Source organism: Xanthomonas sp. SHU 199, from assembly GCF_000364665.1.
In the GTDB taxonomy this organism is placed as follows: Bacteria; Pseudomonadota; Gammaproteobacteria; order Xanthomonadales; family Xanthomonadaceae; genus Xanthomonas_A; species Xanthomonas_A sontii.
Window position 1 is genome coordinate 1 of the sequence record NZ_AQOI01000018.1, and the last position, 40,758, is coordinate 40,758.

Consider the following 40,758-nt stretch of genomic DNA (forward strand, 5'->3'; position numbering starts at 1 on the left):
TGCAAAGAAAAGTAACCAAAAGAAAGCACACCCCGCCTTCGCGCCCGCTGCGCGGGTCCGCTCCGCTAGCGGGATTTTCGGACGGGGCATCCTGCCCCGGCCGAAAACGGCGCACATCCTTGTGCGCCGCCCCCCTGCGGGGGGTTTTACCCGCCAGCTCCGCCGCTGCGGAGGGGACCCGGGAAGAGCAAAAGCTGAAGAGCAACAGCAACAACCAAGGCAACTGCAACTGCAACTGCAACGATCCTCCTGGAGCGCGCATTGAAACGCCGCGCATTCTGTCGGTTCGGTTTGCTGGCGCCGTTGGGCTTGGCGGCGATGCCGATGCTGCGCGCGGCGGCGCCGGCATCAGCGCCGGTGCCGGACGGGCGGCCGCACACATTCGGTTTCGCCCAGGGCCGCTTCACGCTGGACGGGCAACCCTGGCAGATCCGCAGTGGAGAACTGCATCCGCTGCGGATCGCGAAGGCGGATTGGTTGCATCGGATTCGCATGGCCAAGGCGATGGGGCTGAATACCATCGCGCTGTACCTGATGTGGAATGCGCTGGAAACGGCGCCGGGGCAGTTCGATCTGGACAGCGGCGAACGCGATTTCGTCGGATTCATCCGGCTGTGCCAGCAGGAAGGGTTGTGGGTGTATCTGCGCCCGGGTCCGTATGTGTGCGCGGAGTGGACGCTGGGCGGGTTGCCGCCGTATCTGCTGCGCGAGGCGAACATCCGTCTGCGCGATCGCCACGATGCGCGCTACATGGCGGCGGTGGAGCGCTACATCGGGGCGATCGCGCCGCGCATCGCGCCGTTGATGGCCAGTGCCGGTGGGCCGGTGCTGATGCTGCAGATCGAGAACGAATACTCGATGCACGGCAGCGACGTCGGCTATCTGCAGGCGCTGGCCGCGCTGTGGCGGGGGCATGGGGTCGACGGGCCGTTCTCGCTGGCCGAAGGGCTCAAGGATCTGCGGCGGCGCCAGGCGATGCTGCCCGGCGCCGCGCTAGGCCTCGATGGTCCCGATCTGCACGATCTGCAGGCGGCCACGGCCTTAGCCGGGCAGGCGCCGGTGTGGGTGTCCGAGGGCTACCCCGGCTGGCTCACGCACTGGGGCGAGCCGAAGTTCGCGCGTCGCGACTATGCGCCGCTACTGCGCCGCATCGCCGCCGCCGGCTATTCGTTCAATCTGTACGTAGTGCACGGTGGCACCAATTTCGGTCTCAGTGCCGGGGCCAATGCCGAGGACGACGGTTCGCAGTTCCAGCCGGCGCTGACCAGCTACGACTATGGCGCGCCGATCGACGAGGCCGGCCGTGCGACGCCGACCTATTTCACGCTGCGCAAGATCATCGCCGCGCAGGCAGATGCGCCACCGCCCCCGCTACCGGCCGCACCGCGCCGCGCGAAGTTCGCTGCGGTGCAGGCCACGCCCGTGGCCGCGCTGTGGGACAACCTCGGCCCCGCGCTGCAGACCGACACTCCGATCGACAACCAGCGCCTGCTCGGCCAGGACCAGGGCCTGGTGCTGTATCGGCAGCGGATCGGTGCGGGCCGGACGCTGCACCTGGGACAGGTCCACGACTACGCGGTGGTGCATCTGGACGGGCGCGAACTGGACCACGTGTCGCGGGTGCGGCATCCGCGCCTGCACAGCGCGCTGCAGTTGCGCCTGCCCGATGCAGCGCAGGACACGCGCGATCTGGAGGTGCTGGTCGACAGCTTCGGCCACATCAACTTTGGCCCGGCGCTGGGCGATCGCAAGGGCCTGCTCGGTCCGGTGCGGCTCGATGGCCAGGACCTGCACAGTTGGGAGGTGCGCGGGCTAGCGCTGGACATGGATCCGACGCCGTCGCTGCGCCCACTGCAGGCACCGCCGCAGCGCCCGGGCCTGTTCTTCGCCACCGAGTTCACTATCGACCAGCCCGGCGACGTGCACCTGGACATGCGCGACTGGCGCAAGGGCTATCTGTGGGTCAACGGGCGCCTGCTCGGCCGCTACTGGGACATCGGCCCGCAGCAGTGCCTGTACTGCCCCGGCGCCTGGCTGCGCGCCGGTGCCAACCAGGTGCTGATCCTCGATCTGCATCGCCTGCAACCGGGCCTGGTGCGGTGCGCCGACGGTCTCGTCCCCACCCCTGCCACGCAGCCCGTCGCATCCCTTCCCTCCCCGCAGGATCGCGCATGCACATGACATCGCTCGCCGCACCCGTCGCGTCCTCCCCGTCCGCCGCGGACCAGGACGCGCCGCCGCGCACGCTGGGGTTCTGGAGCGCGCTGTCGGCCAACCTGCTCAACATGATCGGGATCGGCCCGTTCATCACCATCCCGCTGGCGCTGTCGGCGCTGGCCGGGCCGGCGGTGCTGCTGGGCTGGGTGGTCGGCGCGCTGCTGTGCCTGTGCGACGGCCTGGTGTGGGCCGAACTGGGTTCGGCGATCCCGCGCTCGGGCGGGCCGTACCACTACCTGCGCGAGGCCTATGGCCGCGATCGCGCCGGGCGCCTGTTCGGTTTCCTTTACCTGTGGCAGACGCTGCTGACCGCGCCGCTGTCGGTGGCGGCGGCGGCAGTCGGCTGCGCGCAGTACCTGGCCTACCTGATGCCCGGGCTGAGCCACACCGCGCTCACCGGCATCGCCATGGCGCTGTGCCTGTTCAACACCGCGCTGCTGTACCGGCAGGTGCGCTCGGTGCAGTTGCTGTCGCTGCTGGTCAGTGCGGTGGTGATCGCCGCCTGCGTGTGGATCGTGCTCAGCGGCGCGCTGCATTTCGACATGGCACTGGCGCGCGAGTTCCTGCAGGCGCGGCCGGCGTCGCCGCACGGCTTCTGGCTGGGCTTCGGCGCGGTGGCGCTGATCGCGGTGTACGACTACGGCGGCTACAACAACGTGTGCATGCTCGGCGGCGAGATCCGCAAGCCGCGCCGTACGATTCCGCGCGCGGTGCTGTGGTCGATCCCGATCGTGGCGGTGCTGTACCTGGGCTTGAACGTGACCCTGCTCGGCGTGCTGCCGTGGCAGCAGGCGGCGCAGTCCAAGGCGGTGGTGGCCGACTTCATGCAGGCCATCTACGGCCCGGTGGGCAGCACCGTGGCGGTGGCGCTGATCGTGCTCGCCAGTTGGGGCTCGGCGCTGGTGGTGCTGCTGGGCTACTCGCGGGTGCCGTATGCCGCGGCCGCGTCCGGCCAGTTCTTCGGCGTGTTCGCGCGGCTGCATCCGCGCGGGCGCTTCCCCACCGTGTCGCTGCTGTTCGTCGGCATCACCTCGGCACTGGCCTGCCCGCTGTCGCTGGACGACCTGATCGCCACGCTGATGATCATCCAGATCCTGTTCCAGTTCCTGGCGCAATGCCTGGCGGTGGTGCTGCTGCGGCGGCAGCCGCGGCGCCGCGCGCGCTTCGCCATGCCGCTGTATCCGTGGCCGCTGCTGATCAGCGTCTGCGGCTGGCTGGCGCTGCTGGCCACCAGCCCGCTGCCGCGGCTGCTGGCGGCGGTGCTGGCGCTGTGCGCGGGCACCGCGCTCTATCTCATCCAGGCCAAACGCGAGGCAGCATGGCCCTTCCAGCAATGAAAACCCATGACGTCGCGGTGGTCGGCGAGGTCTATCTCGACCACATCTTCAGCGGCTTCACCGCCTGGCCCGGGCCGGGCGAGGAAGCGATGGCGCGGCACTACCATCGCGACCTCGGTGGCGGCACCGTCAACACCGCCTGCGGGCTGGCGCGGCTCGGACGCAAGGTCACGCTGATCGGCGCGATCGGCGCCGGCGACCGCGACTGGTTCGCGCAGCGCCTGGGCGCGTTCGGCGTCGGCACCGAAGGCCTGGTCGACCACCCCGCCGGCACCGGCGTCACCGCCAGCGTGTCGCTGCACGACGACCGCTCGTTCTTCACCTACCACGGCGCCAACGCCGAGCTGGAACCGCTGTTGGGCAGCGCGGCCGCACTGGAGGCCATGTGCGCCGCGCGCCATGTGCACTTCGCCCTGCCGCTGCCGGCGACGCTGGCGCGCACGTTGCTACCGGCGTTGCGCGCGGCCGGCTGCAGCACCTCGCTGGACGTGGGCTTCAACCCGGCCTGGCTGGCCGATCCGGACAACCACGCCACCTGCCGCGCGGTCGATCACTTCCTGCCCAACCAGAAAGAGGCCGCGCTGGCCGGTTGCAACGGCGACGATGCCGCGTCCTGCGCCGCCTGGGCTCAGGCGCTGGGGCTGGCGCAGGTGACGATCAAGCTCGGTGGCGCCGGCGCCTGCGTGGTGGATGCGGCCGGCGCACGATTGGTTGCCGCGCCCGTCGTCGCCGTGCAGGACACCACCGGCGCCGGCGACGCCTTCGATGCCGGCTTCATCGACGCGCTGCTGGACCACCTTTCCCTCGACGCCTGCGCGCAGCGCGGCTGCCTGTGCGGCGCCGCCTGCTGCACCGCGCTCGGCGCGCTCGACGGCCTTCCCGATCCCCCACGTCTCAGGAGTCTCCATGAGCAGTTCCTTTCCCAACCGTAAGCTCGCCCTGATCGGCGGCGGCGGCGTGCGTGCGCCGCTGGTGGTGTACGGCGTCAACGATGCCGCCGAAGCGCTCGGTGCGCGCGAGATCGTGCTCTACGATCCCGACCAGGAGCGGCTGGCGCTGATGGTCGCGCTGGGCCGCGCGGTGGTCGCCGAGTTCGGCGGCGATCTGCAGGTCAACGCGGCCAGTTCGGCGGAAGCGGCGATCGACGGCGCGCACTTCGTGCTCAACAGCATCCGCATCGGCGGCATCCACCAGCGCGCCACCGACGAGCACACCATCATCCGCCACGGCTACGCCGGGCAGGAGACCACCGGCCCCGGCGGTGTCGCCAAGGCGCTGCGCACGGTGCCGGTGGCGATCGAGCAGGCGCGCATGGTGGAGCGGCTCAGCCCCGACGCCTGGCTGGTCAGCTTCACCAACCCGGCCGGGCTGATTACCCAGGCCATCAGCCGCCACACCCGCGCGCGCGTGGTCGGCATCTGCGACACGCCGGTGGAGCTGTTCCACAACATCGCCCGCGCGCTCGGCGAGCCGCTCGCGGACGTGGACTGCGAGTACGTCGGCCTCAACCACCTGGGCTGGATCCGCGCGGTGCGCGTGCGCGGCGAGGACGTGCTCGACCGCATCCTGGCCGACGACGCGATCCTGCGCCAGCTGTACCTGGCGCCGCTGTTCGACTTCGACATGCTGCGCACGCTGCGGCTGATCCCCACCGAGTACCTGTACTTCTACTACGAGCGTAGTCGCGCCTTGGAGAACCAGCGCGCCAGCGGCGCCAGCCGCGGCAGCGAGATCGAACGGCTCAACCACACCCTGATCGCCGACCTGCGCAGCCGCCTCAACGCCGGCGACGGCAGCGGCGCGGTGCAGACCTACGCCGCCTACCTGCAGCAGCGCTCCGGCTCGTACATGCGGCTGGAGGCCGAGGCCGGCTCGGCCTTCGCCGACGACCTCGCGCCGCAGCCGGACCCGTTCCGCGCCAGCACCGGCTACCACCGCATCGCCGTGGATGTGATGAGTTCACTGACCGGCGCGCTGCCGGGGCGGCACGTGGTCAACGTGCGCAACCAGGGCTGCATGCCGGAACTGGCCGACGACGACATCGTCGAGATCTCCTCCACCATCGAGCGCGACCGCATCACCCCGCTGCCGGCGCGGCCGATGCCCGAGGCGATCCAGGGCCTGGTGCGCACGGTCAAGGCCTACGAGCACGCCGCCATCGACGCCGCGCTCAGCGGCAGCCACCTGGACGCCTGCAAGGCGATGCTGATCCACCCGGCCATCGGCGAGTGGAGCCCGTCGCGGCGGCTGCTGGAGGCCTTGTTCGGCCATGCCGGCAACGGCGACGACGACGGCGAGTGCGTGTGCTCGGGGCCGATGCACTGGCACGGCGCGCATCACCACCACTGAGCCGGCCGGTTGTGCGGTCGCAGGATGCATCGGACGGCCACACGTTGTAAGGTCGTCGTAAATTGGTCCGTCATAGGTACCATCAACCTGCCCTCCCGGCCGCGGCCGGCGCCTCCCCGGTGCCGGCCCGTGCCGGGAGCGTTCGTCGATTCCACGGAGCGTTCCAGGCCATGCCCACCCGCCGCGACATCCTCCACTTCCTCGGCGCCAGCGCCGGCGCCGCGCTGCTGAGCGGGGCGATGCCGGCCGCCGCCGCGGCCTCGGCCTCCACCGCGCTGCTCAGCAAGCGGCCGCCGCCGGGCAAGCGCCGCTTCGTCAGCGCCGCGGTCGAGCGCCAGTTGCACACGGTCAAGGCCGGCATCGCCGATCCGCGCCTGGCCTGGCTGTTCGAGAACTGCTACCCCAACACCCTCGACACCACCGTCGAGACCGGCACCCGCAACGGCAAGCCGGACACCTTCGTCATCACCGGCGACATCGAGGCGATGTGGCTGCGCGACTCCTCCGCGCAGGTGCATCCCTACGTGCCGCTGGCCAAGCGCGACCCGGCGCTGCGGCGCATGTTCCATGGGCTGATCCAGCGCCAGGCCGCCTGCATCCGACTGGATCCCTACGCCAACGCGTTCCTGCCCGACGGCACCAGCCAGCGCCTGAAGTGGTCGGTGGCCGACATCACCGAGATGAAGCCCGGCGTCGGCGAGCGCAAATGGGAAGTGGATTCGCTGTGCTACCCAATCCGCCTGGCGCACGAGTACTGGCGCGCCAGCGGCGATACCGCGCCGTTCGACGACGACTGGCGCGACGCCATGCACGTGGTGGTGCGCACCTTCCGCGAGCAGCAGCGCCTGCACGGCCGTGGGCCGTACAGTTTTCAGCGGCCCTCGCCGCTGGCGACCGAAACCCTGGTGCTGGATGGCTACGGGCAGCCGACCCGGCCCAACGGCATGATCCACTCGATGTTCCGCCCGTCCGACGACGCCTGCCTGTACCCGCTGTTCGTCCCCGCCAACCTGTTCGCGGTGACCTCGCTGCGGCAACTGGCGACGATGAGCGAGGCGCTGCATCACGACGCCGCCTTCGCCGGCGAGTGCCGCGCCCTGGCCGACGAGGTCGAGACGGCCACCCGAAAGTTCGGGCAGATGCGCGACGCCGACGGTCAGCCGTTCTGGGCCTACGAGGTGGACGGCTACGGCAACCAGTTGTTCATCGACGACGCCAACGCGCCCGGCCTGCTGAGCCTGGCCTACCTGGGCTGCTGCGATCGCCGCGATCCCGTGTTCCTGCGCACCCGGCAACTGGCCTGGAGCGAGCGCAACCCGTACTTCTATCGCGGCCGCGCCGCCGACGGCGTGGGCAGCCCGCACAGCGGCCTGGGCACGATCTGGCCGATGTCGCTGATGCAGTACGCCCTGGCCAGCGACGACGACGCGCAGATCCGCCAGTGCCTGCAGTGGCTCAAGACCACCGACGCCGGCAGCGGCTTCATGCACGAAGCCTTCGACAAGGACAACCCGAGCACCTTCACCCGCGACTGGTTCGCCTGGGCCAACACCTTGTTCGGCGAGCTGATCATCGATCTGCATCAGCGCAAGCCGCAGTTGCTGAAGGCCTGACGCGATCACTGCATCTGTGGGAGGGACTTCAGTCCCGACGGGCCTGACCGACAACGCGTCGGGACGGAAGTGCCTCCCACAACAGCAAACACACCCCCACCGCACCGCCGCACACCCCGAGGACAGCACCATGGCCACACGACGCGGTTTCCTGCAGGGCGCCATCGCCCTGGCCCTGTTCGGCAGCAGCGGCATCGCGCGCCTGGCGCAGGCACGCGCCGGCAGCTACGCGCTGCCGGCCGATGCGCGCGCCAAGGCCGAGCTCACCCGCAACGTCGACGTGTTCATCGGCACCGGCGGCCACGGCCATACCTTCCCCGGCGCCACGCTGCCGTTCGGCATGGTGCAACTGAGCCCGGACACCTACAACGCCGACTGGGACGCCTGCTCCGGCTACCACGCCGACGACAGCTCGATCATGGGCTTCTCGCACACCCACCTGTCCGGCACCGGCATCGGCGACATGCTCGATTTCCTGGTGGTGCCGGCCACCGGCCCGGTGAAGCTGCAGCCCGGCACGCGCGAGCACCCCGAGACAGGCTACCGCTCGCGCTTCGACCACGCCGACGAAGCCGCCTCGCCCGGCTACTACCGCGTGCGCCTGAAGGACAGCGGCGTGCATGCCGAGCTCACCGCCACCGCACGCGCCGGCCTGCACCGCTACCACTTCCCCAAGGGCGAGCCGGCGCACCTGCTGCTGGACCTGTGCCACGGCATGCAGGACAAGCCGGAGATCCCCGCCCGCGTCGAAGACGCGAGCCTGCGCCTGGTCGACACGCAGACCGTCACTGGCGGCCGCCGCGTCTACCAGTGGGCCAAGGGCCGCTACATCTACTTCGCCATGCGCCTGTCGCGGCCGTTCGCCAGCGCGCAACTGTATGCCGACGACCAGCCGCTGGCCGCGAGCGCGCGCAGCGCCGACGGCAACCGGCTGAAACTGGCCCTGCACTACCCCGATGCCGCCGACGCGCCGCTGCTGGTCAAGGTCGGCATCTCCGCGGTCAGCGCCGAGAACGCCCTGGCCAACCTCGACGCGGAACTTCCCGACTTCGACTTCGCCCGCGTGCACGCCGCCGCCGTCGCCGAATGGGAGAAGGAACTGGGCCGGGTGCGCATCGACAGCGACGACGAGGCGCAGCGCCGCATCTTCTACACCGCGCTGTACCACAGCCTGATCGCGCCGACTCTGTTCAGCGACACCGACGGCCGCTACCGCGGCATGGACCTGCAGGTGCACCAGGCGCCGGCCGGCTACCACAACTACAGCACCTACTCGCTGTGGGACACCTACCGCGCCCTGCATCCCTTGCTGACCCTGGTGCAGCCCGAGCGCGTGCCCGACCTGGTGCAGTGCCTGGTGCGCGGTGCCCACGAATGCCCGCAGGGCGTCGCCATCTGGCCACTGCAGGGCGTGGAGACCGACTGCATGATCGGCTACCACTCCGCCGTGGTGCTGGCCGAGGCGCATGCCAAGGGCTTCACCGGCATCGACTGGAAAGCCGCCTACCCGGCCTGGCGCAAGCGCGCGATGGACGACGACGTGCACGGCCTGGCGCTGTACCGGACGATGGGCTATATCCCCTGCGACAAGGTCGACGAATCGGTCAGCCGCACCCTGGAATTCGCCTACGACGACTGGGCGGTGGCGCACCTGGCTCAGGCGGTCGGCGCCGACGACGATGCCAAGCACCTGCGCGAACGCTCGCGCCAGTACCGCAACGTGTTCAACCGCGAGAGTAACTTCGTGCAGCCGCGCCTGAGCGACGGCCAGTGGGCCACCCCGTTCGATCCGCGTGCGATGGGCCACAGCGCGCAGTGGCGCGACTTCACCGAGTCCAACGCCTGGCAGGCCACCTTCCTCAACCAGCACGACCTGTACGGCTACATGGACCTGTTCGGCGGCCGCGACCACTTCGTCGCCAAGCTCGACGAACTGTTCACCACCAGCTCCGAACTGCCGGCGGACGCACCGCCGGACATCGACGGCATGGTCGGCCAGTACGCGCACGGCAACGAACCCAGCCACCACGTCGCCTACCTCTACGCCTACGCCGGGCAGCCGTACAAGACCCAGGCGATGGTGCGGCGGCTGCTGCGCGAGCAGTACCACGACGCGCGCAACGGCCTGTCCGGCAACGAGGACTGCGGGCAGATGAGCGCCTGGTTCGTGCTCAGCGCACTGGGCCTGTACGCGGTGGACCCGGTCAGCGCCAACTACGTGCTGGGCAGCCCGCTGTTCAAGCGCGCCGAACTGGACGTGGGCAACGGCCGCACCCTGCGCATCGTCGCCCACGGCAACAGCGCGACCAACGTCTACATCCAGAGTGCCCGCTGGAACGGCAAGCCCTACACCCGCAGCTGGCTGCGTCATGCCGACCTCGCTGCGGGCGGCACGCTGGAACTGGAGATGGGGTCCAAGCCCAACACCGCGTTCGGTGCGGGCAAGGACGATCTGCCGCCATCGTTTAGCTGACGGCCGGGAATCGGGATTGGGGAATCGGGATTGGTGGTTCCCCACATCCGCGCCTGTGCGTGACCCGATGCACGACGGCGCGCGCTCCGGTCGTCCTACTGTCGCACTCGCATCGCTTTTTTCGAGAATCCCCCATGCCGCGTAAGACCCTCGCCGCTCTCGCCCTCGCCCTGGCGTTCGCCCTGCCCGCCACCCACGTGCGCGCGGCCGACAGCGGCACCGCCTGGCCCATCTTCGCCACCCAGGGCGATCACTTCATCCGCGACGGCAAGCCGTACCAGGTCATCTCCGGCGCCATCCACTTCCAGCGCATCCCCCGCGCCTACTGGAAGGACCGCCTGCAGAAAGCGCGCGCGATGGGCCTGAACACGGTGGAGACCTACGTGTTCTGGAACCTGGTGGAACCGCGGCCGGGCCAGTTCGACTTCAGCGGCAACAACGACATCGCCGCCTTCGTCGACGAAGCCGCCGCGCAAGGCCTCAACGTGATCCTGCGGCCCGGCCCCTACGTGTGCGCCGAGTGGGAAGCCGGCGGCTACCCGGCGTGGCTGTTCGCCGAGCCCGGCATGCGCGTGCGCAGCCAGGACCCGCGCTTCCTCGCCGCCAGCCAGGCCTACCTGGACGCCCTCGCCGCCCAGGTCAAACCGCGGCTCAACGGCAACGGCGGCCCGATCGTCGCCGTGCAGGTGGAGAACGAATACGGCTCCTACGGCGACGACCACGCCTACATGCGTCGCAACCGCGCCATGTTCGTCCAGGCCGGCTTCGACAAGGCCCTGCTGTTCACCGCCGACGGCCCCGACGTGCTCGCCAACGGCACCCTGCCCGACACCCTGGCCGTGGTGAACTTCGCCCCCGGCGACGCCAAGAACGCCTTCGAGACCCTGGCCAAGTTCCGCCCCGGGCAACCGCAGATGGTCGGCGAATACTGGGCCGGCTGGTTCGACCAATGGGGCGAGAAGCACGCGTCCACCGATGCCGCCAAGCAGGCCAGCGAATTCGAATGGATCCTGCGCCAGGGCCACTCCGCCAACCTCTACATGTTCGTCGGCGGCACCAGTTTCGGCTTCATGAATGGCGCCAACTTCCAGAAGAACCCCAGCGACCACTACGCCCCGCAGACCACCAGCTACGACTACGACGCCGTGCTCGACGAAGCCGGCCGCCCCACCCCCAAGTTCACCCTGTTCCGCGACGCCATCCAGCGCGTCACCGGCATCGCCCCGCCCGCGCTGCCCAAGCCGATCCGCTTCACCGAATTGCCGACCACGCCGCTGCGCGAATCCGCCTCGCTGTGGGACAACCTGCCCGCTCCGGCCGCCACCACCGACACCCCGCAGCCGATGGAGCGCTACGGCCAGGCCTACGGCTACATCCTCTACCGCACCACCGTCACCGGCCAGCGCAAGGGCAGCCTGTACCTGGGCGACGTGCGCGACTACGCACGCGTCTACGTCGACCGGAAGCTGGCCGGCAGCGCCGAGCGCCGCCTGCAGCAAGTGGCGGTGGACGTGGACATCCCCGCCGGCTCCCACACCCTCGACGTGCTGGTGGAGAACACCGGCCGCATCAACTACGGCGCCCACCTGCCCGACGGCCACGCCGGCCTGGTCGACCCCGTGCTGCTCGACGGCAAGCAACTCACCGGCTGGCAGACCTTCCCCCTGCCGATGGACGACCCAAGCAAGCTCACCGGCTGGACCACCGCCAAGGTCGATGGCCCCGCCTTCCACCGCGGCACGGTGAAGATCGGTACGCCTGCCGATACGTTCCTGGACATGCAGGCCTTCGGCAAAGGCTTCGCCTGGGCAAATGGGCACAACCTGGGCAGGCACTGGAAGATTGGGCCGCAGCGGGCGTTGTATTTTCCGGCGCCTTGGCAGCGCAAAGGCGGCAATAGCGTGATTGTGTTTGATCTGGATAGTGCGGTGGATGCCAGCGTGCGCGGGGTTAAAGCGCAGGTTTGGAGTGCGCCCGGTAACTGAGTTACTCGCGGAGCGCGTCGTCCGGTAAATCCGGATGGCGCGGGGTCAAACAACTTGTCTACAAATTAAGGCCGCCGGCGGTTCGCCGAGCGGCCTTTAACTTGTGACGTACGTCAACAAGTGGTAGCGTTGGTCCGGTGCGGGAACGCACTGGGAATGGCCTAGGGTTAGACGCAAGGATTATGCGACAGCGAGAATGGCGAAAGATCGATTTTTGGATGCGTACTGCCCCGAAAGGTAGCAGCATGTCCTCGCTATACACCTGCTTTACACTCCATTTTGCCGCCGAATAGTAGTTTAGCCATCAGGGGAAGCCTGCATGCCTTACGTCGTTGGGGAAAGCGTTCACGTTCCCGCTTCCAAGCTAGGAGTTGGCGACGAGTATCCATTCTCGATGGCTTCAACGAAGGTGCGTGAAGTTACAGACCGATCCGTCAAGGTTGACTTACGTGACGGAAGCCTATCGGAGGATATTTCTCTCTCCGTAGTACGAAAGAAGCTCGGCATCTTAATCATTGAGATCGGCGACTATAAGACAGAAGAAACGCTGTTAGCGCCTCTTAAAAAGTCAATCTTGCAGTTTACTCGACTCCTTCTTAGTGACGACTATATCAAGAACTACACTATCAGGACGCCGGGAGAGCTCAAACATATTTGGACTGCTCTGCACGCAGTAACAAGCCATCTTATTTTGATAGGGCATGGCGATTCGCAGTCACTATTGTTTGGAGAGGACACTACCGTCAAAGCCGGCGATCTGATTCAGATCCTCAGCACTGAGAATGGGATTGGTGAGGCAAAGCAGGTCATTTCGCTTTGCTGCAAAACAGGCAGTAAAACATTCGGTGGATCCGTCTCTGGTAACCCGAACATCGAGTCATTCATAGGCCCAGTGGGCTCGGTTCATGGAGCAACTGCGTCACAGTTCTGCCAGTCGTATCTCACTTACCTTTTCCTGCAAGGCTACAGATCGAGTACTGCATATGAGTATGCTAAGGCAGCTAATCCCGGAACTTCCGACTTCGTCTTCTGGAGAAAGACTCAAGCCTTTGCATCCAAGTCAGGCACTCTTCGTATTGCTAGAGAACAGCCTAATGGCTAACAATTCATTCAAGCCGAACCCGCTTCGCAGGTAGGCTTAACTCTGGCGTTAGACCGGCTAGGAGAGATCAGGGTACATGGAGGTCAAGGATCAGCGACTCAAGGAAATTTGGCAGAGGGCAAACCCTCCTGTCATCTTTCGCCGTGGAGGCTCTAATCCACTTCTTGTTCGACTGCCGTACGCACCAAACAATTACTCTTGGCTGAGGGGCGAGAAGCGCCACAAGCCAAAGTGGAATGATCGTTATAGGTGCTGGGAGACACCAGTTGTCTGGTATGACTGGCTTGCGCGCCGACTTCTACAACACTATTCCGCAGTCTATCTAATCCAGCTTTATCGGGAGCAGCAGAAATGCGCTCCGGCTTGTTGGGACGCGAAAGGCCTGCACTGCGAGTGTTCTTGCATGGGGGAAAATCATGGGAGCGGACACCCAGGGGGCAAATGGAGAGAAGTAGCTGAGACTTTCGCGTTTGAATGGGGTCCTCGCAAGTACGCTTGCAGACTTCTGGTTCCGGCCAGCGCTAACTAGACCAGCCTAACAATTCACTCAAGCCGACGCCGCTTCGCAACGCGGCTCAGTTCAGGCATTAGGTACCATAAGAAACAGTCAGTAATGCGCTGCATTGAGGGCAAAACAGGGATCAAGGCAAAACAGGGGTCAGAGTGCACTTCCATCTTATTCCACTACCGATCTGACCTTCGGCGGCCGCCCGATTCTTGCAGGGCCGGCTCGACGGCCAAGCTGCCGTTCAATCGCCTTACGGAAACGGTCGTTGCCCAGCGCGTGTTGCCGCTGCAAGTTGAGGCGTATGGTCGCTGTCTCGTCTGGGTCGATCGCATCCAGCACGAAGCGTCGATAGTGGTCTGCGCGCTGGCCGGCCGGGGCAATGGCTAGATAGCTCGCATGGGGTTGTACCAGCGCGTTAGCCTGCCCGAGGCAATTGCAGCAATGGCTCGACCACCAGTAGTCCGCTGGATCAGCAACCATGCCAGCCCGCACCGGATTGCGTTCGACGTAGCGATAACAGCAAAGCAGATAGGCTTCGTCTTGCACTAGACACGACTTGTAGCGACCTTCCCACAATGTGCCGGTGCGATGGCATTGCGTGCTGATGTAGCGCACGTATCGGCCACCAAGCGACTGCATCAGCGTCGGTGTCGTACCGAGCTGTTGGCTGGTAAGCAACAAATGCATATGATTGGTCATCAATACTTAAGCATGCACGGCAATGCCGAGCTTGAGTGCCAGTTCGTGCAGATCCTGCAAGTAGCGTATACGATCAACATTGGCGAAGAAGCATGGTTGCTGATCATTGCCCCGCTGCACGATATGCTGAGCGACGTATGGAAGATCCAAACGGGGACGACGTGGCATGTGCGATCCTTCCCGCTGAGGTGGGATCAGCTTCTTGCGTTCGAACAACCCTTCCCATCGGGCGACGTCCAGACCCTGGGTAGGGAAAGCACACTCTGACCCTGGTTTTCTACTAGCTAAAGATCGAATTTGGAATGTGTAATGATCCGAAAAGTAGAGGCATCCGCGCACAACTCATCTTCTTTATGCACAATTATTCTTTGAATAACAGCCAGGTCTCATGACGAATTTTAAGCGCGCATCCGACATTACACCAGAAGAGTACGAGCTTCAGGTAAAGATGTGGCTTGAATCTGTAGGACATGAGCTTGACTCATTTTCGACAGCTCATCGCGAGCTGCTGTGCGGCACTGATGGCGACTATGAGATTGATGTTGTAGTACGCTTCAAAGCGCTCGGAGGAGTTCAGTTCAAGACGCTCGTGGAGTGTAAAAAACACAAGAATCCTATCAAGAGGGAGCTAGTTCAAGCTCTGCACCAGAAGCAACAGTCTCTTGGCGCAAACAAAGCAATTCTAGTTAGCACATCCGCCTTTCAAGATGGCGCAGTCGAGTTTGCGCAGGCGCATGGTATCGCGCTGGTGAGGCTCATTAGCGGGGTTGCTATGTACATACAGGGGAACAAAAGCAACGACGCTCCAGTTCCACACATCCCTGCTGAAGCCGATTCTTATGCTGGGCTTTTTTACTCTCCAGAGGAAGGCCTTATCCCGGAAGGCTTTAATAGCCACCTGAATATGGCGCTGGAGCGTTACCTTCGCGGGCCCGCCCCCTAACCAAAGATGGGGTCAGGTTGACTTGCTAAGCGAATCGGACTCGTTACAGATCCAAGCCAGCGCTTCGCAGGCATCAGGTCCGCATACAGCAACCATACAATCAAAATAAAACTAACACTGCTTCGTGTCACGCCTCAAGTAGACGTCAGACAATAAAGGAAATCATGTCCTTCTCTGAGCGAATGGGCTTAAAGCCAGTAAAGAGTCTCATCCAGACGGATGATATGGATGTACCGCTACGAAACGCGCTATGGGACGCGCTACATTTGTGCATATGGTCTCACTTCAAAAATCATCTCGAATACAACCAAGTAGAAAGATCCAATCTTCAAACACTTATATATCAACTCTGGCACAGATTCTTTAATGAACCAATAGACCATTCACCCGCATACATTCATGACGCAATCAGACATATAAGGCAATTTCATTTTAAATCAAAATGGAATGAATGCTATGACCTACTTGAATTCATCATTACATATGCGCCAGATCAAATGGCCGACTCTCTTGGAAAATTTGCCAACAGAGTTCTGGAAGAACACTTATCTGGCTATCGCATAATTGACGGATGCGTCACGCCAGTTACAGCTCCTGCGGAGATTGAGAGCATCGAGCATGCCCTGACAAATCGCGACTTGAATGCCGGCGCTGTAAGGCACTTCAAAGCAGCCCTACAAATGCTATCGGATCGCACTGCACCGGATCACCGCAACTCCATCAAAGAATCCATTAGTGCCGTAGAGTCTTTGTGTAAAGAATTGACCGGCAACCCAAACGCAACTCTTGGGCAAGCACTGAAGCCATTAGAGGAAAATGGAAAAATTCATCCAGCCCTTAGATCAGCACTTGCCAAACTGTACGGATACACATCCGATTCAGGTGGCATCAGGCATGCGATGCTCGACGAGCCATCGCTCAAATTCGCGGACTCGAAGTTCATGTTAGTGACTTGCACGGCGTTCGCAAACTATTTAATAGAAAAATCAAAAACACAGATGTAACATTAAAAAACAGGGGTCAGAACGCGCTTTCCTCTTTTACTTCTACTACCGATCTGACCTTCGGCAGCCACCGATTCGTGCAGGATCGGCTCGACGACCAAGCTAGCCTTCAACCGCCTCTCGAAAACGCTCGTTTTCGAGTGCGCGTTGCGCTGCAAATTGAGGCGGATGGCCACCGTCTCGGCCGGGTCGATTGTATCCAGCACGAAGCGGCGATAGTGGTCTGCGCGCTGGCCGGTCGGCGACAGCAGGGTTCAGGCTGGACTTCACTCTGTAAACTTGTCGACAGCCCGGCCATTCACGTGACCGAGCTAGCGCCGCCGCCCTAACGCACCACACTCGCATCGCAGCCACCGCATGATCGCGCTCTTGCTTCCCCTGTTGGTGCTCGCCGCCCTCGGCTTCGTCCTCAGCCTCATCGTCCACGTGATGGCGCTTGCCGGGCATGTGCCGCCAGGTGGAGAGGCTGTCTTCGCCATGCACTTCGGCGTCTTCGTCGTCTGGTTGCCGACCGTGCTGCTTTCCCTGCGGCTCAACCACACCCTGAAATCCCGCCATAGCTGGAAGCGCTCGCTGGCGGGATCTCCACGCTGGATGCGCTACGCCACCTACGGCCTGTTCGCCTACGCCGTCGTGAACTTCTTGATCGTCGCCCACCTGACGGGCGACCAACCGAAAGTGCAAGGCGTGACACCCACCCTGCTGCGCGGATTCTCCGGGCACTGGATGTTCTTCTATGGCATGGCTTTCTCGATGCTGTACTCCCTCTACCGCAAGCCTTGGCTGCTCAGCGTTGCCAAGTGCCCGTCGGGCCACCACGTGGACCACGCGGATCGTTTCTGCTCGTCCTGCGGCGCTGCGCTTCCGCAGCGCGATGCAGGGGTCTGATTGCGCGCCCGGGCCAGCAGCCTCCACGCGATGACACCAGGGCATCGCGGGCTGTCGCGCGCCTGATGTCGCCAGCCCCTAGACTTCCACCAGCAAATCTGCATCCGGACAAGACATCCATACACCTCACGCCCCAACAGTTGAACGAACTCTATCCCTACCTCTTCGGCTTCTGGGACGCGATCGGGCTTGCGGCGCTGGCGTTCTTCACCTTCAACAAGAATGCGCCGCTGAAGCGGCGGGTGTTCATTGTTGGCAGCATCGCCACCGATGTGATGCTGCTGGTCTTCTTCTGGGTGGCTGACGCGCCGCCTCTTTTCCTGGCCGCTACCGTCGGCTTCATGGCATACGGGCTCTGGCAGACCATTCACTTGATACGCTTCTGCGACGCCTGTGCCGCGCTCAACGCGCCACAAGGCCATCGGCAGGCCCGCACGGAATGCGGGAAGTTCGGCGCTGCGCTCGCGAAACCCTGACGACACACGGCGCGACTCCCATGAAGATCCTGAAAGCCGCCCTCTGCTTCGCCCTGTTGTCGCCGATCGGCGCTCTAGCCAGTGCGCCGCATCCCAAGCTCCCGAAGAACGCCAGCGCGGCCATCGCCGCCGTGCATCGGGCAGCGGCGCAACGCGATCTGCAGTCGCTTCACAGGCTGATGGTGCAGGAGTTCGTCTGGAGCTTCGGTGGGGACGGCGATGCCGACCAGGCCATCCGGAGCTGGCGCACGTCGCCATCCAAGGTCATCTCGTTGTCATAGAGGAACTCGAATACGCGCGTGCGCAGCTCGGCATCGGCGGAACGCTCTATGTAGAAGATTCCCAGCTCATCGCCCGGGGCATCGACGCCGTATAGAGTGAGACGATTGCCAGATTGTCAGATTGCCAGTCCCACGCAAGAGCGTGACGTGGGTGCAGACAGAAGACGCGGTGGAAGAAGCCAAGCGGGTAGTGCGATACGCAATCGAACGAGGTGCGGGGCGGGAAAGCGAAAAGTGACTGTTTGGTGCGGCAAGCCTTACACCATACTCGCTAAAGCAGCGGGATTCGCTGATTGATAGACGCTCCATCTTAAGCCACACCCTTCCACAGTTCCGAAGCTTGCTGCAACAAAGGGCACCCAAAAAATGAAAAGGCTGCCACTTTGTCAGTGGCAGCCACTGAATTAAACCTCGTTCGCTAGAACTCGCTGCTAGTTATTTTTAATAGGGATAGAAGGACCGACAGTCACACTTCCTCCGCCGCCTGCGCTGCCTCCGCCCCCGGCACCACTACCACCGCCGCCTCCAGCACCTCCGCCCTCACCACCACCGGGACCATCTTTTAGAGTGCCAGGAATGGGCTGCACACAAGGAGTACCATTTTGACAAACGATGGTCGCCTTTTCACGGGAACCGTCACTCCAGATCACCGTAACGACGGAACCATTGGGCAGCGAAGTAATACCTTTAGTCACACGATACATTCCGACCAACGCCAACATCCCAGCTTGGCGCACTTCTGGAATATCACTCTCACCTACGTTTTGAGCGGCTCCCACAGAATTATAAGGAGCGTTCCTGGAGTCAATTGTCACAACCGCAGCAATCGCCACGAAACTCATCAACAGCAGAAGTGCCAGCATCCAACGAGACTTTGAAGTAAGCACACCAAACTCCTTGTGGTTTATTTACGCTCAATCATGGACCTTATGTAATCTATTTTTTTATTTAACTTCTCACCTTCCCCTTTTGGCAACAAGTTGTTACGAACCAATTGCTCGTAATTCGACGCGCAGGCACCACTCAAGCAGTATCCATCAACCACTGCAGACCCAGCTCCACAATCCGCACCCATCTGACACGCAACGATCCCCCAGGCATAAGCGGAAGTTTCGTCACCAGCGACGGCTTCAAAAGGCCCTAAATTTGCGTCAGACGATTGAGTCACCAACAAATCCGAGAGCTCAAATATCGCCTCCGGATCCTTCTTGCCAACCGCTGCCGTCAATAAATTGGAAACACTCTCTTTTGCTTCACCTGGATATCTAACTTGAATTCTGATTTTTGCAGCCAAATTTCCGGAGGCCGCAGATGCCATCAGCCATTCTTTTTGCGCATCGAGTGGAATCGGAGAACCGCCTTCAATCAAAGTGCAATCATCGGCAATACGCTTGGCGGTTGCTTTCATGGCTGCTGCGGCTCCACCAGCTTGAGCAGCCATTGCATCAACACTGGACAGATATTTCTCGCGAGAGATATTGACTGGAAAACAGCGATCATAAATTCGCGACAATTCCAGCTGAGCTGCGGAATCTCCCTGCAACGCTCTATTTTTTACATCTTCGAACCTAAGAAGATATTCTGCTGACCGTGATCTGGCAGCAACAGATTCAGCACCATTACTCCTTGCCCCTTCCTTTGATTCAACACTAGATGGAACTACCACCTTTCTTTCGGTCAAATCAAAAAGTTCCTTGCCTTTTTTAAAGGAACCAGATATCACCAAACCCACGAGCAAGGCTGCAATAGCCAAAATTATAAAAAAATAATTTTTCACGTCAGCCCCAAATATAGAAAAACATGACGAGATCGGCTTAAAAATCGAAAAACAGTAACCCCCGGTACAACCCGCCCCTCACGCGACCTCCCAATACATCGCGCGAACCTCAAGATTTTTCAGCACAGAACACTAGGCCATAGACCAGATCGATGTCAATGGGAATTGCAAAAATAGGAAATAAACAGTGGATAGCGCGCTTAGACCTTCAGGAAGAAATCCGCACGACGCCAATGCTTTACGTTTTCGAGTCATTTTGGTGACCGTGTACAGCTACAAAGCTCCAGCGACGCCTTTAGCAACATTGTTAAAGGGAAGCGCCAAGGAGGCTCACATGCTCGAATATCCACGCACCCAAACAACAGCGATGTAGAAGCGATCTACGCGGGGAGGCCAGAAGAAGACCGACTGTCGTAAGTCGATGACATAGTCAACGGCACACTATCCTACGCTTCCCGTCAGGAACAACGCTTAGTCTTGCTTCGAATCGCCCCGCCGCTGGTCACGATCTGTCTCTCGAAACCTCTCTTCTTAGTAGCGCTTGCGCCGCTCCATGCAATGTGACACCGGACGAAGAGATGCGCTAAGCAACGCTGTCGCTGAATGTCACGCATTGCTCCTGATGGCAGCGGCGCGCGTGAATTTAGATCACAACAGAGCCCCCTAGTCATTGACCAAGGCGCGCCATCTAACAGCTACCAGGTCACTGCGAAGGCATTTATCGCTAATCGCCTTCTCCTCTACCCACCCAATTCAAATCGACAAGCACAGCTTCCCAAAATGCTTCCCCGCCGCCTGATGCGCAAACGCATCGGCGATGTCTTCCAGCGCGAAGGTCTGGTCGACCACCGGTTTGATGCTGGTCGCGTCGAGGGCGCGGACCATGTCGCGCTGGTGGCGGCGGCTGCCGACGATCAGGCCCTGCAGGGTCTGGTGGCGTTGCATCAGCGTCACCGTCGGCACCTGGCCGGCAATGCCGGTGAGTACGCCGATCAGGGCGATGTGGCCGCCGATGCGGCAGGCCTTGATGGATTGGCCCAGCGTGTCGGGGCCGCCCACTTCGATCACCACGTCGACGCCGCGGCCGTTGGTGTAATCGAGCACCTTGGCCGCCCAGTCGGTGTCACGGCGGTAGTTGATGGTGAAATCGGCGCCCAGCGCCTGCGCACGCGCCAGCTTCTCGTCGGACGACGAGGTGGCGATCACCGTGGCGCCCATGTGCTTGGCGAACTGCAGGGCGAAGATCGACACGCCGCCGGTGCCGAGCACCAGCACGGTGTCGCCGGCCTTCAGGTGCGCGTCCACCACCAGTGCGCGCCAGGCGGTGAGCCCGGCGGTCGTCAACGTCGCCGCTTCGGCGTGGCTGTAGCCGCGCGGGGCGTGCGTGAACCAGTGCGCCGGGCGAACGACGTATTCGCGTGCATAGCCGTCGACGCCATCGCCGGGCACGGTGGCGAAATCGGCGATGGTCGGGCCGCCATCCAGCCAGGTCGGGAAGAAGGTCGAGACGACCGCGTCGCCCACGGCGAACTCGTCCACGCCCTCGCCCACCGCCTCGACCACGCCGGCGCCGTCGGACATCGGGATGCGGCCGTCGGCGCTGGGCATGCGGCCGGTCACCACGCCCAGGTCGTGGAAGTTGAGCGAGCTGGCATGCACGCGCACGCGGAGTTCGCCGGGGCCCGGCTGGCCGGGATCGGGCAGATCGACGAGGCGGAGGTTCTCGAGGCCAGCGGGCTGGCGCAGGGTGATGGCTCTCATGGGCACGACATCCTTGGGGGGAAAGTGGCGAGGGGCAGCGCCGCGTCAGTTGCAGCGAAACCGCATTGCAGGCATTGTCGGGATGCACTTCCTGCATCGCAAGAACGTACAATTTTCGCAGGTACTATCAATTTTGTAGGTACAACGACCATGCGTCTGAAACGTCTGGATGGCAAGAGCGGCTGCGCGGTCGAAGTCACGCTGTCGGTGATCGGCGGGGTCTGGAAGCCGGTGATCCTGTTTCACCTGCTCTCCGGCAAGAAGCGCTTCATGGAACTGACGCGCCTGGTTCCCAACGCCACGCAGCGCATGCTGACCCTGCAGTTGCGCGAACTCGAGGAGGACGGCGTCATCGTGCGCCACGTCTATCCGCAGGTGCCGCCCAAGGTCGAATATGCGCTGACGCCGCTCGGCCACTCACTCGCGCCGGTGCTGATCAGCCTGCGCGAATGGGGTGAGTCGTATCGCACTCGCGAGCTGGCGCGCGCGCCGGCTGATGCCCTGGAGTGCGTGCGTGGTGTAGCGACGGCTACTTGATTCAGGCAAGCGCCGAAAGAAAACCGGCGCGCGCACCACGAGGCGACGGCAACGCGGCAGGAAGCACGACGTGGCGTCGCGGAACGTCGATGGTCGATAGCGACACCGCTGTAGATGCAAGATCCGGCGACGCTAGTGAGCTTCAATCGCGAAGGGAGGCCTATTTGCAGACGTCAGCGATCAACGAGGTCTCCCGACTACCGACCTTGGAAGGCGTCGGGACTGAGGTCACTCCCACAGGCGCCCTGGCCAACACACCGCAAGTCCTGGGGAGCGGCCGCCACCGCGACGCGCATGAGCGGGATTGCCCGTTGCGGCTGAAGCCGCTCCTTCAAGCACAAAGGCGTGTCGCGCTGAGCCGTCGCAGAGCACGTCTTCAACGATGACCATCAAGCCCGCGTCGGCATGTTGTCCTTGAACGCCCGCAGCACCGCCGGCAATCTGGCTAGATTGTCGGCAACACCAGCCTGGGCGATCTTCTCAACCGAGCCTGCGGTCGTGCTTGCGCTCTGCGTCTGCATTGCTCCCGGGCAGGTCGCCTGCGCCAGCGTAGCCGGCAGCAGCGGCGCTGACACAGCATTCTCGAACGGCGTGCCTACCGAATGCGCCAAGCTTTTGTCGAGGGACGTCATTGCCTGTCACGGCGCTTCGCCAATACCCTTGGCGTTGGGCACGGTGACGGCGTCGGCGACCTGGTTATTGACTGCAGTGGATAGGCCCTAGAACGGTCCTCGTCAGGCAGAAGACCGCATCGCTACCGCCGTCCTGCGACGGCGTCAGCGTGCATGGCCTACGGCTGCTTGAACGCGTTGAGCACGGTCAGCAGGCTGGTGAGGTTGTCGGAGACGCCGGTCTGCGCGACCTTCTCGGTGGCGCCGGCGGCGGCGGCGGCGGCGGCGGTCGAGTCGAGGCTGTAGATCCGCATGACGCCCTGGTTGGCCACTGCCTGCGCCAGGGTGTTCTGTTGCTGCTGCGCGGAGACAGCGTTCCCGAACAGGATACCCGTCGAGTGCGCCATGCTCTGGTAGATCGACGCCATCGCGAAGGCCGGCGCTTCGCCGATGACCTTGACGTTGGACTGGGTGACCGCATCGGTGATCTGGTCGTTGACCGCGGTGGGAAATGCCATGTGTTCGCTCCTGGGTTGGGGTACGGCCCACGCCGTACGATCTCTGAAAACGGGACAGTGCAGAACCTGTGAAACCGTGTGCGGCGTTTGTCTCGCCAGCCTCGCCGCGATGTGCGCGCGACGAGGGAACATCGGCCACGATGCGCCGCGACCTCGGCCGATGCGTGTTGCTACCGCTGCGGGATGTATCCCCTCGCGGCATCCGCTGCCATCCACTGCGATCCACCAGTACGGCCGGCGAACGAGCTACCGTCCGCGACGTGGCGCCAGGCTGGATCGCTGATGGCACGCAGCCATTTGCATCGCACGCCGTGGCGCAAGGCCTTGGCCCACGCCGCAAAGCGCATCATGCGCGTGAGAAACACACGCCCGGCTCAGGCAGCGGGAGGCGGCGATGGTGCTCCCGGCTCCGCGGCCGGCGCATCCGCGGTGAGCCCCTGCGCACGCGCCGCCTCGACCACCGCCTGCATCTGCTGGGCCAGGGCCGCGAACTCGCGCTCCAAGCACGCGCGCACTTCGGCCTGCACGAGATTGGCCAGGCGATCGGGGATCTGCGCCATCACCAGGTGATTGCTGCCGCCCTCGCCGCTCTGCGGCGGACGTAACTGGCCCGGTGGTAGCTGGTCTAGCGAACTGGCCGACTGGACCGCCTTGAGCACCGACGCTTCGCTGGCCGCGGTGGCGCCGTCCAGCGCGACCCTGCTGTTCTGCATCGTCTGCTGCATCTGCTGGATCAAGCCTTTCACACGCTCGCGCTCGGCATCGATCAGCGACGGCGACGCACCGGCCGTTTCGGCGGCAGGCGCTACCGGCGGCGCGGACGATTCTGACGCGAAGCGCCGCAGTTGCTCCTGCTCGAGAGGAAGTAGCGGGCGACGCAACCAGCTCTCGGTGAGCTGGCGCAGCGTGGCGAAATCGGATGCTTGGTTGGCTTGCATGGTGCTCCCCTGCGTGAAGTGAAACCGGTGATGCGAACGGCCTAGGTGGACGCGGACTTGCGGCCGCGCACCATGTCCGCCTACTTGGCGATGCTGTGGTCGATCTTGTCGATGGGCAAGCCGGCGGAATCGGCCTCCAGCGCGCCAGCAGCGGCTGCGACCGCCGCGGCGGCACCGACCAGCACGTCGGTGACCAGCACGCCCAGCGCATCCTCGGCGGCCTGCTCCGACTTGTTCTCGGCCAGGTTTTTGAGCAGCACGCTCTGGCTGGCCAGCGCCGTCTTGCTGACGCCGTCGAAATAGACCGCCGCCGATGGCGCGACCAGGCCCTGCGCCTGTCTGATCCGCATGTTCGAGCCGACCTCAACCTGCGACGGTGCATAGGCCATGGTTTCGGCATCGCTGCGCTGTACGCCCCGCACGACCGTGCTGTTGAGCGCGTCGCAGGCCGGCCCTGCCGCCTCGGGCTGCGCGAGCATGTGTGCGTCGAGCGTCTTCAGCATGGATGGCGGCGTTGGCGACACGGGCGGCGATGTGGCGGCTGCCGCGCCGGCCGGGTCGCCGAGCTCGCCACGATCGGCCGCTGTTGCAGCCGGTGTCGCGGCAGAGGCGCCGGTGGACGCGGCCGGTGGCATGGACACCGTCGCCGCGTCGGTGATCTGTGCATTGGCGCCGTTGGGAACTGTCATGGTTCGCTGCTTAGAGAGGAATGGCCGATGCCGTGAGCCCTGCGCATCGGATCAGGCGGCCGAAGCCGGTATCGCTACGTGCAACGACGAGCGTAGAAGCCGAGCGGGCCGGCACCATCGAGGAGGCAACGCCCCGAAACGGTGGCGACCAAGGCTGCGCTGCAGCGCACGACATAGCGACGACAGCCACCCTCAGATGCTTTGCTTGTGCCACTCGACGTTGCAACGCACTCCTATCGTGATCGGCTGCAGTGCGCAGTTCCTGCATAGCCCGCGCAGCAGGCAGCAGGTTTTGTCCACATTCGTAGACATACTCCAGGCAATCCTCGCACCTTGCATGCGGGCAATGGCAACACACCACATTCTGGCGGTAGCCACCGTTCGCTCCGGCGCACACCTTATGGCGTTCGGCCCGAACAACACGCGCTCCAAGCACCGAGGACGATGTCGCAAAAGGCTCCGGCTCCAGGTCCGCTCTTGCCGCTTGCGTCACGGCGCCGGCCAAACACGGGCATGCCTTGCAGAGTCAGGGGCGGACGCATGCATCGTCGACTGTTGATCACGAATCGCGAGGAGGGGCGACGCTCGCGCCGTACCCTCACCCCCGCCCCCTCTCCCGGGGGAGAGGAGAGTGGCGCTTCGTCGCCGCGTCTGGAACCACCGTCCGTCTGGAACCGCCGTGCGTGCACGACGACGCTCTCGCCGCAAAAGGCAGCGCATCGCGCCAATGAAAAAAGCCGCACCCGGCATCGCCCGGCACGGCTTCGGTTGCATGCCGCGGGCAGGGATCAGCGCGCGGCGGCAGCGCCCACACTGAACAGCTGGAACTCGCGGATATGCGCGGCGTCGACGCTGGACAGGATGTTCAGGCGCACACGCGAGGCGGTGACCGCGGGGAAGTGGTCGATCTTCATGTGGCCGATCGCCTGTGCCTGCGCCACCTTGACCCAGGCGCCGTCGCGGAACACTTCCACCGCGTACTTCTGCACCAGTTGGCCGTCGTTGAGCCATTCCATAGAGAGCGCGGTGTCGAAGGTCACCGGCTGCTTGAATGCAGTTCCCGGGTGGCGTGATGCGAGCCGTCCGGCGCGCTCCAGAAAGTATCGCGGTCGCCGTCCACCGCCACAGCGATGCCGTCGTCGTTCTTGAGGCGGGAGTGCACCAAGTTGCGGTCGGCGTCCGTAGCGCGCCTGCAGCGCCTGGCCCATTTCCTCCAGCCGCTTGACGTCGGCTTCGGGCGGCAGGCCACGCTTGTCCGGGGCGATGCCCAGCACCAGTTGCCCGCCGCGGCCGACGCTGTCTTCCCAGATCTGCACCAGTTCATCGACGCTCTTCAGCGTCTGGTCGCTGTTCGGGTGCCAGAACCACTGCAGCTTGTGCAGCGGCGTATCCACCTCGACCGGGCGCCAGCGCAGGTAGCCGTGGCGGTCGATTGCGTTCCGGTTCTCGCCCTCGATCATTCCCGCCTCGTTGCCGACCCAGCGCACGTCGCCGTACTCGGACAACGCGGTGTCGGCGAAGTTCTCGGCAAGCAGCGGCGGCGTGGCCAGCACACGGTCAGGCCGAATGCGGCCAGCCGGCGGAGCGGAGAGAGCGGACGGTCCGGCATTGCGATTCCGCGCAATCGTCGGTCGGGCAGGCAGGCGGCGCTACCGGTGGTGTCAGCATATGGTATTTAATTGATGATAAATAGGTATCCCAATTTGCGGGCCAGGACCGTACCACATGATGTCGCCTTCGCTGTTTCCGTTGCTGTCGCTGTTCGCGGTGCGCGCCATCGCTGGTCCGGCCGCCGTCGCCCCACCGCAGGTGCCGCCCTCGCCCATCGTCTACAGCGAATTCGTCAACGCGCAGGCGCCGACTGCGCAGTGCCACGCCTCCACCCTGGTGGAAACCCGCGACGGCCTGCTCGCGGCCTGGTTCGGCGGCCGCCACGAGGGCGCCGACGATGTCGCCATCTGGGTGGCGCGTCGCGACGCGCACGGCTGGCAACCGGCGCAGCGGGTGGCCGACGGCGCGCAGCCGCAGGGCGAGCCGTTGCCGACCTGGAATCCGGTGCTGTTCCAGCCTGCGCAAGGGCCGCTGCGGCTGTTCTACAAGGTGGGTCCGGACCCGAAGCGCTGGTGGGGCATGCAGACCACGTCCAGCGACGGCGGCCATCACTGGTCCACGCCCGAGCGCCTGCCCGACGGCATCCTCGGCCCGATCAAGAACAAGCCGGTGCAGCTCCCCGACGGCCGCATCCTCAGCCCCAGCAGCAGCGAAGACGCCGGCTGGGTGGCGCACATGGAATGGTCCGACGACAACGGCGCGCACTGGACCCGTGGCCCGGCGATGAACGACCCGGCCAGGATCGGTGCGATCCAGCCCAGCGTGCTGCTGCACCAGGACGGCCGCCTGCAGGCGGTGGGCCGCAGCCAGCAGAACCACGTGTTCAGCACCTGGTCGCGCGACAACGGCCGCACCTGGGAACCGATGACCCTGCTCGACCTGGCCAATCCCAATTCCGGCACCGACGCCGTGGTGCTGGCCGACGGCCGCTCGCTGCTGGTCTACAACCCGACCGAGGCCGGCAAGGACTGGTGGGACGGCCGCGGCGTGCTCGCCGTCGCCCTGTCCGACGACGGCCTGCACTGGACCCGCGTGCTGACCCTGGAAGACAGCCCCAAGGACGAGTTCTCCTACCCGGCGGTGATCCAGACCCGCGACGGCAAGGTGCACATCAGCTATACGTGGAAGCGCACGCGGATCAAGCATGTGGTACTGGATCCGAAGCGGCTGGGAGTTGGGTCAACGGCGCCTGCCGGCGGCAGGTGAATCTTGCTCGGGACCCGGAGAAGCAAGAGCAAGAGCGCTGCCCTGGCGAACGGATCAGACTGTGAAATGGGCCTTTCCGTGCCCCGGGTCCCGGGTCCCCGGTCCCGGCTCCTCCAGCAACGCCACCATCCGCCGCACCCGCGCCACATCGGTCTGCATGCGGTCGCCGCCGAGACTGCGCACATGCGGATGCAGCGACGTCGCCCGCGACGCCAGCGGCCCACGCGCCGAGCCATGGAACTCGCGCGCGCCGGTGCGCGCACGCAACTGCGCTAGGTTGGCTTCGGTGACGCCAGACCCCGGCATCACGCTCAAGCGCGCGCCGGCCTGCTGCACCAGCTCGGCGATCAGGTCGGCGCCCTCTTCCGCGGTCTCGCGCGCACCGGAGGTCAGCAGCCGCTCGCAGCCCAGCGCGATCACATCCTCCAGCGCACGCCGCGGATCGGCACTGACATCAAAGGCGCGATGGAAGGTGACGCCGAGCGGCCCGGCCGCGGCGATCAGCTCGCGCATCGTCGCCATGTCCACCTCGCCGTCCGCGGTCAGCGCGCCGAGCACCACGCCGTCGCAGCCCAGGCGCACGCACTGCTCCACGTCGCGACGCATCGCTTCCACTTCCGCCGCGTCGAACACGAAATCGCCGACCCGCGGACGGATCAGCACGTACAGCGGAATGCGCAACCGATCGCGCACCGCCGCCAGCGTGCCGAACGACGGCGTCAGCCCGCCGCCATCCAGGCCGCCACACAGCTCCACCCGCATCGCCCCGCCGTCCTGCGCGGCCAGCGCCGAGCCGATCGCATCGGCGGCCACTTCCAGGCCCATCGGCACGCTCCCGCTCATGCCGCCGGCGCCGCGAAATGACTCTGCCCGGGCAGCAGCAGATCCTGCCGCTGCGCATCGCAGACCGCATAGCTGAAACCGGGCTGGATCGCGAACGCACCGACCTCGCCGCGCTTGTTCATCGCCAGGAACCCGACTTGCAGGTCGCGGGTGAGTTCCGGCTTGCGCCGTACGATGCGCATCACCACCTCGCGACAAGCATCGGCCGGACTCTTGCCCTGCCGCATCATCTCCACCACCGCAAAACTGCCGACATTGCGGATCACCTCCTCGCCGACGCCGGTGGAGGTCGCCCCGCCCACCTCGTTGTCCACGTACAGCCCCGCCCCGATGATCGGGCTGTCGCCGACCCGACCGTGCATCTTCCAGGCCATGCCGCTGGTGGTGCAGGCCCCGGACAGATTGCCGTGCGCATCCAGCGCCAGCATGCCGATGGTGTCGTGATTGTCCTTGCCGCCGGGCAGCGTGCCGCGGCGATAGGCACGGTTCTCGATATTGGCCTCGGGCGCGTAGTGGGAGGTCTTCAGCCACTCCTTCCACGCCTGTTCCGACGCGGGCGTGAGCAGCTTGGTGCGCTCGAAGCCCTGCGACAGCGCGAACTGCAGCGCGCCATCGCCGACCAGCATCACATGCGGCGTCTTCTCCATCACCCGCCGCGCCACCGAGATCGCATGCACAATGTCCTCCAGCGCCGCGACCGACCCGCAGCCGCCGGTGTGATCCATGATGCAGGCATCCAGCGTGACCCGCCCATCGCGGTCCGGATACCCGCCCAGCCCCACCGTGTGATTGTCCGGATCCGCCTCCGGAACCCGCACCCCCGCCTCCACCGCATCCAGCGCCGCGCCGCCGCGCGACAGCACCTGCCAAGCAGCTTGGTTCGCGGCGACGCCGAAGTCCCAAGTGGAAATCACCCGTGCTGCGCCGCGCGGCAGGGGGCCAACACCGGCCTTGGCTTGCGCCTTGGCCACGGCGGCGCGTGCGCCCGGCAGCACACCGCCCAACCCGGCGGCCAGGGCACCGAAGGCGGCGGTTTTCAGGAAGTGACGGCGTTGCGGCATGGAAGGCTCCGGCGTTGGGAGGGCGCGCGGGATGGCGTGCGCTTAGCCTTACATCATGCGGCAGAGTTGGATGGGATTGAATGGCCTGCTTGGTGTCAGGGAGTAGCTTGGCCCGCTCGCTCCTGCAGGATTGCGTGAAAGCAGGCCTGGCCTTTCATCAGACTTGAGGGCGTGTCCCCATAGTTGTCCTGCAAGTTGATATCGGCGCCATGCCTCAAAAGAAGCCCCGCAACCTCAGGATGGCCCCCTCTGACAGCATAGTGAAGAGGCGAAGAACCAATGCCGCCCCTGAAGTCGATGTTTTTTACGAACGGGATAAAAAGCTCGACCACCTTAAGATCACCATCCATTGCCACAATGTGCAATGGCGTATCGCCATCCATCCCGGAATTCTCAGGCCCGCTTACCTCGCAACCCTCGAACATTGCCAACTGCCTGAAAGCGGGAAGCGCAGCCTCCAATCATCTTAGCCATTCATTTACTACGCTCGCACTCATAACCACAAAGCTTCCATCGCCAATGTAAGGCCCGATGATCAGTATTCATCCATCGAAATGATGATAGGTCTCGCATAGCCCTCAAAATCAAGATAGAGATGCGCTGGCCGTGGATGCTGGGAGAGTTGGCCGATGAGGTCGGCAAGATGACGGGCAGCATCCTCGCCGATGCGCCAGATGACCCCGCCAGGAGAATCGCTCGCTGTTGACGCGCACGATGAGTCGTGTGCCTGCAACGTAATTTCCACCCCCTCACATTCGGGCACCATTGAGGACACAAGCGTATCGTCTGGACATGCGCCCCATGCGTACAGGGCGTCACTCAGCGCATGCATATCACTGGATTCCCCCATGATAATCAGCACCTCTTCACTCCTAAGATCGTCACGGAATTCAATAAGCACCACAAGGATTCCCGCGAGCCATTCGCATCAAAATATTCAGCATAAAATTAAAAAACTCTGGCACCATCCCTCACCAAAATCAATGAATTTTCCGAGGTGCCGCGCCACTTAAGCTCCTTCTTATTAGCAACCCAGGAAAACGATCGCTAATTTCAGGAAAAATTCCTTCTGCCTCTACATTTCCAGAATCTAGAAGCTCTTGCATTAACCTCAAGCCAGCAGCAGTATCCTTAGCCACACCCACACCATCCAGGAGAGCAATTGCATAATGAAACTTCGCAGAGTCACTACCGCTCTCGGCAGCCGCCTTATACCAATATTCAGCCTGGCTATCGGACTGACCAACTAAATCACCAGTGGCATAACACACAGCAAGAGCATACATGGCAGGAGCGAAGCCCAGCTCTGCCGACCTCGCCAAAAATTTTAGACTCCTTACTTCAAAGTCATTATCGCCCTCGTCAGCAGAGGAGCTAAAGGTTGAACATAAAAATAGAGCCTCTGGATTCTCCTTGACCACGAGCTCAGCGAGCTTTTCATAAGCGCCAGTACACTCACCAAGCCCAATGAGGTACTTGGCATCCGCCAGCAGTGATTGTTCAGAATCCTTATCCATGCGGAATAATCCCATCTCCTTTAGGCCCTGTACAACGACATTGAACATGGTGCGTTGATTTTACACCAAGGTTATCTTTGGCATTCTTTTCAACCATTCTCTTTGCTTCAGACAACGTAGCACCTCGCCCATAACCTAGTGCCGACTGCTGATCGCCATTAGAGTAGTTATCGGGACTACGGCCATCCCGGTTTTCACAAAAACATACAACTAAAGCCACCCAAAATCTATCAGGACAAAGAACAGGAACCGCCGTCAACGGCAATATCATCTATAGCCAGCTCATCAGAAGACTATGAGTACTGAGGATGAGTCCATCTATAGAGATCAGCCACTGGACTACCTCCCGAAAAGTATTCGCAGCTACAGTGCTCTCACCAATAGCCATGCCCCACCAAAGCGGCCCAAACTAAAGAATGCAGAGGTGAAGCGTCTAACAAGTTGCGTGGCAGTGTGATCGTATCTGGATCACCGACTATGAGGCCTGACCTCGCCGTAGCAGTCTCGCCAGTCGGTCGCCATGAATCCATTCTTCATGACTTTCCCCTTGAGTGAACGATGTTAAACGTCAACGGGTTTTGCCTGGCGTTGGCGGGAGGATGGCTGATCAAAAGACAAATAAAACCCCCGAGCACCATTAAATCAGGAAAACAAAAAGACAATCCCAAAAATATTATAATTTAACCCCGCCCTTTTTCAACTCCCGAGCAATGAGATCGCCCCACTTCCCGGCAGACCCAAACCGACTACGAGATAGCAATAGAGAAATACCCCTCGCGCCACGGATGTCGCCTTGAACCAGTGCACGCGCGAAATACGTAACGGCAATTTCATCCTTACATTCCTGCATAGCCGTTTCACCAATCCAAACACTGGCGTCGCCGGACCCCAGAAGGGAAGCCTTTCGCATCAGAGCATTAGCTTTACGCTTTGATTTAGTCCCACCTTCGCCATGTAGGATCATTGCTGCAAAATTAAAGCAAGCTTCGGCATCACCTTGCTCGGCGGCCTGTGAGTACCAATATCTAGCAAGCACTAAATCAGCCCGAACACCATCACCTAACGCGTAAGAAGTAGCGACTGCAGACTGAGCGGACACATCCCCACGCTCTGCGCGCTTTTTTAATTTAGAAAATTCCGAAGTCATTTTCTTTTTCCACCCTGCCAGCCCCTGCAGCTTCCAGCAAGACCACTGCAATGCTTTTTCATGCAACCACGCGGGGTATTCATATTCGACGCATCCCACGCATTATTCCACGCCTGCGCATCAGTAGTGCCCAAGCCAAGTCCATAGATAAAATTAGGACATTGACAACTACCTTGAGTGCGACCACGGCCCGACGAGCCATTTTCTTCGGCTTTACATTTAATCACACACCAACTTCCGTTACGTCCAGCACGCCCAACCGTTCGCCCCCAATCACGGGCGGTTGAACCATCGGCTGCAGTCGCTTGATCCCACGGATCAGAGCGTGAATTGTACCCTTCAGGAACTCGTTCGGTACCAGGAAACGGAATTCCGGGAGGCCACCACCAAGGAACAACGATTACGCGCTCCAATCCGGCGGGATCCACATAACCGAGCGGAGCATGCTCTACATAGCTATAGGTTGAAGGCCCTCCGTCAATTCCAATCGGATCACTCTGCACATACCGCCCAGTACCCGGCTCGTAGTCACGGAAGTAGTTCTGGTTGAGCCCACTCAGCGCGTCGTAACGCTGCCCAGGGAAGCGCATATCGAACACGAAGGCCGTGCCGTCCTTGTCCGGATCCTGGTCCGGGGCGGTGGCGCCGAAAGCCTCGCCCTTCAGGTCCCAGCGCCAGATCGCCACGTCGCGGACCGGGTCGATGACGGCACGCGGCGTGCCCAGGTGATCCGGCTGCACGTAGCGTAGCGTGGTCTTTGCCAGCACGCCGACCGGCAGATCGTCCAGCCAGATCGCCTGCTGCACGACGGCGCCGTTGTTGTCGTAGTCGCCCAGCCAGTGACCGCTCTCGTCGTAGAGGGTGTAGGTATTGGTCTTGCCCACTCGTCGTACCTGCTCGCCACGGCCGTTGTAGGCGTAGTTCGCCACGGTGGTGCCACTGCGCTTGACCTGTGTCAGCCGGCCGTTGGCGCCGTATACGTACTGCACGGCCGTGCCGCCGATCGCGGTGGTGTTGCCGGCCGCGTCATAGTTGCGTGCGGTACCGGCCACGCTGCTCAAACGGTGGCTGGTGGTCGGATAGCTGTAGGTCTGCGTGGCGGTGTTGACCTTGGCACTCAGGCGGTTGCCGGTGGCATCGTAGGTGTAGCCGTCGATCACCGTATCGGTCGGACCATCCTTGAACGCGGTCAGCCGGCCCAGCGGGTCGTAGTCCAGTTTGATCACCGGCGCGGTATTGCCGGGCGCGGTCAGCGCGCTGAGGTTGCCGACCGGGTCGAAGGCGAAGCCCACCGCCAGGCCATCGCTACGGGTGTCGTTGACCGCCAGCGGGCGGTAGTCCTGGTCCAGCACGCGCTGCATCGGACGGCCGTTGCCGTAGGTCCAGCCGGCGACCGGGCCGAACGGATAATAGGTGGCTTGATTCAGCAACACCTGACGGGTGCCGCCAGGCGGGGTCACGCCGACCTCGGTGGTCTGGCCCTGGGCGTTGCGCACGTAGTCCACCACCGCCCCATCCGGGTAGGTCAGGCGGCTCAACTGCCCGGCCTTGGTGTACGCGTAGCGGACCACGAACACCTTCCCGTTGGTGGTCTGCACCTTGCGCACCAGATCGCCGAAGCGGTCGTAGCAGTAGTCGGTGCTGCCGCTGCCGTCCTGCATCCGGGTCAGGCGGCCCACGGCGTAGGTCTCGCCGCTGGCGCAGGTGGTCTGACTGACGTCGTAGGTGTAGCTGACGTTGAGGCTGGTGGTCGGATAGGTGACCTGGGTCAGCCGGTTCAGCGCGTCATAGCCGTAGCTGGTCTTGATGTTGCGCGCATCGGTCTGGGTGGCGCGGTTGCCTGCGCTGTCGTAGGTGTACGTGGTGCTGCCGGTGTCCGGGCTGGTGAGCTTGGTCAGGTCGCCCAGGCCGTTGTAGGCGTAGGTGGTGTCCAGGCCCTTGGGATCGGTGACCTTGGTCAGGTTGTCCAGGGCGTCGTAGCCGAAGGTGGTCTCGGCGGCGATGCCGCCCACGTCCTGCAGCGTGCGCGCCAGGCGGTTGAGCGGGTCGTAGTCGTTCTGGGTCACGTGACCGAGCGCGTCGGTGACGGTCTTGGTGTTGCCGTTGCCGTCGTAGCCGAAGTCGGTCGGATCGCCCTGCGCGGTGGCCTGCGTCGCCAATTGGCCGAGCTGGTTGTACACCCGCGAGAGCGTGCGCTTGAGCGTGCCCGAGGCGTCCTTGGTGTCTTCCTTGAATCGGTTGCCGGCGTTGTCCAGGGTGTAGTGGATGGTATTGCCGGCGTTGTCGGCGATATCGGTCAGCCGGTGCGCCGCATCGTAGGTGAAGCGGGTGAACGCGCCATCGGGCTGGGTCACCTGCTTGACCAGGCCAGTCGGCCAGTAGTCGATCGCGGTGATGCGATCGTCGCTCTCGCTGCTGTCGTCGGCCCCGCGCACCTTGCTGGCGGTCAGCCAGCCGCGCGGGTGATAGGTGTAGTCGGTGACCACGCCATTGGCGTCCTTCGCCGACAACACGCGCCCGGCGCCGTCATAGGCCAGGTACTCGGTGACCTGACCCAGCGCATTGGTCACCTTCCACAGGTCGCCCTTGCGGTGCAGGCAGGTGGTCGGGGACGTGGCGCAGGTGCTGTCGTCGGTGGGGTAGTAGGTGAAACGGGTGATGTCGTTGACGTCGGTACGCGCGCCGTCGACCTGCTTTAGAAGTCCCAGCTTCGGACAATTACTTGAACCATCAGCCAGGTCGCTATCCGCGCAATAGGTATACGCCACCTGTCGGACACCAGCGGGCGCACTTGCCATCGAACCGCAGACATAGGCGGAAGCAGCCGAAACAGACACATCGTACTGACAACGGAATGTCACCCGCCCTGCAGCGTAAACTGCACGAGAAAGAGACGTTGTTCCACTCCCCTCGCTCCCTTGCTGCGCCACGACCTGATTCTCCGAGTCGCGAGTAAGGGTTTGAGATCTTTGGTAAGACGTACCAACCCCCTCAGTCACAGTGCTCGAAGAGGCACCTTGATCATCCAAAGAATCCTGATAGCTGAATTGAGTGGAGTTCCCCAACCTATCCGTAATGGAGACGGGCCGCCCTGCATCGAAACTCATTGCCTTGGTCCCATCAGGGCCGCTGATGGCTTCGATCTGGCGGAAAAGGCCTTGCCCGAACTGATATGTATAGCTCGCGCCATTAGGCTGCAAAACTTGTGCGCTACTGGCGCCAGAGTAGGTGATGGAGGTCGTTTCCACCTCCGCTCCGTTTGCATGCAGGCTGCTCCCCGCCACCCGACCATCAGTTGCATAACTGAAGGTCGCGTACCGAACGCCATCTTCCTCAATACCAGTCAACAGGTGTGCACGCCCCGCAGGCGCATGCCCTGACTCTCCGTAACGGTAAGCCCGAACGCTTCCATCAGAACGGGTGACACTTACTAGATTTTGAGCGTCATCATAGTCGTATTTGACATAACTCCCATCGTCCAATACCACTTTATCGAGAAGCTCATTGCGATAACTAAAAGACAGGGTATGCCCAAGCCCATCTACGGCCTTAATCAAACGTCCACTTAAATATTTAAAGTCAATATCAAACGCCGAAGATGCACTGGACTTGATCGATGCCAAACGACCTTCAGAATTATAGATGCGCCGCTCACCGTCGGCAGTTACTAACGTCCAAGTCCCACTTTGCGAACGCGACATCATATCACTGGCGTTACGGCGGCCTCGATACTCACCATCTCCTACCTCTTTGAATTGCTCAAAAAATCCGTCATGGGTCGTTAAATATGTGCCCTGATAGCCAAGTAGATCAGAGAATGAATGACTCCAACCTGGCGCCATCCCCAATCCCGCCTGAAGTTGCTGTAGTGAGTGGTAGAAGCGCTGAAAAGGCTTACCGGCAAAAATAAGATCATCCTCGCGCCTGAACTTGTCGCCAGTGGCGGGAAGGCAAGGATTTGCATTGACTGCACAAGACTTGGTCTGATCGATACCCTTAGCATAAATTATCGGCGCATCTCCATTCTGACAGAGATAAGGATACTCAGCGACGAAATCTGGATTTCCTGTAGTGTTGTAGGCAGCATTGAACGCGTTGACCGGCGCAAGGCCGGCAGGACATGAATAGACCTGAGCCTTGACAAGCATCAACTCACTCGGAGAAGGAGTGGGATCACTCCAGCCCGGGCAAGACATATTAAACTTGAACCACTTCCCCCCAGGCGCATCGAAACTGAGTAGTCCCATGCCACTATAGTAAGGCTCGCTTTTAACATAAGGCTCGCCATAAGCACCTTCTATGCGAGCATCAGAAATCGTGCAATCAGGCCATTGATGACGATAGAAGCTGAGATATCCATTAATCATCTCATTTTCGTCGGCACACATGCTTTTTAACAGCGGCTCGCCATTGGCAGCACAAATACTTGGATTGGTGCCTTCACTACCGGCACCGCCAATCAGATAGCCAGGCGGGCTGATGTAACGAGGCGGCTGACGCCTTACCTTGTAATAAATTTGATAGGAAGGGGCTGCTGAAGCACCCTCGGTAATGAGCGTTTTATCGCGTACAAGATAAGCACCATAAGGCAGCATCGAACGCATCTCAGCCTCGGCTTCATCCAACGAGCCAAAACAGGACTGATAACAATATTGCCCCACTGCCTGCGCCTCTACCGAAGGCGGAACAAGACAGCACATCCCGCCCATAAAGATACTGAACAGGAAAGGCAAAAATCCACGCATAATCCAGCTCCATTAGAACATCAGTTCAAGAGGCATATTCAAAAATCGACGGAGCGAAAATATCTCTTCGCAACAGTCAGCCAACCGTTTGCCGACTTCAGAAAGGTCGGCAAAAAATCCAACAGCGTTGTGTAGCAAGCAGTTTCGAAGTTATGAAACCACCGCAAACCGCTCCACCACCATCCCTTCGATCGCCTCAAGATCCGGCAGCAACGCGCTCTGCTCGCCCAGCAGCACGCGCATGTGCACGCCGGGCGGGAGGGTTTCTTCGGAGGCGTCGGCGAGCAGGCCGTCGCGGGGGACGGAGATCAGTTGCGGGAAGGATTGGGTGAGCAGGGCGACGTACGGCAGGTCGGGGTTGCCGCCCAGGGCCTTGAGCACGACGATCTTGTTGTTGGCGGCGACGATCTCGGCGCCCAGGCCGGTCAGGCGGGCGAAGGAGACCAGCGGCACTTTCCAGCCGTACCAGGCGATCTGGCCAAGCAGCCAGTGTGGTGCGTCGGGCAGCGGTTCGACCGGCACGCGCGACATCACTTCGGCGATGGTGGCGTTGGGCAGCAGCACGCGCTCGCTGCCGGCCAGGATGAGGACACCGCGGATTTCGTCGTTGCTGGCGTAGCTGCTCATGGAGTGACTTCGTCCTGAAAGCGGAAAAAACGCGCGATGCGGGCGCAGCGATGAATGGCGTGTGCCGCTTCGCTCAGCCGCTCCACCGTGCGGTCAAGGCCTGGGCCAGTTGCGCCGGATCGCCGCCGGGATGGCCCTGCAGGATCAGTTGAGCGCCGGCGGCGGGGTCGTAGCAGCCGTCGCCGGATTGCCCGGCCACCCAGGCGCCCTGCGCGGCCAGCGCCAGCACGGCCTCCACCTGCTGTGGGTCGCTGCCGCTGAGCAGCAGCACCGCGCTGTGCGCGGCCGGCAGGCCGGCGACCACGGAGGCGCCGGCGTCCTGGGCGACGAAGCGCAATCCGGCCGTGCCGTGCACGCCGACGTCGTCGGGCAGGATGTAGACGTTGCCGGGGGCGACCGGCTCGCCGGCCTCGGCCAGCAGCACCGGCAGCGCGGACACGCGGGCGATCTGCTTGACCAGGTTGCCGTAGCGGCCGCCATCCAGGCGCAACTGCACCAGCAGCGGCAGCGGGAAGTTCTCCGGCAGTGCGGCGAGCAGGCGACGGATCGCGTCGGGGCCGCCGATGCCGGCCATCACCAGCACCGCACCGCGCGCGGCGGCGCCTGCACCGGCACCGCTCGTGGACGCGGGCTCTTCCGATTCCAGCGCGACCAGCGACAGACCTTCGGTGGAGAACTGCGGGACGTGTCGCGACGCGCGCGGCGCAGCGGCAAGCAGGGGCGCATCGTCGTCGACCAGCGACCAGGCGCTGGCCGGCAGCGCCACGGGTGTGGCGGCGGGCGCAGCCGGTGTCGCATCGACGTGCGGCGCAGCCGGCTGCACAGACGCTTCGCTGGCAGCGGCTTCGGCGCGTGCGAATTGCAGGTCCTCGAAACCGGGCGCGACGTCCGCCGGCGGCTGCCAGGCATACATGCCGTCTTCCGGCGCGGCCTCGGCGAAGCCGGCGGCTTCGTCGACATGCAGGCCGATCGGCGCGTCCTCGTGCAGCTGCGCCGGCGTCGCCGGCAGGCCCGGCTCCGGCTGCAGGCCGGTCTCGGTCTCACGGCCGGGCGGCAGCACGTCCTGATGGCCCTGCAGCTTGGCCGCCAGGTGCCGCGCCCAGCGCTGCGCTTCCCAACCCTCGCGGCGCGCGGCCAGTTCGGCCTCGTCGAAGATCACGGTGACGCCGGGCAGCGCCAGCGCCGCATCCAGCCGCTCCAGTGCGTCCTCGATCGCCGGTTCCAGCGCGATCAGCACCGCGCTGGGGGCGGCATCGGCCAGGGTCTGCGCGTCGATCGCGCCCGGGTCGTCCTCCAGCACGATCGCCGCGCCGACGAGGTGCAGCGCTTCGCGCAGGCGCTCGCGCGCCTTGCCGGGACGGGCCAGCAATGCGACCGGCGTGGAGGTGGCGTCGCCGTCATTCGCGAACACGGGCGATCCCCAGCAGGTCGTAGACGTTGCGCATCAGATCCAACTCTTGGTAGGGCTTGCCGAGGTAGCGCTGCACGCCCAGTTCGAAGGCGCGCTGGCGGTGCTTCTCGCCGCTGCGCGAGGTGATCATCACGATCGGCACGGCGGCGTAACGCGGATCGGCGCGCATCGCGGTCGCCAGTTCGTAGCCGTCCATGCGCGGCATCTCGATGTCCAGCAACATCAGGTCGGGCACGCGCTCTTCCAGGCGTTCCAGCGCCTCGACGCCGTCGCGCGCCGACACCACGTCGAAGTTGTGCCGTTCCAGCACGCGGCCGGTGACCTTGCGCATGGTCAGCGAGTCGTCGACCACCATCACCAGCGGCACGCGGCGCTGTTCGGTCGGCGCAGCCTCCACCACCGGCCGCAACGGCTGCGCCAGGAAGCGGCGCACCAGCGGGGCGATGTCGAGGATCACCACCACGCGGCCGTCGCCGGTGATGGTGGCGCCGTAGATGCCGGGCACCGAGGCGATCTGCAGGCCGACCGGCTTGACCACGATTTCGCGGTTGCCGAGCACCTGGTCGATCGCCACTGCCGCGCGCAGGTCGCCCGCGCGCACCAGCAGCAGCGGCACCTGCGCCTGACCTTCGGCCCGTGCCGGCGCCTGCCCGACCAGCGAGCCGAGGTCGTGCAGCGCGTATTCCTCGCCGCTGTAGCGGTAGCCGCCGGTGCCGGCCTCGAAGCGCTCGCGGCCGATGCGGCCGATGCCGCTGACCGATGCCACCGGCACCGCGAAGGTGGTCTCGCCGATCTGCACGAACACCGCCTGGGTCACCGCCAGGGTCTGCGGCAGGCGCAAGGTGAAGGTGACGCCCTGGCCGCGCACCGAGTGGATGTCCACCGAGCCGCCGAGCTGGCGCACTTCGTTGCGCACCACGTCCATGCCCACGCCGCGGCCGGCCAGTTGGCTGACCTGGTCGTAGGTGCTGAACCCGGGCGCGAAGATCAGCGCATCCAGTTCGTCGTCGGACAGCACCGCGTCGGCGGCGATCAGCCCGCGCTGCTCGGCGCGGCGGCGGATCGCCTCGCGGTCGAGTCCGGCGCCGTCGTCGGCCACTTCCAGCACGATTTCCGATCCCTCGCGGCGCAGGCGGATGGCGATGTTGCCCTCCTCCGCCTTGCCCGCGGCACGCCGCTGTTCCGGCGCCTCCAGGCCATGCGCGACCGAGTTGCGCAGCATGTGTTCCAGCGGCGCGACCATGCGGTCGAGCACGTTGCGGTCGAGTTCGCCGTGGGTGCCTTCCAGACTCAGGTGCACCTGCTTGCCGGTCTCGCTGGCGGCCTGGCGCACCACGCGCCGCAGCCGCGGCACCAGGCCGTCGAACGGCACCATGCGCGCACGCATCAGCCCGTCCTGCAATTCCGAACTGACGCGCGACTGCTGCTGCAGCAGACCGTCGTACTGCCGCGCCAGGTCGTCGAGCACACCCTGCAGGCCGCCCAGGTCGGCCGCGGACTCGTTGAGCGCGCGGCTGAGCTGTTGCAGCGTGGAGAAGCGGTCCAGTTCCAACGGATCGAAGCTCTGCTCGGTCTGGTCCTGTTCGCGCTGGTAGCGGGCGACGATCTGCGCCTCGGTTTCCAGATCCAGGCGCCGCAGCTGGTCGCGCAGACGCGCGTTGGTACGGTCCAGTTCGGCCATCGCGCCGCGGAACGCACCCAGCTGCTGCTCCAGCCGCGAGCGGTAGATCGCCACTTCGCCAGCGTGGTTGACCAGGCGATCGAGCAGGTCGGCACGCACGCGTACCTGTTCCTGCATGGGCCGCGCGATCGTCGCCTCTTCGTCGGGCGTGCCCTCCACCGGCAGCGGTGCCGACAACGGCGCCGCCACGGCGGCCAGTGCCA

At 63.4% G+C, this 40,758-nt stretch carries 36 protein-coding genes; 16 read left to right on the forward strand and 20 right to left on the reverse strand.

The features are described from left to right. On the reverse strand, positions 1–241 hold a 241-nt coding region (locus D183_RS27865; RefSeq protein WP_232757172.1), incomplete at its 3' end, for a hypothetical protein. Positions 242–261: 20 nt separating this feature from the next. Between D183_RS27865 and D183_RS0100950 the strand changes: the two genes are divergently transcribed. From D183_RS0100950 to D183_RS27160, 8 genes are all read left to right on the forward strand, one after another. Then, complete coding sequence (locus D183_RS0100950) at positions 262–2,181, forward strand: beta-galactosidase (protein ID WP_026144079.1); 1,920 nt, start codon at positions 262–264, stop codon at positions 2,179–2,181. Continuing rightward, a complete protein-coding gene (locus D183_RS0100955; protein ID WP_017907327.1) occupies positions 2,178–3,554 on the forward strand; it encodes an APC family permease in 1,377 nt (458 codons plus the stop codon). Before D183_RS0100950 ends, D183_RS0100955 begins: the two co-directional genes overlap by 4 nt. Beyond that, a complete protein-coding gene (locus D183_RS0100960; protein WP_017907328.1) occupies positions 3,551–4,486 on the forward strand; it encodes a carbohydrate kinase family protein in 936 nt (311 codons plus the stop codon). The genes D183_RS0100955 and D183_RS0100960 overlap by 4 nt, the downstream gene beginning before the upstream one ends. Next, positions 4,461–5,903: a 6-phospho-beta-glucosidase gene (locus D183_RS0100965; RefSeq protein ID WP_017907329.1), complete on the forward strand. Its 1,443-nt coding sequence runs from the start codon at positions 4,461–4,463 to the stop codon at positions 5,901–5,903. The genes D183_RS0100960 and D183_RS0100965 overlap by 26 nt, the downstream gene beginning before the upstream one ends. A 170-nt stretch (positions 5,904–6,073) precedes the next feature. Next, positions 6,074–7,516 carry a glycoside hydrolase family 125 protein gene (locus D183_RS0100970; RefSeq protein ID WP_017907330.1) on the forward strand — a complete coding sequence of 481 codons (1,443 nt, stop codon included), beginning with the start codon at positions 6,074–6,076 and terminating at the stop codon, positions 7,514–7,516. A gap of 130 nt (positions 7,517–7,646) precedes the next feature. Next, on the forward strand, positions 7,647–9,989 hold the full coding sequence (locus tag D183_RS0100975) for a GH92 family glycosyl hydrolase (protein WP_017907331.1): 2,343 nt from the start codon (positions 7,647–7,649) through the stop codon (positions 9,987–9,989). A 134-nt stretch (positions 9,990–10,123) separates the two neighbouring features. After that, positions 10,124–11,974: a glycoside hydrolase family 35 protein gene (locus D183_RS0100980; protein WP_017907332.1), complete on the forward strand. Its 1,851-nt coding sequence runs from the start codon at positions 10,124–10,126 to the stop codon at positions 11,972–11,974. A 319-nt stretch (positions 11,975–12,293) separates the two neighbouring features. Next, positions 12,294–13,076 carry a hypothetical protein gene (locus D183_RS27160; RefSeq protein ID WP_157835129.1) on the forward strand — a complete coding sequence of 261 codons (783 nt, stop codon included), beginning with the start codon at positions 12,294–12,296 and terminating at the stop codon, positions 13,074–13,076. A 676-nt stretch (positions 13,077–13,752) separates the two neighbouring features. On the opposite strand, the gene D183_RS26105 is transcribed toward D183_RS27160, so the two are convergent. Further along, positions 13,753–14,283 (reverse strand): transposase, encoded by a 531-nt coding sequence (locus tag D183_RS26105; RefSeq protein ID WP_232757173.1) that lies wholly within the window; start codon positions 14,281–14,283, stop codon positions 13,753–13,755. A 12-nt stretch (positions 14,284–14,295) separates the two neighbouring features. On the opposite strand from D183_RS26105, the gene D183_RS27870 reads away from it, so the two are divergent. The 6 genes from D183_RS27870 (at position 14,296) to D183_RS0101000 (ending at position 17,875) form a co-directional block, all read left to right on the forward strand. Beyond that, complete coding sequence (locus D183_RS27870) at positions 14,296–14,550, forward strand: hypothetical protein (RefSeq protein ID WP_232757174.1); 255 nt, start codon at positions 14,296–14,298, stop codon at positions 14,548–14,550. A gap of 121 nt (positions 14,551–14,671) precedes the next feature. Then, the gene (locus D183_RS26110) at positions 14,672–15,226 is read left to right on the forward strand and encodes a restriction endonuclease (RefSeq protein ID WP_081613226.1); all 555 of its coding nucleotides are present in this window, start codon (positions 14,672–14,674) and stop codon (positions 15,224–15,226) included. 164 nt (positions 15,227–15,390) lie between these two features. Beyond that, the gene (locus D183_RS27165) at positions 15,391–16,230 is read left to right on the forward strand and encodes an AbiJ-NTD4 domain-containing protein (protein WP_157835130.1); all 840 of its coding nucleotides are present in this window, start codon (positions 15,391–15,393) and stop codon (positions 16,228–16,230) included. 357 nt (positions 16,231–16,587) lie between these two features. Then, positions 16,588–17,118, forward strand: a complete 531-nt coding sequence (locus D183_RS0100990) for a hypothetical protein (protein ID WP_017907334.1) — start codon at positions 16,588–16,590, stop codon at positions 17,116–17,118. 140 nt (positions 17,119–17,258) lie between these two features. Continuing rightward, on the forward strand, positions 17,259–17,594 hold the full coding sequence (locus D183_RS0100995; RefSeq protein WP_017907335.1) for a hypothetical protein: 336 nt from the start codon (positions 17,259–17,261) through the stop codon (positions 17,592–17,594). A gap of 20 nt (positions 17,595–17,614) precedes the next feature. Then, positions 17,615–17,875 carry a hypothetical protein gene (locus tag D183_RS0101000; RefSeq protein WP_017907336.1) on the forward strand — a complete coding sequence of 87 codons (261 nt, stop codon included), beginning with the start codon at positions 17,615–17,617 and terminating at the stop codon, positions 17,873–17,875. Between the two features lie 431 nt (positions 17,876–18,306). Here D183_RS0101000 and D183_RS27170 read toward each other — a convergent pair whose 3' ends face one another. The 3 genes from D183_RS27170 to D183_RS0101010 form a co-directional block, all read right to left on the reverse strand. Beyond that, entirely contained in the window at positions 18,307–18,738 is a 432-nt protein-coding gene (locus D183_RS27170) for a hypothetical protein (RefSeq protein ID WP_157835131.1), read from the reverse strand. Between the two features lie 41 nt (positions 18,739–18,779). After that, positions 18,780–19,652 carry a hypothetical protein gene (locus D183_RS27175; protein ID WP_157835132.1) on the reverse strand — a complete coding sequence of 291 codons (873 nt, stop codon included), beginning with the start codon at positions 19,650–19,652 and terminating at the stop codon, positions 18,780–18,782. Between the two features lie 753 nt (positions 19,653–20,405). Further along, on the reverse strand, positions 20,406–21,413 hold the full coding sequence (locus tag D183_RS0101010) for a zinc-dependent alcohol dehydrogenase family protein (protein WP_017907338.1): 1,008 nt from the start codon (positions 21,411–21,413) through the stop codon (positions 20,406–20,408). Positions 21,414–21,563: 150 nt separating this feature from the next. On the opposite strand from D183_RS0101010, the gene D183_RS0101015 reads away from it, so the two are divergent. Beyond that, positions 21,564–21,950: a winged helix-turn-helix transcriptional regulator gene (locus D183_RS0101015; protein WP_017907339.1), complete on the forward strand. Its 387-nt coding sequence runs from the start codon at positions 21,564–21,566 to the stop codon at positions 21,948–21,950. A 389-nt stretch (positions 21,951–22,339) separates the two neighbouring features. Here D183_RS0101015 and D183_RS0101020 read toward each other — a convergent pair whose 3' ends face one another. The 5 genes from D183_RS0101020 to D183_RS23690 form a co-directional block, all read right to left on the reverse strand. Then, positions 22,340–22,582 (reverse strand): hypothetical protein, encoded by a 243-nt coding sequence (locus tag D183_RS0101020; protein WP_017907340.1) that lies wholly within the window; start codon positions 22,580–22,582, stop codon positions 22,340–22,342. Between the two features lie 158 nt (positions 22,583–22,740). Further along, on the reverse strand, positions 22,741–23,079 hold the full coding sequence (locus D183_RS0101025; protein ID WP_017907341.1) for a RebB family R body protein: 339 nt from the start codon (positions 23,077–23,079) through the stop codon (positions 22,741–22,743). A gap of 374 nt (positions 23,080–23,453) precedes the next feature. Next, positions 23,454–24,017 (reverse strand): hypothetical protein, encoded by a 564-nt coding sequence (locus D183_RS0101030; RefSeq protein ID WP_017907342.1) that lies wholly within the window; start codon positions 24,015–24,017, stop codon positions 23,454–23,456. Positions 24,018–24,097: 80 nt separating this feature from the next. Then, a complete protein-coding gene (locus tag D183_RS0101035) occupies positions 24,098–24,658 on the reverse strand; it encodes a hypothetical protein (RefSeq protein ID WP_232757176.1) in 561 nt (186 codons plus the stop codon). 836 nt (positions 24,659–25,494) lie between these two features. Next, a complete protein-coding gene (locus D183_RS23690; protein ID WP_232757177.1) occupies positions 25,495–26,259 on the reverse strand; it encodes an alpha-L-fucosidase in 765 nt (254 codons plus the stop codon). A gap of 172 nt (positions 26,260–26,431) precedes the next feature. Here D183_RS23690 and D183_RS0101045 point away from each other — a divergent pair, with 172 nt between their 5' ends. Continuing rightward, complete coding sequence (locus D183_RS0101045; RefSeq protein WP_017907344.1) at positions 26,432–27,523, forward strand: sialidase family protein; 1,092 nt, start codon at positions 26,432–26,434, stop codon at positions 27,521–27,523. 54 nt (positions 27,524–27,577) lie between these two features. On the opposite strand, the gene D183_RS0101050 is transcribed toward D183_RS0101045, so the two are convergent. The 10 genes from D183_RS0101050 to D183_RS23695 all read right to left on the reverse strand — a co-directional run. Beyond that, the gene (locus D183_RS0101050; RefSeq protein ID WP_017907345.1) at positions 27,578–28,348 is read right to left on the reverse strand and encodes a copper homeostasis protein CutC; all 771 of its coding nucleotides are present in this window, start codon (positions 28,346–28,348) and stop codon (positions 27,578–27,580) included. A gap of 14 nt (positions 28,349–28,362) precedes the next feature. After that, entirely contained in the window at positions 28,363–29,427 is a 1,065-nt protein-coding gene (locus D183_RS0101055; protein WP_017907346.1) for a N(4)-(beta-N-acetylglucosaminyl)-L-asparaginase, read from the reverse strand. 95 nt (positions 29,428–29,522) lie between these two features. Continuing rightward, positions 29,523–29,888 (reverse strand): ankyrin repeat domain-containing protein, encoded by a 366-nt coding sequence (locus tag D183_RS26120; RefSeq protein ID WP_255325516.1) that lies wholly within the window; start codon positions 29,886–29,888, stop codon positions 29,523–29,525. Positions 29,889–29,962: 74 nt separating this feature from the next. Next, the gene (locus tag D183_RS27180; RefSeq protein WP_157835133.1) at positions 29,963–30,328 is read right to left on the reverse strand and encodes a hypothetical protein; all 366 of its coding nucleotides are present in this window, start codon (positions 30,326–30,328) and stop codon (positions 29,963–29,965) included. A gap of 79 nt (positions 30,329–30,407) precedes the next feature. Beyond that, complete coding sequence (locus D183_RS26125; RefSeq protein ID WP_081613227.1) at positions 30,408–30,992, reverse strand: tetratricopeptide repeat protein; 585 nt, start codon at positions 30,990–30,992, stop codon at positions 30,408–30,410. A 625-nt stretch (positions 30,993–31,617) separates the two neighbouring features. After that, positions 31,618–32,091, reverse strand: a complete 474-nt coding sequence (locus D183_RS26130) for a tetratricopeptide repeat protein (protein ID WP_081613228.1) — start codon at positions 32,089–32,091, stop codon at positions 31,618–31,620. Next, on the reverse strand, positions 32,088–36,836 hold the full coding sequence (locus tag D183_RS27875) for an RHS repeat-associated core domain-containing protein (RefSeq protein ID WP_232757178.1): 4,749 nt from the start codon (positions 36,834–36,836) through the stop codon (positions 32,088–32,090). The genes D183_RS26130 and D183_RS27875 overlap by 4 nt, the downstream gene beginning before the upstream one ends. A 150-nt stretch (positions 36,837–36,986) precedes the next feature. Continuing rightward, a complete protein-coding gene (locus D183_RS0101070) occupies positions 36,987–37,463 on the reverse strand; it encodes a chemotaxis protein CheW (protein ID WP_017907349.1) in 477 nt (158 codons plus the stop codon). A gap of 73 nt (positions 37,464–37,536) precedes the next feature. Next, positions 37,537–38,874, reverse strand: a complete 1,338-nt coding sequence (locus D183_RS0101075; protein ID WP_017907350.1) for a chemotaxis protein CheB — start codon at positions 38,872–38,874, stop codon at positions 37,537–37,539. Beyond that, a partial coding sequence (locus D183_RS23695; protein ID WP_039725788.1) for a response regulator occupies positions 38,861–40,758 on the reverse strand: 1,898 nt, incomplete at its 5' end. The genes D183_RS23695 and D183_RS0101075, both read right to left, overlap by 14 nt.

Excerpts from the sequence above, each read along its gene's own strand:
- D183_RS0100955 (WP_017907327.1), top strand. The coding sequence starts at position 2,178 with ATGACATCGCTCGCCGCACCCGTCGCGTCCTCCCCGTCCGCCGCGGAC.
- D183_RS0100960 (WP_017907328.1), top strand. The coding sequence starts at position 3,551 with ATGAAAACCCATGACGTCGCGGTGGTCGGCGAGGTCTATCTCGACCAC.
- D183_RS0100965 (WP_017907329.1), top strand. The coding sequence starts at position 4,461 with ATGAGCAGTTCCTTTCCCAACCGTAAGCTCGCCCTGATCGGCGGCGGC.
- D183_RS0100970 (WP_017907330.1), top strand. The coding sequence starts at position 6,074 with ATGCCCACCCGCCGCGACATCCTCCACTTCCTCGGCGCCAGCGCCGGC.
- D183_RS0100975 (WP_017907331.1), top strand. The coding sequence starts at position 7,647 with ATGGCCACACGACGCGGTTTCCTGCAGGGCGCCATCGCCCTGGCCCTG.
- D183_RS0100980 (WP_017907332.1), top strand. The coding sequence starts at position 10,124 with ATGCCGCGTAAGACCCTCGCCGCTCTCGCCCTCGCCCTGGCGTTCGCC.
- D183_RS27160 (WP_157835129.1), top strand. The coding sequence starts at position 12,294 with ATGCCTTACGTCGTTGGGGAAAGCGTTCACGTTCCCGCTTCCAAGCTA.
- D183_RS26105 (WP_232757173.1), bottom strand. The coding sequence starts at position 14,283 with ATGACCAATCATATGCATTTGTTGCTTACCAGCCAACAGCTCGGTACG.
- D183_RS27870 (WP_232757174.1), top strand. The coding sequence starts at position 14,296 with ATGCACGGCAATGCCGAGCTTGAGTGCCAGTTCGTGCAGATCCTGCAA.
- D183_RS26110 (WP_081613226.1), top strand. The coding sequence starts at position 14,672 with ATGACGAATTTTAAGCGCGCATCCGACATTACACCAGAAGAGTACGAG.
- D183_RS27165 (WP_157835130.1), top strand. The coding sequence starts at position 15,391 with ATGTCCTTCTCTGAGCGAATGGGCTTAAAGCCAGTAAAGAGTCTCATC.
- D183_RS0100990 (WP_017907334.1), top strand. The coding sequence starts at position 16,588 with ATGATCGCGCTCTTGCTTCCCCTGTTGGTGCTCGCCGCCCTCGGCTTC.
- D183_RS0101000 (WP_017907336.1), top strand. The coding sequence starts at position 17,615 with ATGAAGATCCTGAAAGCCGCCCTCTGCTTCGCCCTGTTGTCGCCGATC.
- D183_RS27170 (WP_157835131.1), bottom strand. The coding sequence starts at position 18,738 with ATGCTGGCACTTCTGCTGTTGATGAGTTTCGTGGCGATTGCTGCGGTT.
- D183_RS0101010 (WP_017907338.1), bottom strand. The coding sequence starts at position 21,413 with ATGAGAGCCATCACCCTGCGCCAGCCCGCTGGCCTCGAGAACCTCCGC.
- D183_RS0101015 (WP_017907339.1), top strand. The coding sequence starts at position 21,564 with ATGCGTCTGAAACGTCTGGATGGCAAGAGCGGCTGCGCGGTCGAAGTC.
- D183_RS0101020 (WP_017907340.1), bottom strand. The coding sequence starts at position 22,582 with ATGACGTCCCTCGACAAAAGCTTGGCGCATTCGGTAGGCACGCCGTTC.
- D183_RS0101025 (WP_017907341.1), bottom strand. The coding sequence starts at position 23,079 with ATGGCATTTCCCACCGCGGTCAACGACCAGATCACCGATGCGGTCACC.
- D183_RS0101030 (WP_017907342.1), bottom strand. The coding sequence starts at position 24,017 with ATGCAAGCCAACCAAGCATCCGATTTCGCCACGCTGCGCCAGCTCACC.
- D183_RS0101045 (WP_017907344.1), top strand. The coding sequence starts at position 26,432 with ATGATGTCGCCTTCGCTGTTTCCGTTGCTGTCGCTGTTCGCGGTGCGC.
- D183_RS0101050 (WP_017907345.1), bottom strand. The coding sequence starts at position 28,348 with ATGGGCCTGGAAGTGGCCGCCGATGCGATCGGCTCGGCGCTGGCCGCG.
- D183_RS0101055 (WP_017907346.1), bottom strand. The coding sequence starts at position 29,427 with ATGCCGCAACGCCGTCACTTCCTGAAAACCGCCGCCTTCGGTGCCCTG.
- D183_RS26125 (WP_081613227.1), bottom strand. The coding sequence starts at position 30,992 with ATGTTCAATGTCGTTGTACAGGGCCTAAAGGAGATGGGATTATTCCGC.
- D183_RS26130 (WP_081613228.1), bottom strand. The coding sequence starts at position 32,091 with ATGACTTCGGAATTTTCTAAATTAAAAAAGCGCGCAGAGCGTGGGGAT.
- D183_RS27875 (WP_232757178.1), bottom strand. The coding sequence starts at position 36,836 with ATGCGTGGATTTTTGCCTTTCCTGTTCAGTATCTTTATGGGCGGGATG.
- D183_RS0101070 (WP_017907349.1), bottom strand. The coding sequence starts at position 37,463 with ATGAGCAGCTACGCCAGCAACGACGAAATCCGCGGTGTCCTCATCCTG.